Raw genomic sequence first — 57,671 nt, 5'->3', positions numbered from 1 at the left:
GATAGTGATGATTACTACGATCAAGTGCTTATTGCGCAATCAGCGGACACATTATTAACAATGACAGGAATTATTGCATCATTTGTTATTGCAAAACGTGGCGAGAATTTCATTGGAATTAGCGGCAGGTCTTTAGGTGAAGTGAACGTGCAGCTAATTATGGAAAATTTAGGCGGTGGTGGGCATTTAACGAATGCAGCCACACAAATGAAAAATGTTACAGTAGATGAAGCTGAGGAGAAGCTTCGATTTGTTATTGATGACTATTTACAGGGAGGCACACAATCATGAAAGTAATTTTTCTAAAAGACGTAAAAGGTAAAGGGAAAAAAGGAGAAATAAAAAACGTACCAGATGGCTATGCAAATAACTTCTTACTAAAACAAGGATTAGCTGCTGAAGCGACAAATAGTAGTATGAAAACTTTAGAAGCTCAAAAGCGAAAAGAAGAAAAAGATGCAGCAGCAGAGGTTGAAAATGCAAAAGAGTTGAAAGAAACGTTAGAGAAACTAACTGTAGAAGTAAAGGCGAAATCTGGAGAAGGTGGCCGTCTATTCGGTTCAATCACAAGTAAACAAATCGTAGATGCAATGCAAAAATCACATAAAATTAAACTTGATAAACGTAAATTTGAAATGGATGATGCAATTCGTGCATTAGGCTATACAAACGTTACTGTGAAGTTGCATCCGCAAGTAACAGCAACAGTAAAAGTTCATGTTAGTGAACAATAAAAATAAGTTAAGCAAGGAGGATTGCGTATGAGTGATGTAATGGCTGATCGTACCCCTCCGCATAATATAGAGGCTGAGCAGGCGGTTTTAGGGGCCATATTAATTGATCAAGATGCGTTAACGTCAGCATCGGAATTATTGGTACCTGACTCATTTTATCGAACGAAACATCAAAAGATTTTTGAAGTCATGCTTGGGTTATCTGATAAAGGAGAGCCGATTGACTTAGTAATAATGACGTCAGCAATGGCTGATCAAGGATTATTAGAAGAAGTTGGTGGGGTTTCTTACTTAGCAGAATTAGCAGAAGTTGTTCCAACCGCTGCTAACGTAGAATATTATGCACGAATCATCGCTGAAAAGGCGCTATTACGTCGTTTGATTCGAACAGCGACTCATATCGTGTCTGATGGGTATGAGAGAGAAGATGACGTGGATGGTCTTTTAAATGAGGCTGAGAAAAAAATATTAGAAGTATCTCACCAAACAAATGCAAAAGCATTCCAAAACATTAAAGATGTTCTTGTAGATGCTTACGATAAAATTGAACTTTTGCATAATCAAAAAGGTGAAGTTACTGGGATACCAACTGGATTTACAGAATTAGATAAGATGACCGCAGGTTTCCAGCGAAATGATTTAATCATCGTAGCGGCACGTCCATCAGTAGGGAAAACCGCATTTTCATTAAATATCGCACAAAACGTAGCGACGAAAACTGATGAAAATGTAGCGATTTTTAGTCTAGAGATGGGCTCTGATCAGCTTGTTATGCGTATGCTTTGTGCAGAAGGAAATATTGATGCGCAAAGACTGCGTACCGGTTCATTAACTTCTGATGATTGGGCAAAATTAACAATGGCGATGGGGAGCCTTTCTAATGCTGGTATCTATATTGATGATACACCGGGGATTAAAGTAAATGAGATTCGAGCGAAATGCCGTAGATTAAAGCAAGAACAAGGTCTAGGGATGGTTTTAATTGACTATTTACAGCTTATTCAAGGAAGCGGGAAATCAGGAGAAAACCGTCAGCAGGAAGTATCTGAGATTTCTCGTACATTAAAAGGGATTGCGCGTGAATTACAAGTGCCTGTTATTGCCTTGTCACAGTTATCTCGTGGTGTAGAATCTCGTCAAGATAAACGTCCGATGATGTCTGACATTCGTGAATCGGGAAGTATCGAGCAGGATGCTGATATTGTAGCCTTCTTATATCGTGAAGATTACTATGACCGAGAAACGGAAAATAAAAATACGATTGAAATTATTATTGCAAAGCAGCGTAACGGTCCCGTAGGCTCGGTAGAGCTCGCATTCGTTAAAGAGTTCAATAAGTTCGTTAACTTAGAACGTCGCTTCGAGGATGGACATGCGCCGCCTGCATAAAGATAGTATAAAAAAGAAATGCATTTCTTATAATAAGATGTGTTTCTTTTTTTTTATAGGAAAGATAAGGCTTTCATAGTGTGAAAATATAATTCTTACGAACGAAAATGTTTTTTAATAAAAAAATGTTCGCTTTTTGGTTGACTTCTTTTTCGGTTTTGGTACAATTATATTGTTTGAATAGATCGTTTGAAAATCGCGGAGGTGCTTTAATAATGTCTTCAGTAGTAGTTGTAGGAACACAATGGGGCGACGAAGGAAAAGGTAAAATCACTGATTTTCTTTCTGAGCATGCGGAAGTAGTTGCAAGATATCAAGGTGGAAATAACGCGGGACATACAATTGTTTTCGGCGGAGTTAAATATAAATTACACTTAATTCCATCTGGTATTTTCTATAAAGAGAAAATTTGTGTAATCGGAAATGGCTTAGTAGTAGATCCGAAAGCATTACTTGAAGAGTTAAAATACTTACACGATCGTGGTGTAAGTACTGACAATTTACGTGTAAGTAACCGTGCGCACGTTATTTTACCTTATCACTTAAAACAAGATGAATTAGAAGAAGCTAGTAAAGGTGATAACAAAATCGGTACAACGAAAAAAGGTATCGGTCCTGCATATATGGATAAAGCTGCTCGTATTGGTATTCGTATGGCTGATCTTTTAGACCGTGAAGCATTTAAAGAAAAGCTTGAGCGCAATTTAGTAGAAAAAAATCGTTTATTTGAAAAAATGTACGATACAGAAGGTTTCAGTGTAGAAGAAATCTTCGAAGAGTACTTCGAGTACGGACAACAAATCGCGCAATATGTATGTGATACGTCTGTTGTATTAAATGATGCACTAGATAACAATCACCGTGTATTATTTGAAGGTGCACAAGGTGTTATGCTTGATATCGACCACGGTACGTACCCGTTCGTTACATCTTCTAACCCGATTGCTGGTGGTGTAACAGTTGGAACTGGAGTTGGTCCTGCGAAAGTTACTCGCGTTGTAGGTGTGTGTAAAGCATATACAAGTCGCGTAGGTGATGGTCCTTTCCCTACTGAGCTTCATGATGAAATTGGTCATCAAATTCGTGAAGTTGGTCGTGAGTATGGAACGACAACTGGTCGTCCACGCCGCGTAGGTTGGTTCGATAGCGTTGTTGTAAGACATGCACGTCGTGTTAGTGGTTTAACAGATTTATCATTAAATTCTATCGACGTTCTAACAGGTATTCCGACTCTTAAAATTTGCGTTGCTTACAAATACAATGGCGAAGTGATCGATGAAGTTCCAGCAAACTTAAACATTTTAGCGAAATGTGAGCCTGTATACGAAGAGCTTCCAGGTTGGACAGAAGATATTACTGGTGTAAAATCATTAGACGAGCTTCCTGAAAATGCACGAAAATATGTAGAACGTGTTTCTGAGTTAACAGGAATTCAATTATCTATGTTCTCAGTTGGACCAGATCGTAACCAAACAAATATTGTTCGTAACGTATACGAAGCTTAATTGATATTTTTGAGAAAAAACTCATGTCCGCATGAGTTTTTTCTTATCTTTTATAAAAAAATAAAAAAAGGTATTGCAAAAAACAAAGAAAACATGTTATGATACATCTTGTCGTCACGAAAATATGACGTTGGTGAGTATGAGCCATTAGCTCAGTTGGTAGAGCATCTGACTTTTAATCAGAGGGTCGAAGGTTCGAATCCTTCATGGCTCACCATTTTATTTTTCGTGGCCCGTTGGTCAAGTGGTTAAGACACCGCCCTTTCACGGCGGTAACACGGGTTCGAATCCCGTACGGGTCATGTTTTTTTTCTGTTCATTTTTGGTCCCGTGGTGTAGTGGTTAACATGCCTGCCTGTCACGCAGGAGATCGCCGGTTCGACCCCGGTCGGGACCGCCACTTTTGTTTATACCACCATTAGTGGTTTTATATATAGTTTTGGCTCGGTAGCTCAGTCGGTAGAGCAGAGGACTGAAAATCCTCGTGTCGGCGGTTCGATTCCGTCCCGAGCCACTCTCAGGATATTAAGTGGGCCCACTTAATATCCTTTTTATTTTGTCCAGTTTTACAAATGTGGGTAGTTATTTTACAATAGAATGAGGAGCCTCTAGCAGTTGAAGCTAGAGGTTTTTCTATAGATCGTATAGGATTCTGTGTAAAAGTGGATCATACATGAGTCTGTGAGAATAGAGGAGAAAGTACTTAAGCAAAAGATGCGGTCATATAGGGACATACTATGTAGACATCAATGTGTTTAGGGATATTGACCATATTTTTACCCGCTATTTGCCGGGTAGGAAGACCGCACCCAAAAATTCAGCGAAGGTAAAGAAGTTAGGTGTGGGATCAACGGCCCGTAAATGCCCGATTGGTTCAACTAATAATCGGTGTGGGATGAAGAAAACCCCCACCGATTAAAGTTTCACTTTATAAGGAGGAAATAGACGATGATGGGAAAGAAAATTTTAGTAGTTGATGATGAAAAGCCGATTGCGGATATTTTGAAGTTCAACCTAGAAAAAGAAGGTTTTGAAATTGTAATGGCGCATGATGGTGATGAAGCGATTGAAAAAGCGAATGAAGAGCAGCCAGATATGGTTTTATTAGATATTATGCTACCAGGTAAGGATGGCTTAGAGGTTTGCCGTGAAATACGTAAAAGCTCAGAAATGCCGATTATTATGCTTACAGCAAAGGACTCTGAAATTGATAAAGTATTAGGGCTTGAGCTTGGAGCAGATGATTATGTAACGAAGCCATTTAGTACGAGGGAATTACTTGCTCGTGTGAAGGCGAATTTACGTCGCCATCAACAAGGTGGTGCTGCAGAAAAAGAAGAAAATACGGAAATGGTTATTGGACCAATCGTTATCAATTCAAATGCGTATAGTGTAACGAAACGTGAGGAAAATATTGAACTTACACATCGTGAATTTGAGCTACTACATTATTTAGCCAAACATTTAGGACAAGTTATGACTCGTGAACATTTATTGCAAACAGTTTGGGGTTATGACTATTTTGGAGATGTACGTACAGTGGATGTAACAGTGCGTCGTTTACGTGAAAAAATTGAAGATAATCCAAGTCATCCTACTTTAATTGTAACTAGACGTGGAGTAGGGTATTACTTGCGTGACCCAGAGCAGGAATAGTATATGAAGAAAGTTGGTTTTTTTCAATCTATTCATTTAAAATTTGTACTCATATATATGCTATTAATATTGATAGCTATGCAGGTTATTGGGGTATATTTTGTAAGAGAGTTAGAAAAGAGTCTTGTACAAGGCTTTAGAGATTCTTTAACGCAGCAAACGAACCTATTATCATATAACCTGAAACAAGAGTTTAAAAAAAGTTATACAAAAGCAGAAACAGAATCAACAGATGAAACGATTAAAACTTCAATTCGAAAATTTGCCTCTGATCGAAAGAAAGATATCCAAGAGGTAAGTGTATTTGATTCGCATAGAAAGTTACTCGCTATTTCAGATGAGTCAAAGCAAAACAAGGTAAATAGAACATCAACTGATATAGCTGTTCAGCGGGTATTGGTACAAAAAAAGCCAGAAGTGAAAATTGAGAAAGATGGTCGTACAGGCCATCGTGTACAAGTTATGCTTACTCCTATTCTAGATGATAACGGCAAGGATGCACTTGGTGTTATTTACATTGTTGCATCTATGGAAGATGTTTATAAACAGATGAAGGATATTAATCAAATTTTTGCGACTGGAACCGTTATTGCATTACTCGTAACAGCTGTACTTGGAATTTTGTTAGCTCAAACGATTACGAGACCAATCTCAGATATGCGAAGACAAGCGATTGAAATGGCAAAAGGAAACTATTCAAGAAAAGTAAAAGTGCATAGCCATGATGAAATTGGACAATTAGCATTATCTTTCAATAATTTATCAAAAAAATTACAACAAGCTCGTTCTTCAACGGAAAGTGAAAGACGTAAATTATCATCTGTTTTATCACATATGACAGATGGAGTAATTGCTACTGACCGAAAAGGGGACATTATTTTATTAAATGATCCTGCGGAAAAGATGCTAAATGTTTCGCGTGAAACGGCGCTCGATCAATCTGTTTTAGAAGTATTAGGGATACAAGAAGAATTTACGCTCGATCATTTATACGAAGAGCCTGATTCCGTTTTATTAGATTTTAGTACGAGAAATGAGCCATATATTTTACGTGCTAGTTTCTCTGTTATTCAAAAAGAGACAGGGAAAGCAAATGGTTTAATTGCTGTATTATATGATGTAACTGAGCAGGAGCGTATAGAAAGGGAACGCCGTGAGTTTGTGGCAAACGTTTCCCATGAATTAAGAACGCCATTAACAACGATGCGTAGTTACTTAGAGGCACTTACGGACGGCGCGTGGCAAGATCCGAATATTGCACCGCAATTTTTAACAGTTACACAAGAAGAAACAGAGAGAATGATTAGACTTGTAAATGCGTTATTGCAACTTTCTAAACTTGATAGTACAGAACATCGTTTAATGAAAGAATGGGTCGACTTTACTGACTTCTTTAATAACATTATTGATCGTTTTGAAATGTCTAAAGAGCAAAACGTAAGTTTCAAACGATCTTTCTCTAAGAAATCCCGATTTATTGATATGGATACGGATAAAATTACGCAAGTTTTGTATAACATTATTTCGAATGCATTAAAGTATTCACCAGAAGGTGGAACAGTAACATATCGCTTACGTGATCGAGGGGAATTATTAGAGATTAGTGTAAGTGACCAAGGAATGGGTATTCCAAAAGAAAACGTCGATAAAATCTTTGAACGTTTTTATCGCGTAGATAAAGCACGTTCAAGACAAATGGGTGGTACAGGACTTGGATTAGCAATTGCGAAAGAAATGATTGAGGCACATGGTGGCTCGATTTGGGCGAAGAGTGAGGAAGGAAAAGGGACAACTATTTACTTCACATTGCCAATGGCAGCGGATGAAGAGGACGATTGGGAATGAGTATGGAAAATGTTAAAACGATAGTTTTAATTAATTTAGTTGTAATTAGCCTATTTCTTACTTTTAACTTATGGACGTATGTGCCAGATTCCACGTCTATGCAAAACGCAAAATTTGTGCAGGGGAATGAAGGAATTACTCAAACTAAAATCGCTGATGTTGTCCGCCCTACTTCTATCATCGTGCATAAAGATAAAAATCATTACGGGAGCAAAAGAGAGGGCGATATAGAATCAATCTATAAACCTTTGGAAGCAGGGGAATTACATGATTTCAAAGAGATATCGATTGCTAAGGCTGATTTCCTTTCTTATGTGCATGGTGAAGGGAAAATGGAACTTGTTTTTCCTACCAACATCCCATTTGATGCAGTTAAATCTATGTTTAATATGAAAGAAAAAAGTATAGATAAGCCTAAACATTTTAATCGAATTATTCTTGACCCTTCTAGAAGTAGGGATCAAGAAATTAAAATTAATTTTGTTTCTGATGGCGATAACTCTAGAATATATGAAGCAAAATTAAGTGGTGTGTATTTAAAAGATATTGTAAATGCACAAAATCAATTTATAGTATCGGCAAAACCTTATTTTGACTATCAAATTAATGATATGAAAAAGCTATTTTTACCAGATGGAACGACAGAATTGAGTAATATAACATATATTTCATCTAATTTAGCGGTCGACACATTTAAGAATGCTCTTTTTAGTGACCCACGTTATTTAAGCCCTATTACCGAGAAATCGAAAGAAACATTTACAGATGGTATTAGGTCCATGGAGATTGAAAATGATCGTCATATGCTAAAGTATAAAAATTCTTCTGTTTCAAGTGAGAAAACGACAGATAATTTAATGCTTTTACAAAAAAGCTTTGATTTTGTAAATGGTCACAGTGGGAGTTTGGATTCATATCGTTTGGACTATATGAATAAAGGACAGACGGTATTCCGTTTACATGAAGATGGATATTCCGTATTTAATACAGATGGATTAGCTGAATTGAGACAAATATGGGGATCAGAAGAAGTAATGGAATATGAAAGACCGTTGTTGTCTTTAAATATGAAAGGTATAGAACAGAAGGTTACTCTTCCATCAGGTCACGTTGTAATAGCATCCTTAGAAAATAATGCCGCGGTAGATAAACGATTCATTAAAGACATTGGTATTGGATACAAATTATCACTAGATGGGCAAGTAGCTCGACTACAGCCAATTTGGTATGTAAAGTTTGTTGAAGATGAAGCGGGTAAACAAAAAATATATGAGTGGAGTGAGGGAGGACTAAATGGATTGGGATCGGATTAAAACCATATTTATTGTGACCTTTTTTGTTTTGGACCTCTTTCTCATTTTTCAATTCATTCAAAAGCAAGATAGTAATCAATTGGAGCTTATTGCAGAAACAAAGATAGATCAAGAATTAAAAGCAAACAAAATTACTATGGGTAATTTCCCTAAAGAACCGAAAAAAGAGTCATTTATTAGGGCGGAAACCAAGGCATTTAAAGAAGAAGATGTACAGTCTTTAAAGAGTCAAACGGCGCATATACAAAATATGTACAAAATAGAAAGTAAGCTAAAAGAGCCCTTTTTAAATACAAAATCATTATCCAAAGATAAGTATAGTGATTTTTTGAAGAACTATGTATTGGATGGACAAAAGTATGAGTTTGGGGCGATGAAAGACTCTAAAATTTACTTCTTCCAAAAATATAAAGATAAGCCTATTTTCTATAACGATCAGGCAATGATTGTTGTGGAATTAAATGAAAAAAATGAACTTGTGTCGTACACGCAGACGATGCTAACTGATTTAAAAGAAATGGGCGAAAGTGAAAAAACGAAACAGCAAGAAATTATTACTGCTCAAACAGCTTTAGAAAATCTGTATTTAAAAAATAAAGTTCATGGGAATACACATGTAAAAGAAGCACAAATTGGTTATGCCACCCTTACCGCATCTACTTCTAATAACCAAGTATTCGCTCCAACATGGAATTTAAAAACGGAGCAGAAGCAGGACTTCTTTGTAAATGCAATTGAAGGACAAGTTATGGAATTAGGGGAAAGGGAAAATCAAGTGGTTGATGAACATACTGGAGTGAGAAAGAATGGGGTTGCATTTTAGCGTACTTGCAAGTGGAAGTACAGGGAATATGCTATATGTAGGAACAGATGAAAAAAAATTACTCGTCGATGCAGGTTTAAGTGGTAAAGCAACAGAGGCTTTATTTAAACAGGCAGAACTAAATATAAATGATGTATCAGGTATTCTTGTAACACATGAACATAGTGACCATATTAAAGGGTTAGGTGTATTGGCACGTAAATATGATTTACCTGTTTATGCAAATGAGAAAACATGGAATGCAATGGAACATTTAATAGGAAATATCCCAACTGAGCAAAAGTTTATTTTCTCAGTTGGGGATGTGAAAACATTCGGTGATATTGAGGTCGAGTCATTTGGGGTTTCTCATGATGCGGCAGAGCCGATGTTCTATGCTTTTCATAACAATAATAGAAAGTTAGCCCTTATTACAGATACGGGATACGTGAGTGATCGTATGAAAGGTGTTATTAAGGGTGCTAATGCTTTCGTGTTTGAAAGTAATCATGACGTGGAAATGCTTCGTATGGGACGTTATCCATGGAGTATTAAGCGACGTATTTTAAGTGATGTGGGTCACGTTTGTAATGAGGACGCTGCATTAGCGATGGCGGATGTAATTACAGATGAGACAAAACATATTTATTTAGCCCATTTAAGTTTAGATAATAACATGAAAGAACTAGCACGTATGTCAGTATCACAAGTATTAGAGGAAAAAGGATTTGGAGTGGGAGAAGCCTTCGAAATTCATGATACAGATCCGAAAATGCCTACAAAAATTCAATACGTATAATTCTTCATTTTAGTAAACAATAAAGGTGAATATAGTTGTTTTCAGGAAGATGGGTGAACAAATATGTCCTTTATTGATGAAGAAAATTATCGTATGAAACGTGCAAGAAAAAAGAAGCATAAAGGTATTGTTATTTCTAGTATAGCAGGAACAATTGTAGGAGCTTCGTTATTTGCATTTGGAGCTCCTTTATTTGCGAATGATGCGGGGGCGCTTCCGCAAGCTGAAGCAAGTGGAAGTAATATGGCTGAAGCTCAAGGAATTAAACAGATTAGCTTCGTTGATGCTGTTGATCGTGCGTCTGAAGCTGTTGTTGGCGTTATTAATATTCAAAGAGATAATTTTTCAGAGGCAGATTCAGAAGCTGGTACAGGATCGGGTGTAATTTATAAAAAGACAGATGGCCAAGCTTATATTGTAACGAATAATCATGTTGTCGCTGGAGCAAATCGTATTGAAGTAAGTTTAAGTGATGGTAAGAAGGTTCCTGGGAAAGTATTAGGAACCGATGTAGTCACAGATTTAGCTGTACTAGAAATAGATGCAAAGCATGTGAAAAAAATAATTGAAATTGGCGATTCTAATACTGTTCGTAGAGGGGAACCGGTCATTGCGATTGGAAACCCACTGGGGCTACAATTTTCTGGAACTGTCACACAAGGCATTATTTCGGCTAATGAACGTATTGTCCCTGTAGATTTAGATCAAGATGGACATTATGATTGGCAAGTAGAAGTATTGCAAACAGACGCAGCAATTAACCCAGGTAATAGTGGTGGTGCGCTTGTAAACGCGGCAGGTCAATTAATAGGTATTAACTCAATGAAAATTGCAGCAAAAGAAGTAGAAGGAATTGGACTAGCTATTCCAGTTACTAGAGCTGTTCCAATTATGAATGAATTAGAGAAGTACGGAAAAGTAAGGAGACCGTATGTTGGAATTGAACTTAGATCGTTAAATGAGATTCCAAATTACCATTGGTCAAAAACATTGCATTTACCAGGCAATGTAACAGAGGGAGTTTGCATTTTAGATGTGAAGAGTCCTTCGCCAGGTGTAGATGCTGGTTTACGAGAACACGATGTGATTGTAGCAGTAGATGGAAAACCGGTTCGCGATATTATCGGATTCCGTACGGCCTTATATGATAAAAAAATTAATGATAAAATGACTCTTACGTTTTATCGTGGTACAAAACGAGCAACAACAACGGTTAAACTAGGCATTCAAAAGTATTAAAAACAGGAGGGCCTACCTCCTGTTTTCTATTGTAGAAAAGTGAGGTGAAGAATATGAATTTACCTTGTTGTTTAGAACATGTTGAATTAGCTTTAGACATTATTGTGGATGAGTGTGAAGTTGCACCAGTTATCAACAGTGTGGATAACTCGGAAAAAGAGAAAAAAACATGTGAATTTTGTCAAAACGAGGCGACATATGTTGTATCGAACACAGATTCTCACACAATATGTGGGTAACAATTGTGGATATGTGGATAAGTTATGTGGATAACATGTTTGTAAGGTGGGGAATGAGTGTGAATATCTCGATTATTTCAATTGGGAAATTAAAAGAAAAATATTTAAAACAAGGTATAGCAGAATACTTAAAACGATTATCTGCATACGCAAAAGTAGAAGTAATTGAATTGCCAGATGAAAAGGCGCCAGAAAATTTAAGTGAAGCAGAAATGTTAATTGTAAAAGAAAAAGAAGGTATACGTATACTGGATAAAATTTCTGACGATACGCATGTCATTGCGTTAGCGATAGAAGGAAAGCAAAAATCATCAGAAGAATTTGCAATAAGCTTAGATCGTCTTGCTACATATGGAAAGAGTAAAGTTGCATTTGTAATTGGTGGATCACTTGGACTAAGTTCAGAAGTAATGAAGCGTTCAAACGAATCTCTTTCTTTTTCAAAGATGACATTACCACACCAATTAATGCGATTAGTATTGCTTGAGCAAGTGTATAGAGCGTTTCGTATTAATCGTGGAGAACCGTATCATAAATAAAATTACTTTTTGTATATAAAAAGACCATTGGAAAAAACCACCGATGGTCTTTTAAATATTAATAGGTAGTACGAAGGTTTCCTAAAATAAGTATGTTTCTATTTATAAAAAAGTGTGTTGTAATATGAAGAGGAAAAAGTATAAGTAGTCATAGAAGTGAGGAATTAAAGGTGAAGAAGTTTAAAAAGTTTTACTTGGAGATTACGAGTGTATGTAATCTTGCGTGCAGCTTTTGTCCGCCGACGGAAAGGCAGAAGCAATTCATTTCTGTGGAGGATTTTGCTAAAAGATTAGACCAAATTAAACCTCACACAGACTACATTTATTTGCACGTGAAGGGTGAGCCATTGCTCCATCCAAAAATAGATCAACTGTTAGATTTGAGCCATGAAAAAGGGTTTAAAGTTAATATTACAACGAACGGAACGTTAATTAATAAGAGAAGGCATAGACTGTTAAATAAGCCTGCTTTAAGACAAATGAATTTTTCACTGCACAGTTTTGATGGGCATCCAGGTTCGCAAGATAAAGAAGGTTATGTAAGGAGTATACTTTCCTTCATTAGAGAGGCGACAAGTCAATCGGATTTAATTGTTTCACTACGGTTATGGAATTTAACTCAGGATAATAAAACAAATGCTGAAATCCAGAAAAATAGAGATTTATTATCTATCATTGAAAATGAGTTTGGCCTATCTTATCAAATCGAAGAGAAGCTTACACCAGGAAAAGGTATAAAAATTGCGGAACGTGTCTTTATTAATCAAGACTATGAATTTCAGTGGCCGGCATTACATGAAGAAGAGGATGACGGAAAAGGATTCTGTCATGGTCTTCGAAATCAAGCTGGTATTTTAGCGAACGGAACGGTTATTCCTTGTTGTTTAGATGGTGAAGGGATTATTAACCTTGGGAATATTAATAATGACTCATTTTCTAACATTATAGAAGGTGAAAGAGCAACAAACATTGTCGATGGATTTTCGAAAAGAGTTGCAGTCGAAGAGCTATGTAGGAAATGTGGATACCGTAAAAGATTTGGAAAATAAATATGAAACAAGCCCTCATAAAGCGAGGGCTTATTTTTTATTCTTGATAAGAGCGTTCTAATTCATCAATTAAGGAACCGACGTAAGAAACAGCCCTGCGGATTGCATCTGGTTTTGACATATCGACTCCGGCATGTTTCATTAATTCAAGTGGTTTCATCGTACCACCAGCGCGAAGTACATCTAACCAGCGATCAACGGCAGGTTGTCCTTCCTCTTTAATCATTTGAGCTACCGCAGTAGATGCAGTGAGGCCTGCGGAATAGGTATAAGAATATAAGCCCATATAATAATGAGGTTGGCGCATCCAAGTTAAGCCAGCACCTTCGTCAATTTCTACAGAATCTCCCCAGAATGTCGAAAGTACATTTGTTTTTATTTCAGTTAAAGTTGTAGCTGTAAGTGCTTCTCCTTCTTCTGCTAGGGTATATACTCTTCTTTGATATTCTCCCTCAAGTAAGTGAGTAACAAAGTTATGATAATATGTGCCGAGTAGTTGCAGAATCACCCATCTGCGCATTCTCTTGTCGTCAGTAGTCGCTAATAAATGCTGGGCTAATAGTAATTCATTCATTGTAGATGGTGCTTCAACAAAGTACATAGATGGACGTACATTCATAATACGCTGGTTTTTATTTGCTAAATAAAAATGACCAGCATGGCCAAATTCATGTGCTAATGTGAAGCATCCACGCATCGTATTTTGCCATGTAATTAAAATGTATGGATGAGAACCATATGGGCTTGAACAAAATGCTCCGGTGGATTTGCCTACGTTATCTGCAAGATCCACCCATCTTTCTTTGAAACCTTTTTGGATAATGGAACTATATTCATCGCCTAACACCTTTAAAGAATCTTGAATTAATTTACCAGCCTCCTTGTATGTGATGGTTGGATTAAATTCGGGATCTAAAGGTGCATGTAAGTCGCAGAACAGCATTTGATCGAGTCCTAATACTTTCTTTTTTAAATCTGCAAAACGGCGCATATGAGGCGCTAATTCTTTATAAATAATATTAAGTTGATTGTTATACATTTCAAGTGGAACTTTTTGAGGTTCTAAAAGCATATGAGTAACAGATTCAAATTTGCGTAAACGAGAGAGTGTTACTTGTTTTTTTACTTCAGTAGCATATGTTGTTGCCACTGTATTCTTATATCGTTTCAAGGTGGAAACAAATGATGAGTATGCTTTTCTACGTATGTCTGCGCTTGGAGAGAACTCATATTTGCTTTCAAATAATGCAAATGATACAGGGAGTTCGTTTCCTTGTTCGTCTTGTATGGAGGTAAAATCCATATCGGCTAATTTAGTCATACCGTAAATTTTGTATGGAGAATTATGTACTTCGCCAAGTGCAGCAAGAGCTTCTTCTGTTTCAGGAGAGAGCGTGTGCTGCCTTTTTTGTAGGATGTCTAGTAATGATTTACGGAAAGGTTCGAGTTTTGTTTCTTCGTGTAAATACTTTTCAATTGTTCCTTCATCGAATGAGAGAATTTCATTATGGATAAAGGATAGTGCAGTATGTACTTTCGTCCATAAAGCAGCAATTTTGGAAGAGTTCGCTTGAATAACTGGATTTGTACGATCAGTTGATTCTTTTAAATTTGCATAGGAGTATAGTTTTGTTAACTTCATTAAAAGCTCTTCTTCTAAAAGTAGGCAATGTAATAAGGTAGTGGGGCTAGTGTGTAATTGTCCTTTAAACGCATCAAGTTTTTTTATATCGTCTGTTAATACACGTAATGCAGTTTCCCAATCTTTATCAGATTCGAATAAATCGGAGAGGTCCCATGTTAGTTCAGTAGGGACTTCTGTGCGAATATGTCGTTTCTCAATTACATTTTTCATTTGTTATATCCCCCTTATTATAAGTATCTAAAAATATGATACTAGAAAATTCAGTAAAATGAAAATAATTTACATTTCTATGTATGAAAAAGAAGGACAAGCATAAAAATGCTTGTCCTTCGAGTTAAATTTAAAAATTAATATACTTTATCACCGTTGAAAATAGAGTTTTTCACGACTACATAATCTACAGTACGAATTGAGTCTAATTTTGTTCCACCAGCGTAAGAGATAGAAGATTGAAGATCTTGTTCCATTTCGATTAAAGTATCTTCTAAAGAACCTTTATGCTCAACGAACATTTTCTTACCTTCAACGTTTTTCTTCTCACCTTTTTGGAATTCAGAAGCTGAACCGAAGTACTCTTTATAAAGTTTGCCGTCTTTTTCGATTGTTTCCCCTGGAGACTCTTCATGACCAGCGAATAGAGAACCGATCATAACCATAGTCGCCCCAAATCGAATAGATTTAGCTACGTCGCCGTGTGTACGAATACCACCGTCAGCGATAATTGGCTTACTTGCAGCTTTTGCACACCAGCGAAGTGCAGCTAGTTGCCAACCGCCAGTTCCAAAACCTGTTTTAATTTTAGTAATACAAACTTTACCAGGTCCAATACCAACTTTTGTTGCGTCAGCACCAGCGTTTTCTAATTCTCTTACCGCTTCTGGAGTTCCAACGTTTCCAGCGATAACGAAGCTTTCTGGTAAATGCTTCTTAATATGTTGAATCATGTTGATTACAGCATTAGAATGTCCGTGTGCAATATCAATCGTGATGTATTCAGGTGTAAGTTGCTCAGCAGCTAATTGTTGTACGAATTCATATTCGTCCTCTTTTACACCAACGCTAATAGAAGCGATTAATCCACGTGATTGCATATCTCTAATAAATGAGATACGTTTCTCTGGCTGGAAACGATGCATGATATAGAAGTAATTGTTTTCAGCTAAATAAGTTGCAATTCTTTCATCAATAATCGTTTGCATATTTGCAGGTACGACAGGTAATTTAAATTTATGTTTACCTAAAGTGACAGTTGTATCACATTCAGATCGACTGTTTACAATGCATTTTGCAGGAATTAATTGAATATCTTCATAGTCAAATACGTTTTCCATCATTTACACCCCTAAAATACGAATATTTTATTTCTATTAATTAAAAATGTTCGTCCATAGGATAATTTACATCATTTTTATGAAGAAGTCAAAGTATTTCTTAACATTTTTTTGAAAAACAGAGTATATATATGATGGAATAGTGTTAAAAGCGAATTTAAAACATTTTTCTATCCTTATTGTTCGTTTATTAGAATCTAGATAGGAGTGTTGTCAGTGATAACAACTATTTTATTGAAGGCAAACATTAAAAAGAAAAGGCATTATCATTTAGTTGAACATTAGATGGAATGACGGAGGTTATTTTTATTCTGAAATAATATTTCTAAAATTTTTTTCGGAATAAAGAAACCTTCTGTTTATTCCTATATAAAAAGATGAATCTTGCACGATTTGCCTTTTTATGTGAGCTTTCAAGTATAATGAATAAGGTGATAGTACCTACATGATAATTCAGTGATAGGAAACGATAAAGAAAAAAATAATACAGAATAAAATGAGGTTAATATATGAATAAAAAAAGCTTTACCAATTATGCATTAAGTAAAGAAATTGTAAGAGCACTTACTGGTTTAGGCTACGAAAATCCAACAGAAGTGCAAGGAGAGGTTATTCCAGTTGCATTGAAAAAGAAGGATCTTGTTGTAAAATCGCAAACTGGAAGTGGGAAAACAGCTTCATTCGGTATTCCACTTTGTGAAATGGTGGAATGGGAAGAGAATAAGCCACAAGCATTAGTTTTGACGCCGACGAGAGAACTTGCTGTTCAAGTGAAAGAAGATATTACGAATATAGGCCGCTTCAAAAGAATTAAGGCTGCGGCCGTTTATGGTAAGTCTCCATTTGCACGTCAAAAATTAGAGTTAAAACAAAAGACACATATCGTAGTGGGGACTCCTGGGCGTGTGTTAGATCATATTGAAAAAGGTACCCTTTCTTTAGAATGTCTGAAGTATTTAGTCATTGATGAAGCAGATGAAATGCTAAATATGGGCTTTATTGATCAAGTAGAGGCAATTATTGATGAATTACCTACAAAGCGAATGACAATGCTATTTTCGGCAACACTTCCAGAAGATGTTGAAAAGTTATCCCGTACGTATATGGATTCGCCAACGCATATTGAAATTAAGGCTGCCGGGATTACCACAGACAAAATTGAACATACACTTTTTGAGACGAGAGAAGAGGAGAAGCTTTCACTTCTTAAAGATGTAACAACAATTGAGAATCCAGATAGTTGTATTATTTTTTGCCGTACACAAGAAAATGTAGATCACGTATTTAGACAGTTAAACCGTGTTAACTATCCTTGTGACAAAATACATGGTGGTATGGTGCAAGAAGATCGTTTTGAAGTTATGGACGATTTTAGAAAAGGAAAGTTCCGTTATTTAGTAGCGACAGACGTAGCTGCTAGAGGAATTGATATTGATAATATTACACATGTTATTAACTATGATATTCCGTTAGAAAAAGAAAGTTATGTACATCGTACGGGAAGAACGGGACGAGCTGGCAATAAAGGAAAAGCTATTACATTCATAACTCCGTATGAAAATAGATTTTTAGAAGAAATTGAGGCGTACATCGGCTTTGAAATTCCAAAGGCATATGCACCTTCAAAAGAAGAGGTTATGAAAGGGAAGGCAGTATTTGAGGAAAAAATACATGCTAAACCAATTATAAAGAAAGATAAAAGTGCAGACTTAAACAAAGGGATTATGAAGCTGTACTTTAATGGTGGGAAGAAAAAGAAAATTAGAGCGGTAGATTTTGTCGGCACAATTGCTAAAATTAAAGGTGTTACAGCAGAAGATATAGGAATTATTACGATACAGGACAATGTTTCTTACGTTGAAATATTAAATGGAAAAGGACCAATTGTTTTAAAGACCATGAAAACTACAACGATTAAAGGGAAACAATTAAAAGTCCATGAAGCAATTAAGTAAATAAAAAAACTATCCACTGTAACAGGTGGATAGTTTTTTATTTACGATTCTTTTAAATCGTCCACTAACTTCTCTGCCAATCGTCTGTACATATTACTCATCGACACAAATGATGTTAGTAATAAAAATTTCTCTAGATTCGGATCTTCTAAGGAAGAAATTTCACTTACTTCTGAAACACGGTTATTTACGTCTTGTGTAAAGCTTTCGACGTTGTTTTCGGTAAGAGAAAGATAATCTTTATATAGTGTATTTAATTCGAATGAATCATCGTTTAATAAGGATTCATTTATATTTTCTAAGGAGCTTTTTATGTCATTAATGGAAAGGGCTCCTTTTAATTGATAAATTAAGCTGATTAAAATCATATGCTCTTTTGAGTATTTTTTATTTTTGATTGGAATAAACAGTTTCCCTTTTGCGTAATTGTTAATCATTGTTTTTGTTAATACTTTTTCATTATCGGTTCTTGTTGTATCCGCATAAGTATTTTCAAATAATTGGACAACCTGGTCTACATACAAGTCGACATTTGGAATATCCTCAAGCGTAATATTTTTTTCTAAATGTAATGTTTCAAGCAGTTTATTTATATTTTCCACGTAGAACCCCTCACTTTTATAACTTAGTGGAGCATAATGTTTAGTTTATCTCTAAATATGGTATTACGAAACAAATGAATTGTAAATGTTGACCTCTAATAATAATGCGTATATAATTACATGTAGTTATTAAAACTACATGTAATTATATGAGGGGTGTATATATGAATGCTTATGTAAGAGAACCAGTTAATGCTTTTACCCATTTGGGAGGAGCTGTATTATCATTTATTGCATTATTAGCTATGCTTGTAAAAGTTTCTATTAAGATGCCATCTTTTGCGGCAATTACAGCTGTTATTTTGTTTGGTATCGGAATGATGGTTCTGTATACAGCATCAGCTGTATATCATAGTGTTGTAGCCAGTGAACGTGTTATTTATTTCTTTCGGAAGCTTGATCACTCTATGATTTTTATATTGATTGCAGGTACATATGCACCATTTTGTTTAATTACATTACATTCCGCAAACGGTTTATTATTATTTTGTTTAGTTTATGCAACTGCCATTTGTGGTATTGTTTTTAAAATGTTTTGGTTTAGTTGCCCGAGATGGTTATCAACAGCAATTTATATTACAATGGGCTGGTTAATTGTTCTGTTCTTTGCACCGTTAGCTGCTAACTTAAGTGCAGGGGGTATCGTACTTCTAGTGCTTGGAGGCATTCTGTATACAATCGGTGGATTTATTTATGGAACAAAGCCAAAATGGTTAGAGTTTAAACATATGGGGCATCATGAAATTTTTCACGTGTTCGTGTTATTGGGAAGCCTTGCCCACTTTTTAAGTGTATATTGCTACGTAATTTAACAAGCTGAAATTTCCGAGTAATTTTTATTTTTTCTTGATTAATAAATAAAGATATAGACACATATGTATGTTAAAGAGTTGCATAACGTAAAGGTTATGCGGCTCTTTTTTATATAAATAATAATTAAAAATAAATTTTTAAAATTATCAGTCTTTTTATGGTAGGATAGATGTGTATTGAGGTTATAAAATTTTATAATTAATAATAAGTGGGGGACTCTATATATGGCGATACTTATAACGGGTGGAGCAGGATATATTGGTAGTCATACGTGTATAGAATTATTAAATAATAATTATAAAATTATAGTCGTAGATAATCTTTCAAATAGTTCAATCGAGTCTTTAAACCGAGTAAAAGAGATAACAGGAAAACAATTTGAATTTTATAAAGAAAGTGTTTTAAATCGTGAAAAAATGAATGAGATTTTTTTGGAAAATAGCATTGAAGCGGTTATACATTTTGCTGGATTTAAAGCAGTGGGGGAATCGACTACAATTCCTCTAACATATTATTATAATAATATAATAAGTACGATCGTACTATGTGATGTGATGCAGAAACATCATGTTAAAAAGTTTATTTTTAGTTCATCTGCAACTGTATATGGAATTCCAAAAACGTCACCAATTACAGAAGAATTTCCACTAAGTGTGACAAATCCATATGGGCAAACAAAATTAATGATTGAGCAAATTATGCGTGATGTGGCAAAAGCTGATGATGAATGGAGTATTGCGTTACTTCGTTATTTCAATCCCTTCGGAGCACATAAAAGTGGCCGTATTGGAGAAGATCCAAATGGGATTCCGAATAATTTAATGCCATATGTAACGCAGGTGGCGGTAGGTAAATTAAAGGAACTAAATATATTCGGAAACGATTATCCAACAAAAGACGGGACAGGTGTCCGTGATTATATTCACGTTGTTGACCTTGCAAAAGGACATGTAAAGGCACTTGAGAAAGTACTTAAGACGAAAGGAATAGAGGCATATAATCTTGGCACAGGTAAAGGGTATAGTGTGTTAGAGATGATAAAGGCTTTTGAGGAGGTTTCAGGTAAAAAAATACCTTATAAAGTGATAGGGCGTCGTCCTGGTGATGTAGCAGTATGTTTTGCTGATGTATCTAAAGCGAAACGAGAATTAGGATGGGAAGCAGAATATGGGTTAGAAGAGATGTGTGTAGATTCTTGGAGATGGCAGGTAAATAATAAAAATGGCTATCAAATGATTTAAGGTAGTTAGTAAAGCATTCTCTTATTAATTTGTAGGATATTTTATGTATATAATAAATTGTATTCTTTATTATGCTGCTTGGGGTCAGTAATATGTTCAATTTAGGAAAGAGAATGTAATAAAATATTACTGACCATAGCATTTGAATAGCAACCGGTTCTATTGAAAAGTATTCCAATACTTGTATCATTGTTAAAGTGCGTTTATAATCAAATAATCTTATTAGCTTTTTGCTTGAATTACGTATTATTGAAAGCGTTTTTATTGCGTGATATATTTTGATTGACATCATTACTGTATGAAATGTATAAAAAGGGTTTTTCTATTGTTTTTTAAGGTAGGAAGTCTGACTTATTTTCGAAAAAACTTCGTATGTAGTTGTAAGTAAGAAGGAGAATAAGGAATAATATAATTTTTACAAGACGGGGAGGGTACAGTGTGAAAATGTAAGGTTTTCACATGAGGATATATGGGGTACGTAGGATTATTACTTTCGGGTGCAGCTTTATTTTTAAATAGTCTTGTTATATTAGGGAAAGCAGAGATGAAAAGTGCGGGTGTTTTTAATTTATTTGTGGGTGCACTACAAATTATTATTCCGTTCTATTTGATCATGACTTCTGACCAAAGCAATTGGACAGTGTATTCATATGCAGCTACTTTCTTATTTGGATTAACCTATTTATATGTAGGTGTTACTTTTATAAAAGGAATGGATAGTAGCGGTTTAGGTTGGTTTTGTATGTGGGTAGCAATTATTGCTTTATTCTATATGGTTGTTTCATTTGTTCAATTTCACGATGTTGTTAATGCATTAACGTGGTTTATGTGGGCATTACTTTGGTATTTATTCTTTGTATTAAATACACAAAAGAAGAATATCAATCAATATCTTGGAAGAATTGCCTTCGTACAATCATGGGTAACATTGACGTTGCCTTCACTCTTTTATTTTATGGGAGTATGGGGAGAGGGATTCGTATATGAACTATGGGTTTATGTATCCGTAATTTCTATTTTATACTTCTGTTATTGTATTTATAAATATCGAGTACGTTAATATATTTTCTGTAGAAAAGCATGGAATCGTTAAACGAATTCCATGCTTTTTATATATGAGCAGTTATAATAGAGAGGTATTATTTTACATTTTATCAAAATGAGGATGATGAAGTTGAAAAAAGTATTGGTGCTAGGGGGAACAAGATTTTTTGGTAAACATTTAGTAGAAGCACTTTTGCAAGATGGACACGATGTAACGATTGCGACGAGAGGGATTACAGAAGATTCTTTTGGAAGTGCAGTAAAAAGGCTGATTGTAGATAGAGAAGATGAAAAACAACTAGCAGAGCGTTTAGAAGATAAAAGTTATGATATCGTATACGATAATTTATGCTATAGCTCGAATGCAGCAAAGATAGTATGTGAAGTGTTACGAGGAAAAACGAAGAAATACGTTATGACATCTTCAATGGCTGTTTACGAGCCAGCACTAGGCTTATTAGAAGAGAACTTTAATCCGTACGAGTATGCCATTACGTATGGTGGTAGGAAGGATTTTACTTATGGTGAAGGCAAGCGATTAGCCGAAGCGGTTTCATTTCAACAAGCGACATTCCCAGTTGTTGCAGTGCGTTTTCCAGTTGTTATTGGAGAAAACGATTATACGAAAAGGTTACAATTTTACGTTGAATATATTGTGAAGCAAGAGCCTGTTGCCGTGAATCATTTAGATGGAGAGTTGTCATTTATACATGAAAAAGAAGCAGGAGAATTTTTAGCTTGGTGCGGGATGAAGGACATAGAAGGGCCAATTAATGCTTGTAGCAACGGGGTAGTTTCTACTGGCGAAGTTATTCATTTTATAGAAGAAAGTACGGGAATAAAAGCGCTCGTTCAAGAAGTAGGAGATAATGTAGCGCCTTATAATGAAGTGATTAATTGCACATTACATAATGGAAAAGCTAGTGAATTAGGATTCCCGTTCCGAGAGGTGAAAATAGACATAGAGCAAGTATTACGTTATTACATACATGCAATGGAATAATCATAAATCCCCCGGTGGCAATCCGGGGGATTCTGGAGGATTTCGACAATACTAATTTTACATTACCAAACTTACCTTATACGCACGACTAATGTTTTTGTGATTGAATTGCTTGTAAATACTTTTCATTTACTTGGTCCCAGTTCACTGTATGCCACCAATTGGTAACAAATTCTGGACGCCGATTTTGATACTTTAAATAATAGGCGTGTTCCCATACATCGATGACGAGTAATGGAATTTTACCTTCTTGCAAAGGTGTATCTTGATTGGGTGTACTCATAACGGAAAGTTCTCTACCATCAAGGACAAGCCACCCATAGCCACTTCCAAAACGGCTAATTGCTGCTTTGGATAGTTGATCTTTTAAGTTGTCAAAGGTATTGAAATAATAATCAATTACTTTTGCAACGTCTCCATTAGGCTCACCGCCACCTCGCGGGCTCATTACTTCCCAAAAAAGGCTATGACAATAGTGACCACCACCGTTATTTCTTACAGCTGTAACAATTTCCTTTGGTAAAACGTCTAAATTACATAGTAACTCTTCTAAAGACTTATTATGTAATTCCGTATAGTTTTCTAAAGCGGTATTCAAGTTATTTACGTATGTCGCATGGTGCTTTCCATGATGAATGGAAAGCGTGTTGCTATCGATATATGGCTCTAGTTCATCATAGTCATATGAAAGCTTTGGCAATTGAAATGAAGACATGATATTCCCTCCTTTCTCTTTAAAAGTTGGTCAAGGTAAAAATAATTTACCTGAGTCAAAAATACACCTATTTTTTATACAAGTCAATAGTAATGTCTTTAATTTTCTGAAAAATATTACAATAAAAGTAACACTTCGACTTTCATTTGTGACTCTTATTCTTTTTGCTTATACTGTAAAGTAGAACGTTTTGTTGAAATAGAAGGAGATCGTTTATGAGTAAAACGAAACAATTAATAGAGGAAGCGAGTCAGTTTATTACGATTTGCTATAAAGAGCTTAATAAAGAGCAATTCATAGAAGAGCGTGTGAAAGAAATTCAAGTTGAGATAGAGAAGACGGGGACGTATGAGCATACATTTGAAGAACTTGTTCATGGATCGCGAATGGCATGGCGCAATAGTAATCGATGTATCGGAAGACTATTTTGGAGTAAGATGCACATATTAGATGCACGTGAAGTAAATGATGAGGAAGGTGTATATAATGCATTAATTCATCATATTAAATATGCAACGAACGATGGGAAAGTTAAACCGACAATTACAATTTTTAAGCAATATCAAGGTGAAGAAAATAATATACGAATTTATAATCACCAATTGATTCGGTATGCAGGATATAAAACAGAAATGGGAGTGATTGGTGACTCTCATTCCACTGCGTTTACGGATTTTTGTCAGGAACTTGGCTGGCAAGGAGAAGGTACGAATTTCGATGTATTGCCACTTGTGTTTTCTGTCGATGGAAAAGAACCCGTATATAAAGAAATTCCTAAAAAAGAAGTGAAAGAGGTACCGATTGAACATCCAGAGTACCCAATCTCATCTTTAGGAGCAAAATGGTATGGGGTTCCAATGATTTCAGATATGCGCTTAGAAATTGGCGGTATTTCCTATACAGCCGCTCCGTTCAATGGATGGTATATGGGGACGGAGATTGGGGCTCGTAACTTAGCGGATTATGATCGCTATAATTTACTTCCGGCTGTTGCGGAGATGATGAATCTAAATACATCGAGGAACGGTACGCTATGGAAAGACAAGGCGCTAATTGAATTAAACGTGGCTGTTTTACATTCTTTTAAAAAACAAGGGGTTAGTATTGTGGATCACCATACAGCTGCACAACAATTTCAACAATTTGAGAAGCAAGAAGCAGCGTGTGGGCGGGTTGTAACAGGCAATTGGGTGTGGCTCATTCCACCGTTATCTCCAGCTACTACTCATATTTATCATAAACCGTATCCGAATGAAGTTTTGAAGCCAAATTTCTTTCATAAATAATATTTAGTATAGTTTTTTTGTGCAAATTATAATTTTTTTTAATTACTGTTACGTAGCAAATGGAAGCCTTTACTCTCGGTTATTTTTGGAAGGAGCTTTTTGAACCAAGGAGTTCCTTATGTTATAATCAAATTTCTGTTTCGAAGACCTTATAGAAATATAAGGTCTTTTGTTTTGCTTTTTTATGTAATAGGAATAGAAAATTTCTTTTAAATAAGGGATTTAGCATATTTTTAGGGACAACATAAGTGTGTAGAAAATCGATGAATTATTATGCTTATATAATCATTATGTTTTGGGTGTAAACAATAAAACATAATAAAGTTGTTTTTTTAGATTGCTGAGGAAGGAGGAAGTGTAAATGAGGATGAAGAGTCGAAAAACGGATTGGCCTGTATTTCTTATTAGTGGTGGCTCACTTTTATTATTTGTAATTGCAGTTATTTTAAATAAAAGTTACGTAGAGGGAGCCATTAATAGCAGTTTTGCAGTTTCAATTAAATATTTTGGTGCCTTTTGGCAGGTTTTATTAATTGGTACATTTGTTGTTGCCATGTGTATGGCGTTTTCAAAATATGGGAGAGTTAAACTTGGGGGGCTAGAAAAACCTGAGATTAGTACGACGAAATGGCTCGCTATTATTATGTCTACATTACTTGCCGGAGGTGGCGTTTTTTGGGCAGCTGCAGAGCCGATGTACCATTTGATGACGGTGCCACCAATACATGAGGGTATAACTGCTGGAACGAAAGAAGCAGTAATGCCTGCTTTAGCACAAAGTTATATGCATTGGGGTTTCCTCGCTTGGACGATTTTAGGAACAATTAGTGCGGTAGTTATGATGTACGGACATTATCATAAAGGTATGCCGTTAAAACCTCGAACGCTTTTATATCCTATTTTTGGAGAGAAATTGCGAAAGAGTTGGCTTGGAACAACGATCGATGTGTTTGCAATTATTGCAGTAGCAGCAGGGACAATTGGTCCAATTGGATTTTTAGGACTACAAGCAAGTTATGGATTACAAGCATTGTTTGACATTCCTGATGTGTTTACTACTCAATTAGCCATTATTGTTTGTGTAGTAGCTGTTTCTACTATATCTGCGGTAACAGGAATTGATAAAGGGATTCAAATTATAAGTGATTTAAATGTTAGGTTAGCAGTTTTATTAATGGTATTCGTATTACTGTTTGGACCAGGTGGATTTATTATCGATTCATTTGTTTCTTCGTTTGGATTTTATATAAATGAATTTATTCCAATGAGCACATATCGTGGGGATTCAGGTTGGTTAGGATCATGGACAATCTTTTTCTGGGGATGGTTTATTGGATATGGACCGATGATGGCAATTTTAGTGAGCCGTATTTCAAGAGGAAGAACAATCCGAGAAATCATCGTTGCAATTGGAATTATTGCACCTATTATTACAACGTTTTGGTTTACTATACTAGGGGGATCAGGTGTGTTTTATGAGTTAATGAGTCCTGGTTCTATCTCGACCGCATTAAGTGAATCTGGTATGCCGGCGGCTATGATTGCAATTACAGAGCAACTGCCACTATCTAATATTATTGGACCTGCATTTCTTTTATTAACAATTTTATTTGTAGTGACAACAGGAGATTCTATGGCGTATTCGATTTCAATGGCAGTGACTGGAGATGGAGATCCTAGAATTAGTTTGCGAGTGTTTTGGTCGCTTATTATGGGCGCAGTTGCAGCGATTCTTTTATACATGGGTGAGGGAAGTATTAACGCCTTACAATCATTCATCGTAGTAACTGCTGTCCCAGTATCTATTCTGTTATTCCCAATGCTATGGCTAGCGCCTAAAGTTGCAGGGGAATTAGCGTTAAAACAAGGTATTGTAAAAGAAGAAGAGAAAACTTCCTTCTTGTTCCAAAAAGCTAGTAAATCAAAATAAAGAATTGTATTTATATAAAAAGAGGAAGCATTTCATTTGAGATGCTTCCTCTTTACTATTTATTTAACTACTTTTCTCGAAGGGGATAGTACTCTGTACAATTTCAATCTATTCTAATACTTTATCTTTCGTCTCTGGGACACATAATAGCATTGTAACTAAACCGATTGGGTAGATAATGAAGATGAGAGATAGTGCTCCCATTAAGTTACCACCTGTAGCGAGTAATCCGATAATAACAGGTCCAAATCCAGCTAACCCACGTCCTGTACCGAAAATAAAGTTCTCTGCTGTCGATCGAGCTTCAGCAGGATAGTTTTCAGCTAAAACTGCTCCGAATCCTCCCATCATGCCATTTGCAAAGAATCCCAGCAATGCACTTCCCCATAACAATAATGTTGAGTCTGTGAATAAGAAGAAGTAAATGAGACAGTATATAGTACCACCGACATAATAGATTGTAAAAGTTTTACGGCGGCCAATTTTATCGGCTAGAATACCAAACGTTGCAATTCCAATTAGCATGCCGATCGTAGAGATGAACATCCAACCGCTCGCTTTTGCTAATGTGTAGTTATATTTATTCGCTAAAATAGTTGGCATCCATGTAAAAATTCCATAATATCCAAAGTTCTGGATAAATGACATAATAATAAGACCAATGGTTGTTATCGTTACTTTTTTATTGGCAAATAACTTTCGAAGTGGGAACTTTTTTATTTGCTTTAGTTGTTCTGCCTCAGTAGTTGTTAAATTACCTTCAGCTTCTTGTTGTAACAACTCTTTTTTGTATCGTTGTTTTTGTTCCCATATTTTCGGTTCACTTAAACTTTTGCGTACATAGACAGCTAGTAGAGCGGGAATGAGCCCAAATAAGAAAACAGCTCTCCATCCGAAATGCGGGACGATAAATGCTGGAAGGAGTGAAGCGACTAGTACGCCAAATTGCCATCCCAGTGCAACAACGGATGTCGCCTTAGCGCGCATTTCTTTAGACCATGTTTCAGTTACGATGGCCATCCCAATCCCGAATTCACCACCAACTCCCATTCCAACTAAAAAGCGAAGAATTAATAATTGCCAATAATCTGTTGCGAAATAAATAAGTGCTGTTGCTAGTGAGAATAGTAAGATTGTGAAGGCCATCGTACGGATACGCCCAAATAAATCAGCAATAAATCCAAATAAATAAGACCCAATTAGCATTCCTATTGTGGTAGCTAATGTTAAGTTTCCACCTTCAACAGGGCTTAAATGAAATTCTTTTAAAATGTAGACGAGTACGAAAGATAAGAGCAACATATCTAAACCTTCTGCTGCATATCCTAGCGCAGAACCAAACAATGTTTTATATCTTTTCTCCTTCGTTTCCTCTGTTGTTGATTGTACATCAGTAGTGACGTTCATCATTACTCCTCCTTATTTTTTCTACAGTCGCTATGGAAGAATAACAAAAGGCCTTCTCACCTGATATGATGAGAAGGCCAAAAAAGCATACGTATCCCTAAAAAAGACCATACGTATAGTATATTCCGACTTCCTTCTCAACCTCACGGGGTTGGGTTAAAGGACTGTATTATATTACTTTATTTTTAGCACTCTTCTATTAGATTGTCAAATAAAGAGGGGATAGTTATGTGTAAAATATTTCAAAAGATATTGCATTCTCCTTGACGCCCACTTCATTATTTTCCCATAATAAAACTAACTCATATAAAAAGGAATGAATCACAGATGCTAAATTTAGTACTTATGATGATTGAACGTGTTGGACTTATTGTTATTTTAGGATTTTTACTTTCTCATATTAAAACGTTCAGGCGCCTTCTTCATAGACAAGATGGATATGTAGATAAGCTTAAGCTTATTTGTATTTTTTCAGTGTTTACAATTGTAAGCAATTACACAGGAATTGAAATTGCCGGGAATACAATTATGAAAGAAAATTGGCTACAAGGTGTTTCGTCATCTAGTACAATTGCGAATACACGTATTATGGGTGTTGGAATTAGTGGACTGCTTGGTGGTCCTATCGTCGGAATTGGAGTGGGATCGATTGCTGGTATTCACCGTTATATGCTTGGCGGGACGACAGCGCTAAGTTGTGCAATTTCATCAATTTTAGCAGGTGTTATAACGGGGTATATTGGATACATTTTTAAAAAATATAATCGTGCAATTACGCCTAAATTTTCAGCGATTTTAAGTGTGTTTATCGTTTCTTTAGAGATGATTATGATCTTATTAATCGTAGAGGATGGGATTAGTATCGTGAAAACAATTGCGATACCAATGATACTTGTAAATAGTTTCGGGAGTTTTATTTTACTTTCTATGATACAAGCTATTTTGCGCCAGGAAGAAAATGCGAAAGCTTTACAAACGCATAAAGTATTACGAATTGCTGACAAAACATTACCATATTTTCGCCGCGGATTAACAGAGGATTCTTGTAAACATGTGGCACAAATTATTCACCGCTTTACGGGAACAGATGCGGTATCCTTAACAGATACAGAGAAAATATTAGCTCACGTTGGATTAGCATCAGATCACCATATTCCTTCACATAGTTTAATAACTGGTTTATCGAAAGAAGTGTTGAACACAGGAAAAATAATGAAAGCGAAATCGCGTGAGGTTATTAATTGTCAACATGAAGGCTGCCCTTTGCAGGCGGCAATCGTTATTCCACTAACTTCACATGGAAATACAATTGGGACATTAAAATTATATTTTAAAAATTCTAGCCAGTTAAGTCGTGTGGAAGAGGAATTAGCAGAAGGGTTAGCAAAAATATTCTCTACACAACTTGAGTTAGGTGAAGCAGAGTTACAAAGTAAGTTATTGCAAGATGCTGAAATAAAAGCGTTACAAGCACAAATCAATCCGCATTTTTTATTTAATGCAATTAATACTGTATCGGCTTTATGCCGAACAGATGTAGAAAAAGCGAGAAAATTATTATTGCAGCTTAGCGTGTATTTTCGTTGTAATTTGCAAGGGGCACGCCAATTGCTTATTCCATTAGAACAAGAGTTAAATCATGTACATGCATATTTATCGTTAGAACAAGCGCGGTTTCCGAATAAGTATGAAGTGAAGATGTACATTGAGGAAGAGTTAAAGACGACCTTAGTTCCACCATTTGTACTGCAGCTATTAGTTGAAAATGCATTGCGCCATGCTTTTCCGAAAAAGCAGCCGGTGTGCGAAGTTGAAGTACATGTGTTTGAAAAAGAGGGGATGGTGCATTTTGAAGTCCAAGATAATGGACAAGGAATTGAGAGTGAACGTCTAGGACAATTAGGAAAAATGGTAGTTCCATCAAAGAAAGGGACTGGAACAGCTTTATATAATATTAATGAACGACTTATCGGGTTATTTGGGAAAGAGACAATGCTTCAAATTGAAAGTGAATTAGAGCAAGGGACAAAGTTCCTCTTTGTAATTCCGAAAAAAGTAGGGGAGGAAAAACGGAGTGTTAAAAGTATTAGTAGTTGATGATGAAATGTTAGCGCGTGATGAATTGAAATATTTATTAGAGCAAACGAAAGAAGTAGAGATAATTGGTGAGGCGGATTGTGTAGAGGATGCATTAGAGGAATTAATGAAAAACAAACCAGATATTGTTTTCCTAGACATTCAGCTATCTGATGATAACGGATTTGAAATTGCAAATATATTAAAGAAGATGAAAAATCCCCCTGCAATTGTGTTTGCTACTGCCTATGATCAATATGCATTGCAAGCATTTGAAGTAGATGCGTTAGACTACATTTTAAAGCCATTTGATGAAGAACGTATCGTACAGACATTAAAGAAATATAAAAAGCAAAAACAAATAAAATTAGAAACAAAACAAGAAGTAAAGAGTGTAGACGTAACGACCGAGATGCATAAATTAGCATTACCAATTGAAGAATCGATTGTACTCGTGAATATTGAAGATATTATATATGTAGGACTTGTGGACGGAAAAGTGACAGTAAAAACAATGAGAGAAACGTATGTAACACATGATACGCTTGTAATTTTGGAAAAGAAGTTGCCACAAGCAAGTTTTATGCGTGTCCATCGTAGTTTTATTGCAAATATTAATCATATTACAGAAATACAACCATGGTTCAATTCTACATATAATTTAATTATGAAAGAAGGATCAAAAGTACCTGTTAGCCGTACATATGCAAAAGAACTCAAAAAGCTACTTCGTATTTAAGAAGTAGCTTTTTGTATTTCGTCTGCCTATTTTTGTAACTAATTTTGTATATTTGACGTCCCACTATGTAAACGCTTACAGTTTTGTTTTTATCTTATACAATAAAGGTACCAAATCGAAAGAGGTGGCCAAAATGAGTACGAAAAAAGTATATAGTTTCTTATCACAAGCATTCATATTTTCAGCTATTATGTTAGTTTCTAATATTATTGCAACGCATTTACCAATTCCGATGCCTTCATCGGTGATCGGATTAGTTATTTTATTTAGCCTATTATGTTTAAAAGTTATTAAATTGGAACAAGTTGAATCACTCGGAACGGCTTTAACAGGTATTATCGGATTCCTTTTCGTTCCATCAGGTATTTCGGTTATTAATTCTCTCGGTGTAATGGGACAATATTTTGTACAAATTTTAACTGTAATTGTTGTCGCAACAATTATTTTACTCGCTGTAACAGGATTATTTGCACAATTTATTTTAGGAAAAGACGATAAAGAAATAGAAGATACGAAAGAATTGAAAGTAGTAAATAAAGGACGCAAGCACGGAAAAGTTGCGTAACCAATTTAGTATATATTGTTAGGAGGGAATGAACATGGCAAGCACAATGACTCCATATTTCGGAATCGTCGTTTCATTAATCGCATACGGAATCGGAACATTATTATTTAAGCATTCAAAAGGATTCTTCTTATTCACACCATTATTCGTAGCGATGGTATTAGGGATTGTCTTTCTAAAAGTAGGTAACTTTACTTTTGAAGAATATAATACTGGCGGAAAAATGATTAGCTTCTTCTTAGAACCAGCAACAATCGCGTTTGCAATTCCATTATATAAACAAGTGGATAAGTTGAAAAAATATTGGTGGCAAATTTTATCGGCTATCGTGGTTGGATCTATTTGCTCAGTAATTGTCGTGTTCATTGTTGCAAAAGCAATTGGTCTAGATACAGCAGTAATGAATTCAATGTTACCACAAGCAGCAACAACAGCAATTGCATTACCGATCTCTGAAAGTATTGGTGGTATACCAGCAATTACATCGTTTGCAGTTATTTTTAACGCGGTTATTGTATACGCATTAGGAGCATTATTCTTAAAAACATTTAGAGTAAAACATCCAATTGCAAAAGGTTTAGCACTTGGAACAGCAGGTCACGCATTAGGAGTGGCAGTAGGAATTGAAATGGGTGAAGTAGAGGCAGCTATGGCAAGTATTGCTGTAACAGTAGTAGGGGTTGTAACTGTAGTTGTCATACCGATGTTTATGCCATTCATTGGCTAATAAAACTTACTTAAAAAAATGAGAAAAGCAAGCTATTTGTAGGACAGATTTCTACTGATAGCTTGCTTTTTATGTTACAGTAGTGGTAAGACCTATTTTAAAAAAATGTAAGTTTCCTTAAATCTTCATTAATACTGTGTAGAATACATTTTGAATTAGGTCATTGTATTGTAAAATAAGAAGTAAGCTACTATAGGATCTGCTAAGAGAGATCTATAATAAGTTTATAAAAATCTTTATATGAATAAATAATTAAAGGTAGAGAAGAGAGAAAAAATCTACTTATTAACGTTTTACTTTATAGGACAGGAGAGAGTACTCGTCGATTATGCAAATAAAAAACCTGTTTCAAAGCAAAGGATTTCAGAGGTTTCTCGTATTAGTAATACTTGCTCTCGTGTTATACGGGCTGCAAAGTATGTTGAATTTAATTTTAATTACGTTTATTCTCACGTATTTAATGGATCGATTCCAAAAGTTTATTTCCCGCAAATTAGATCACTTCATGCCCATTAATCGAAAGCTCATTATAGCATTTCTATATGTAATGTTAATCGGTGGAATTGTTATTACATTATTCAAATATTTACCAGTATTAACGATACAAATTTCACAATTGATTTATCAATTTAACGTGTTTTTAAGAAACCCACCAGATAGTGAATTAATTAAGTATGCAGTTAACGCTGTCAATCATATGGAACTTTCGAAATATGTAGGACAAGGCGTTGACATTTTATATAAATCGATTACGAATGTTGGGAAATTTGGCCTTCAAGTATTACTTTCTTTAATTTTAAGTTTATTTTTCTTATTGGAGAAAGCTCGTATCGTTGCTTTTACTGCAAAATTTAAAGAAAGCCGACTTGCAATTTTCTATACTGAAATTGAGTACTTCGGTAAGAAATTTGCACGTTCATTCGGAAAAGTAATTGAAGCACAATTTTTAATTGCAGTTGTTAACTGTGTTTTATCCGTTATTGCACTATGGATATTAGGATTCCCGCAATTATTAGGTTTAGCGTTAATGATCTTCTTACTTGGTTTAATTCCAGTAGCTGGGGTTATCATTTCGTTATTCCCGCTTTGTATGATTGCTTACAATATTGGCGGTATTATGTACGTTGTTTATATTTTAATTATCGTAACAGTAATTCATGCACTTGAAAGTTACGTGTTAAATCCGAAGTTCATGTCGCAAAAAACAAACTTACCGATTTTCTATACATTTATGGTATTAATCTTCTCAGAACACTTCTTAGGTGTATGGGGATTAATTATCGGTATTCCAATCTTCATTTTCTTATTAGATGTCTTAGATGTGACAAGTGATGAAATGGAGAATGAAGCCAGAAAAAATAAGGTGAAGTAAAGAAAAAGCATCGATGTTCGATGCTTTTTCTTTTATAACATGATGTTTTTTATGCCATACTGTAAGCAGAAGATAGAATAGGGGTGAAATAATGGCTGTAAATGAAAAGGTAGAGTTAGCTACATTTGCTGGAGGGTGTTTCTGGTGTATGGTTTCGCCATTTGAAGAGATGGAAGGAATTATAAAGGTTGTTTCTGGTTATACAGGTGGTCATAAAGAGAGTCCAACATATAAAGAAGTATGTTCAGAAACGACTGGACATTATGAGGCAGTACAAATTACATTTGATGCAAATAAAATGCCGTATGAGGAGTTATTAAATATATATTGGAGACAAATTGATCCGACTGATATAGGTGGGCAATTCCACGACCGCGGACAGTCTTACGAAACAGTGATTTTTTATCATAATGAAGAACAACATAAAAAAGCAAATGCTTCAAAAGAAGAGCTTGCAAAGAGTGGACGCTTTTCAAAACCAATTGCGACAAAAGTATTACCAGCAGCTACGTTTTATCCAGCTGAAGACTATCACCAAGGATATCATAAGAAAAATACATTCCGCTATGAGTTATACCGTAAAGGGTCAGGGCGGGATGCGTTTATTAAACAACATTGGCAAAAAGATAATGCTCATTTAAAAGAAAAACTAAATGAGATGCAATTTTATGTAACACAGGAAAATGGAACTGAGCCACCCTTTCAAAATGAATATTGGAATCATAAAGAAGAAGGACTTTATGTAGATATCGTCTCAGGTGAACCGTTATTTACTTCTTTAGATAAATTTGATAGCGGGTGTGGATGGCCTAGCTTTACGAAGCCAGTTATGTCAGCAAGTGTGAAAGAAAAAATGGATGTCAGTCATAATATGACGCGTACGGAAGTGAGAAGCAAAGAGGGAGATTCACATCTAGGTCATGTATTCCCGGATGGCCCAGGACCAAATGGTCTTCGTTACTGTATTAATTCCGCAGCCCTTCGATTTATCCGAAAAGAGGAATTAGAGAAAGAAGGATATGGTGATTTTCTAGTCGTATTTGGGAATAAAAAATAACCTCGCAATTAGCGAGGTTATTTTTTTATTTTGCTTTTTTCTTTTTGAACTTGCTTAATACTTCATAAACGATTGGGACAATAAGAAGTGTTAATAACGTTGAACTTGTTAATCCACCAATTACTGTTACACCAAGTCCTTTAGAAATTAAGCCGCTACCTTCAAATCCTAATGCAAGCGGGATAAGAGCCCCAATTGTTGCAATTGCAGTCATTAAAATTGGACGAAGGCGTGTTGCACCAGCTTCTAATAAAGCTTCACGTGTTGATAGACCTTCATTTTCTTTATGAATAACGCGGTCGATAAGCACGATTGCGTTTGTTACAACGATACCGATTAACATAAGCGCACCGATCATTGCAGAGACACTTAACGTTTCACCAGAGATTAATAAGGCAACAAGAGCTCCGATAATTGTAAATGGTAGCGAGAATAAAATTGCGAATGGTGCAAGAGCACCACCAAATGTAACGACAAGAACGAAGTATACAATCGCAATCGCAGCTAACATCGCTAAGCCAAGTTGCTTGAATGATTCTTCAATATCTTTTGTAACGCCGCCCATAGAAACATCTACGCCGGAAGGAAGATCCATTTTATCTACTTCTTTTTGAACCGCGGCAGATGCTTTTGAAACGTCATCAGATGTTAGTTTTGCACTTACTTCTGCATAAACACGGCCATCACGGTGTTTCACTGTATTCGAAGTTTCCCCTTCTTTTACAGTCATAACATCTTTCACAGCCACTTCATTACCAAGTGGCGTTGTAATTTTACGATTTGTTAAGTCATCGATTGTTTCATAATTTTGCTTTTCAGCTTCTACATATACATTGACATCTTTACCGTCTTTTTTAATTGTTGTCACAACAGGGCGATCATGTTGATTAGAAAGTCCCATTCCGATTTGTGCAGCCGTTAGACCCATTTTGCTTAGTTTTTCCTGATCTGCGACTAAAGTGTATTCTGCATACGTTTTTGCAATACTAGAGTCTACATCTTTTAAGTCTTTATTTTTCTTCATGATATTTTGAATATCTTTTACGACAGGCTTAATTTCTTCAGAGCTATCTCCGTAAACGTATAGTTTAATTTCATTACTACCGCCACTCGCTCCGAAATCTTGGTTTTTCCATTCACCTTTTCCAGACATCTTCTGTAAATCTTTAACGACTTGTTCTTTTTCTTTTTCAAAGTTTTTCGTGTCGTTATCATATTGTACGAAGAACATTGCTTGATTTGATTGACCAGGGCTCATTGGGTTTTCTCCACCTAATGAGAATTGAATTGTTTTGACGTCTTTATTATCTTGGAAGTGCTTCTCAGCTTTCGTTGCAATTTTTTCAACGTCTTCTAACGTTTGCCCTGGTTCAGGATTGTACGTTGTAATGATCATTTTTTCTTCTTCAGCTGGTAAGAAACTTACACCGATAATTGGCACTAGTGCAAGACTACCAACTAATAGAAGGACAGCGATACTTGATGTAACAATTTTGTGATTTAAAGCCCATGCAAGTATGCGTTTATACCCATTTGCTAATTTACTTGGTTTTTCTTCATGATGTACTTCTTTTTCCCTCATGCTCTCTTTTTTAAATAAAGAGTGAGCTAACATCGGCACGATTGTAACTGCTACTAGTAACGATGCTAATAAAGCGAAGACGATAGTTAAGGCAAATGGTAAGAACATTTCACCAATCATACCTTTTACTAGTCCAAGCGGTAAGAATACAGCAATTGTTACAATGGTAGAAGACATAATTGGGATGAACATTTCCTTCGTAGCTTCACGAATTAAATCTTTTCCGCGCAGTTTCTCTTCTGATAACGACATTCGTCGGTAAATATTTTCAATAACAACAATAGAGTCATCAACAACGCGTCCAATAGCGACTGTCATTGCTCCAAGTGTCATAATGTTAAGCGTAATATCCATTTGTTTTATGACTAATACAGCAATTAATAAAGAAAGTGGTATGGAAACGACAGAGATTAATGTTGTTCGGATATTTCGTAGGAACAGCATAATAATAACAATCGCAAAGATAGCACCAAAAATGGCTTTGCTCAGCATTGTTTCTACTGATTTCTCAATCGGTGCACCTTGGTCGAATGTTGAAATAATCTCTAAGTCTTTATATTTTTTCTCAAGGTCTTTTACTTTATCTTTCACTGCATTTACAACATCAACAGTATTCGCGTCAGCAGCTTTCACAATTTGAATTCCAATTGCTTCTTTTCCATTTGTTCGAGAAATAGATTCTGCTTTTCCGACTTCTTTAATGTCAGCAATTTCGTCTAATGTAACTGTCGGAATCCCGTTCATAGCCGCTGGATTCATTTGCGGTGTTTGTGTACCAGCTCCAGCGTTTTGACTACCTTGACCGCTAGGTGATGAAGGTATAGCCGGGATCTTTAATTCTTTTAATGCTTTGATTGTCGTAATATTCCCATCTACAACAACCGATTTTTCTGTATCTTTAAATGTATATAAGCCAAGTGGTAAAGATACGTCCGATCCTTTAATTACATTTTTTACAGTATCTTCACTTAAACCTAATTCTTTCATCTTATCTTTCTTGAAGACAAGTTGTACTTCATCTACTTGTTGACCTGAAATTTGAACAGATGCAACACCATCAAGTCCTTTTAATCCTGGCACAACATTCTTCTCTACATTTTCAGTTAAGGTAGCTAAAGATTCATTTTTACTTGCTACGCTTAACGAAATAACTGGAAAGGCATTAAAGTTTACACGTGAAACTTTCGGGTCTTTTACACCTTCTGGAAATTTCACATTTGCGAGAGCTTCTTTAATTTCTGTTTCAGCCTTTTCCATATTTTTATCAAAATCATATTCTATCTGAATAGAAGATGCGTTTTGAAAAGATGATGAACTAACAACGTTTACACCACTTAAATTTTGCAGTTGCTCTTCCATCGGTTTTGAAACTTTGTCAGCTACTTCTTCTGGTGTAGCACCAGGATAAACCGTGGTTACTGTTACAACCGGTGTTGTAATATCAGGAATTGTTTCCAGCTTCATGTTCAGCCCAGAATAAATACCTGCAATGGTAACAATAATGGTTAGTAGCCAAACTGCGAACTTATTTTTTAACGAGAAATTAATGAATTTGTTCATGTTTGCGCTCCCTTTTGTATTGTATTGACCAACTGGTCAGTCTAATACATAATATAACTGACTGATTGGTCAGCCGTCAATGAAAAGGGGTGGTATAATAAATTCATAATAAGATGCGAGATTAAATTTAGGAGAGACATGATATGAAAGAAAAAGAGCGTTTAATTATAGAGATGGCTATGAAGTTATTTGCGACTAAGGGTGTAAATGCGACATCAGTACAGGAAATTGTGACCGCTTGTGGCATATCTAAGGGAGCTTTCTATTTATACTTTAAATCGAAAGAGGAACTTTTATTAGCAACACTTCGATATTACTATGACAAGATTCAAAATAAAATGATGGATATTGAAAAAGAATCGTTATTGCCGCGTGAAAAATTTGCAAAACAATTGCATTGCCAGTTTAATGATATACAAAAGCATAAAGAATTTATTATTATGCATGCGAGGGAAAATGCTATACCTTTTAATAAAGAAGTAGAAGAGTTTATGATGCGAATGAAATTGGAATCTCATGCATTTTATCGAAATAGTTTGTTGTCTATTTATGGTGACAAGGTTATGCCGTATTTATTAGATTTAGTAATTATGGTAGAAGGGATCTGCCGTGGATATTTAGAACTAATTATTTTACAAGCGCCAGAAATTGATTTGTCCTATGTATCGGCTTTTATTTTAAAAAGGGTGGATCATTTAGTAGATGGACTTATAGAATCTTCGGAAGAACCTGTTTTACATGAAGAAAGACTTGGAGAGTTTCTTTGTAAATCAGAGTTTATTAAAGAACAAGTTAAGGAGCATTTTTTAAAAGAAATCATTGTTTTTAAGCGTACATTAGCTGATCAATTAGAAGATGATGAATTACTTATTACGCTAGATGTTTTAGAGGCAGAAATGAGATTACCAAATCCAAGGATTCCAGTTATTCAAGGGATGCTGTCTAATTTAGAGGCATATCCAAATTTAAAGGAATTTCGTTTGCGACTTATGGGGTATTACAATATAAAAAGGTAACAATGATGGCTTTCATTGTTACCTTTTTTATTAATGAACGAATACTGCTTCCTTATATTGTTGTAAATCATGTAAGGGTGTTATTACGTGAATATTTCAAAGAGTTGATATGGCATTGTGCATGTTTGGTGTACCTTTATATTAGTCGATAAGATAATCTGTATTGTGTATACAAAATTCAATAATCTTTTTATTTTAAATCTTGTATTGAGTTTCTTTTTGTTATTAGGATATGACATATATACACTCCATAGCTTTGAATAATCGTAAAGCTAGGAATGATGAAATAACGATATCTTGTTTGATATTCGATTAAGAAATGAATAGCTACATAACCAATTATTAGTAGTAAAAATAATGTATAAGGAGTTTCATTTTGTTTAGTTATTATAAGATAAAGAAGTGACAATATACCAAATAGCAAGGTGGTAACATAAATATATCTTTCGTATTTTATAAGGTTGTCTTTTAATGTGATTATATCATTGTCTTTATGTTCTAATCCAAATAAACTCCACATCGGAGCTGAGTCGTAATCGGCCCACATAAGTATGAACTTGTCTTTAAATAAAGATAAAACTTTTTTCGGGTCAGCTATGCGTTCTTGAATAAGTTTTTTTTCAGCGACTGTCCGTTCCTCACCAATTTCAATGGATGTAATATATTCTGCATCTTCCTCAGAATAACCGCCTTTTGTGTCATGATTAAATCCTACTGTGAATTTCCATAGCGGATCACGATTAGAGAGCGGATATTGTGTAACACCGGTGGATATAAGTATGTAGCTAATAATATAATGTACAAGGTAAAAAATGATGAAAATACCAACAAGTTTTTTTATAGAATGGAAAACACTCTGTTTTGATTTTCCTAATATTACTTGTAAAAAAGTATAAATAGTTACGGCAATCAAAATTAAGGCACCAAGTGGACGGATGATATCTCCTAGAGATAGGAAGATTCCTATAAAAATCCACATATATTTATGGCTTAATCCCTTTGTAATTAATATATAAAAACCAAGGTAAAAGAAGAAGGTAGCAAGGTGTTGATTTGTTAATACAGAGCTCATTATAATGCTTGGGATATATAGCGAGTATATTATCCCTGCAATACGCCCAGACCATTCATTAAATACCTTCGAAGTAATCTTATAAATCAGTAATGTTGTTCCTGTGCAATATGCAACATTTAAAATCTTCAGCAGTGTAGGAGATTCTCCGAATAATTTTATAATAAAAGCTTGATACATTGTAAAACCAAGTTGATACACCCATGAAGTATAGTATGTATTTTGAGCAAAACTAAAGTCGCCTTTAGCGGCTTGGACTGCGCTATAGTACATCACTGCAAAGTCAGATTCGATGGGGGTTGGAATATTGAGAATCCAGATCAATCGAATCGAAAAAGTTAAAGTAATAAGTGAAATAGTAAATACTATTTTTGACATATATTTATTCGCAATGTAACCAATAAGTAAAAGGAGTAGACCTATAATAATGGGTGGGACTATAACAAGGAAACGAGAATCGGAAGTACTTCCAATTATGGATATGGAATACCATGTTATGGCTGCATAAATAAATAGGCATAGTAGTAATAAACACTTTACAAAAAATGCATTGGCTTTTAGAGAAAATATATTTTGCATTATATGTCTAAACTCCTTAATGAATTTTATAAGTTATTTCAATGAAAATGGCCCTATGCAAACTTAACTTAGTCTGCATAGGGCTTGTTTTAAGAAATTAAGAGTTTTGTTGAGACCATTCTTCTACGTCCCAAACCTTTGTTATCCAATCTTCATAAAAGTCTGGTTCGTGACATACAAGTAGAATCGTTCCTTTATATGCTTTCATAGCTTTTTTAAGCTCTTCTTTTGCTGTAACATCAAGGTGGTTTGTTGGCTCATCAAATAATAGCCAGTTACTTTCTTCTCCCATTAGTTTACATAAACGAACTTTTGCCTGTTCACCACCACTTAATTGACTTAAAGGGCGAGAGATATGTTCATTTTTTAAACCACATTTTGCTAACATTGCACGGATTTGATGTTGGTCCATGCTAGGAAATGTATTCCACACATCATCAATCGGTGTTATATTATCAGCTTTTACTTCTTGTTCGAAGTATGATGGCGTTAGGAAATCACCAAGGCTTGTTTTACCGCTTAATGGTTTAATCTTGCCTAAAATCGTTTTTAGTAATGTTGATTTACCAACACCATTGCATCCAACAATTGCAATTTTTTCACCGCGTTCAATTGTCATCGTTAATTTTGGTAATAATGGATGTGTATATCCGATTTCTACATCTTCACCTTCAAAGACGAAACGACTACTTGCACGACACTCTTTGAAAGAGAATTCTGGCTTAATTGCCGTTTCAGGACGATCAATACGCTCCATGCGATCAAGTTGTTTTTGACGACTCTTTGCACGACCCGTCGTTGAATAACGAGCTTTGTTCTTCGCAATAAAGTCTTCTTGCTTTTTAATAAATTCGCGTTGTTTTTCATAAGCATTTATATGCTGATTTTTATTGATTTCCGCTAGCTCTAGGAATTTTTCATATGTCGCTGTATAACGCGTCATTTTTGTGAATTCTAGATGGAAAATAATATCGACACATTTATTCATAAATTCCGTATCATGGGAAATTAATAGGAAGGCATGAGGATATTCTTTTAAATAATTTGTTAACCAATGAATATGTTCAACGTCTAGATAGTTGGTAGGTTCGTCTAATAGTAATACTTCTGGTTGTTCAAGTAGTAACTTTGCAAGTAATACTTTTGTACGTTGTCCACCACTTAATGCAGCAACATCACGATCTAAACCGATTGCATCAATTCCAAGACCACGAGCTGCTTCCTCGATTTTAATATCTAATAAATAGAAGCCACCTGCTTCAAGAGCATCTTGAATTTCTGCCATTTGCTCAAGAAGTTCCTCTAATTCTTCCGGTGTAGCAGTTCCCATTTTTTCTGTAACTTCATTTAAAGCTTTTTCCTTTTCAAATAAAGGTAAAAATGCATCTGCTAATACATCACGGATCGTGCGACCGGGTGTTAAAATTGTATGTTGGTCTAAGTAACCGTAATTTGTACCAGGTGTCCATTCTACACGACCTTCATCATGGATAAGCTGACCAGTAATTATATTCATAAATGTTGATTTACCAACACCGTTTGCTCCAACTAATCCAACATGCTCTCCTGCGAGTAAGCGCATGGATACATCTTTAAATAATGTACGATCACCAAATGTATGTCCTAGTTTTTCGACTGTTAATAAGCTCATAATATCCTCCGTCCAACTTGAAATAGTACCTTGAATCATGATACTAAATTCTTTCGTATAATGCTATCATTTCAAAATGTATATTTTTTCAAGAATTATGTTTCATTATTTTGAAAAAAATATATATAATGGTGATAAGTATGAGAGATTTATTGGAGAAGTACCGAAAACGTCGTAGCGTGAAGGGTTAGAAAAGACTATTTTGTGTATAATAGAAAGATAGATAAATAGAAGGTGCAATCAGTTTATTAAAAATGATTGCACCTTTTTTAGGGGAAATAAAAATTATTTAAAGTATCCACGGATAATGCCTCTTACTCGATTTGCATGGAATTTACGTTTATCGTTAAATATATTTTGCATCATGCGGAATATAGCGGCAACGACTGCACGTACAAGGTAAGGAAATCCATAATGTAAACAGATAACTTTACCAAAACCACCAGCGTAAGAAATAGCTCTGTTTAATGATTGTTCATCTATAGTATCCTCTTTTACAGGATGGTACACGAAAAGATTTTTTCTAAATAAACCTATATAATTTTTTTTCATACCTCGTAGTACGAAATCAGTCTCTTCACCGGCACCATAAATTGTTCCAGATCCAACACCTAAATCTTCATTAAATGTGCCAACGTTTTGTACAAATTGTTTTGTAAAAAACAGAGCGAAAGAGGGGCCCATGAATCCATACTTATTATTTAGAATGATGTCTTTATCAGGCGCATGTATTAAAGATCCTGTTTTTTCAATGTTTGTAGTGTTTGTCGATATAAATTGAATATGTGCATTTGAGTTAAACGTTGCTACTATGCTCTCTAAGACATTCGTTTCGTAAATACAATCATCATCTGGAAAAGCAATAATATCGCCATTAGCAACTTGTAAGCCGATATTTCTTGCACGAGATAGGCCTTTAATAGGTGTATAAATATAGTTAATAGAAAAATTATTGGTATATTCCTCAAAGAGCTCAGAGATTGGAATGTCATTTTGATCTACTACAATAAGTTCGAAGTTTTTATAAGTTTGTTGTTTAAGTGACTTTAGTAGATCTAGAATATCATCACGTCTACCACAAGTGGCCATAATCAAAGAAAATTTCAATTTTAACAGCTCCTTTAAGAGGTTGCGTTTACACCTTTTTGAATCGTGCTTGTAGCTTTCCTAGTAGAGCTAATAGAATCTCATCTTTTGTTACAAATAAGATAAGAATGTATGTTAATCCGCATATTAATATTACTAGGGCGAATTGTATGATTTGTCCAGAGACTAATTTTTTTATAATAAACGCTATTGGTAAAAATGTTAGAGAATAAAATAGGTATTTAAGTTTTTGAATATCAAACAATGTATAATTCACTTTTAATTTCTTTTTTATATATATATATTCGAGAGTAATTAATCCAATGTTTGCAATGGTTGTTGTGAAAATTGCTGTTGTGGGAGTGAGTATATCGAAAAATATTAATGCGATATTGGATACTAAGTTGACGAATCCACAAATAAATAAAAAGCGCACCAAAATATTTTCTTTCTTTTTCACATAAATAATTTGATTCGATAAAATAGACTCAATACCTACTGTGATCATATAAAAAGCAAAAATAATTAAAGTATTACCAGCGGGAGCGAATTCCTTTCCACCATAAATAATGACGGCCGTATGGGCAATGAGCATTAGACCGATTGCCGCAGGAAATAAGGTAATGAAATATACTTTTGAAATTCTATTTAATAAAGATTCATATTCATTTTCAGCTGCATTTCCAGATAAATACGAAAGTCTTGGAATCGTGACTTGTACAACACTTAACATAAGTGTATTGATGATAGTCATAATTTGGAAAGCCATAACATAGAAAGCGACTTCTATTTTTCCTGCGTATGCGCCTAAGACAAGTCGATCTAATTGTGTGTACAAAATACTGGCATTTGAAAAAATAACGACTAATACTAAGGGTTTTAAATGTGGAATAATCGTTAAATTAGAAAAATCAAATTTGACTTGGCGTTTCACATATATAAAACTAATAAAATGATTTAAGAATGTTGAGAGCACTAATAAGCAGGCAAATGTTTTATAATCATTCACTCCATGAACTAGAGAGAAAAGAAGTCCAACATAGATAAGTCGAACAACAATTGTTTTTTTAGTAATGAAATCATAATTTTCATATGCTTCATTGTACCACTCCACATAAAATATATTTGAAATGAAATTGAAGCCGAAAATTAGAAGGACAGGGAATAAGTTTTCGTTACCGTATCCAATGTAACTAAAGAGTAAAAAGGATAGTAAAGCCAAAATACTAGTCGTAAAGTTAATTACATAAAGACTTGTAAATAACTTAGAAACTTTACTTTTATCATTTTTTATTAAACTAATTTCACGTAGTCCGTATTGATATACACCAAATACTGCGAATATGAAAAAATAATTAAAAATAGTTTCGGCGTAGTTAACAGTTCCTATTGACTTGGCTCCTAGCATTCGATACGCGTAAGGACCAACTAAGATTGGGAGTATAATATTAAATGTATTGAGCAGCATTTTATAAAAGATATTAGAAATAATTGATTTTTGCATGATTTCACCTTTTCATTAAAGTAATACGATTTAATCAAAATATCATTTGTATCGTATTAAGAACCCTTATTAGAGCTAATTATTTGACTCCATATAAAAATATATTTGAAGTGTGAATAATTTTAGTATAATGAAATACATTTTATATACAGTTTTGAAGGTATAGTTTTTTTATATGTGCAATAAATCATCACCTTCATTTGTTAATTACGAGTATAAGTGTACCTTACATAAACTTTGTAAATCAACTATTGCTTGTATAGAAATATATATAAAATAAGTTGTATAAAAAAGAAAATAAGAATGGATATGCGTAGTTAAGATAGATATATAGGTTAAGGGGTGACTATAAAAATCGTAGTGGATGTTTGAATTGTTTACAAAGCAATGAGCGAATATATATACTACATATTCGCTCAGAAGGAAATTGCTTTTTATACGCTCCAAGGTTTATTTAAAGTTAGTACTTCAGCCATTTCTTTACTTTTTAGACGTCCTTTTTTTCGATCTTCTGCACGTTCTAGACCAGTTTTGTGCAACCAATGTTCTTCTTCAGTTTCTGGCAGTACTTGCGGAACGGAAGAAGGTTTCCCATCTTTTAGAGCTACGAATGTAATAAAGCAAGTAGCAGCGATGCGACGTTCTCCTAATAATAAGCTTTCTGCGATAACCTTCACAAATACTTCCATAGATGATTTACCAGTATAACAAACAAACGCTTCGTAACAAACAGAATCAGCTTGTTGAATTGGTGTTAAAAAATTAACAGAATCAATAGATGCTGTAACGCAATGTTTTCGGCTATGTCTGGCAGCTGCAATAGAAGCAATACTATCAATTTCCGCTAATAATTTTCCACCGAATAAAGTTTGATGATTGTTCAAATCGTTTGGGAAAACACGTGTTGTTTTAATTGCTTTTGATTCTCTCATAAATTTCTTTTCCATATAATCAGCCCCTAGGTTACGTTTTCAATCAGAGTGACATGTTCTTTATGACATAAAAGGAGTGTTAGTTCCTATTGGATTTTACCAGATATTCAAATGAGTAAAAGTTATGGATAGAGAGGAAAGAATACTTCTGCAAGTATATTCATGCAACTGAAAGAAAATTTATTTTGTCTAAAGTGTAGTGTAAAAGAGGATTCGCTTACATTGCAAGTGAAAAGTGAAGAATACATATTTGTCATATAAATTCCCTATCAGCTGTGTGCCTATTCATGATAGAATCGTTGTGTTATGAATGGAAATAGAGGTGCAATGGACATATGAATCATATAAAAACAAATTTTTCATTTTTCTTCAGTAAAATAATGATCGGTGCGATGCTCGCATTTTTTGTTTATAGTTGTTGGTCAGCGTTTGAAGCAAGCAAGCAACTTTTGGGAGGAAGTAATACAAGTGTGACAATTGTATTGGCAATTTTCATTATCCTCATCTTGTTAGCGGCATCAATTTTACAATATCGTTTTACAGATAAACAATTTCTTATTTTTCTTATAAGTATATCTACAATTGTGAGACTTAGTGTGGTTCTATTTGTAGACGTTCCAGTAATCGGTGATATGAAAGCTATGTATGAGGCTGCAAAGCAGATTGCAATTGGTAATAATATAGAGAATGTAATGCAGTTACCTTTTATTATTTATGAATCGATTGTTATTCGTATATTTGGTGATACGGTATTTGTTTTACAGTTATTTAATGTTCTGTTCTGTACAGGAACCGCATTTTTCATTTATCGTATTGCAGCGATGATTTTTGGGAAAGAATGTGGTCGAATTGCGTCTGTGTTCTACGCTTTATATATTCCAAATATATTTATGAGTTCTTTATTAACGCAGGAATCACTCGCAATATTCCTATTTTATTTTGCTTGTTACATACTTCTACATAAAGGCTTAGAGCATCCTTATATGTGGGTGTTTTCGGCAATTTTATTTGCATTTAGCAATATGATTTTCCCAATGGGGTTATTCCTCCCTATTTTTATCGCTGTGTATGTGCTATTAATTGAATTCTTTCAATCAGCAACGAAAAAAAGAGTATTTTTAAAGATGATAGGGATACTTATTTTATTTTATAGTACTCATTTTGGTGTGAATTACGGAATTAAGACAATGGGAATGTCACAATATACGATTTCGAATGAGACGTATGTTCAATCGGTTTTAATCGGTAAAAATCAAAAAGAGGAAAAAATACCGGAAAATCAAACTGTAATAGAACATATTGATCAAAAGTTAAAAGAGATTGAGAGTGAAAGATTTAAACTGCTAAAACCAGTAATGAATCAGTTTTCAGATGAGGGGATAAATTCTATTCTATTTAAATATGAAAAACTTATATATGTAGTGGTAACGTTATTTATGACTGTAGCTTTATTATATTTTCTTATTAAGACACAACAAAACGAAGGATATGTGTTGTTCTTACTGTTAATTAGTGGATATGTGTTGTTAAGACTTTTCCAAGTACATATGGCATATTACAATATGATTGTACCGGCATTGTTTATTTTACACAGCTTTGGTGTCTATATGAGTTATGTATATTGTCAAAAAATATTTTTCAGAAAATAAAAAGAATCCATTTTGGATTCTTTTTTTGTAGATGGATGATTAGAGTTCATACAAAGGAGAGATGAAGAATCTCCACCCTTATATTTGTTTGCTTTATCGGTTTAGTTCTAGCTGCAAACTATCCGCTGTTAAGGCCATTTTTGAGGAGTCGTCTTGAATACTCTTCATTACCTGTGAAATAACTTCTAATTCATTTTCAATTTTTTTATTCTGGTCTTTAGAGTTAGACATATCTTTTACGATTTCTTGGAAATATTGATCTGTCGCATGCATACTATCTGTCCCTTCAGATACGAGAGAGCTAATTTGTTCTACGGAGGAAGAGACGTGGATAATTTGTTTATTAGTTTTTTCAACGAGCTTTGTAACGTTGTAGATAGATTCTTTCGTTTGCTCTGATAACTTTCGAATTTCTCCCGCTACGACTGAAAAACCTTTACCGAATTCACCAGCACGTGCAGATTCAATAGCAGCATTTAATGCTAGTAAATTTGTTTGCTCAGCGATTGATTTTACGATATCAATGATTTCGTTAATTTTATTAGAAATATCGAGAAGTTCACGAGTATCAGTAATGATAGTTTCCATATTTGTTTGAATGCTTTCCATACGTTTGTTTTGCAGATTTAATTGTTCCTTTCCTTTATTAGCCTTTTCTTCTGATGTTGTGGCTAATGATGTACCTGTTTTTGCAATTCCTACAATATTTTCTGATTTAGATGTTAACTGTTGAATAGAAGAACTTGTTTTTTCAGATACTGCTGCTAGTTCTGTTGCAATATGTGTAATCGTCATAGCTGTCAGTTCTTTTTCTTTTTCATGTTCTTTTTGAATTCTTTCATATTCGGATTCATAAGCCGCAATAACAAGTTCTTGTTCTAATGTAAATAATTTGTTTATTACATTTATAGAATAAGAAAAATCCTCTATTGTTGAAATTTTAGTTTGCAAAATCTTCATGACGGAACGGAATAATTCTTGATAGGCTGCAGTATACCATTTTCTATGTAAACCAATTTGTACATGTCTTCTTGCAATTTTAGCACGTTGTTCAATAAAATCTTCATACATATTACCGCTAAACAATTCTTTAATATGTGTTTTTAACGTTTGTTTTAATTTGGGAATAGAGCTGTAGCGTTCAATAACGGCAATTAAATTAGGTTGTTTTGTGATGTTGGTGTAGAATTTTTCAGTGATCCAATCTATTTCCTCATAAATAAACGGCTGTAATACTTTTACAATTTGTAAATCTTCCTTCGAAATATGTAGCATATCCATTTGAGTTTTTAGTTCAGAATTAGCAGGCACATTAAATATTATTTGTTGGCCTTTACTTAACTCAATTATACTGGTGTTTGTTTTAATTTTTTTAAAAACCCCAAGCATCATTCTTCCCCCTGTTTGTAAAGCGTTTTCAATTTTGTATTCTAATGTAATTATATATTGTTATATAAAATTACTCTACAGTATATGGAATTGTATATAAATTAAGAGAATTCTATGTAGAATTCTCTTAATGACCTTTATTAATTTTAGCATGTGTTTTAAAGAAAACAGGGAAATGTACATTATATATTACAGTGACGACACGAATAATGAATGTTACTAATAAACAAACATAGAAAGCTAATACGTGCGCGCCCATTGCATGTGTGATTAGGAAGCTAATTGCTCCTAAGATAGAAGCGATTGCGTAAATTTCTTTTCGGAATACGTAAGGGATATCTTGAGCGCAAATGTCACGCAAAATACCGCCTCCAATACCTGTAATGACTCCCATTGAAACTACTAAAAATGAGGCGTCAACGTGATGTGACATTGCTGCATTTGCACCAATAGCTGTAAAAACACCTAAGCCAACAGCATCAGAAAGCATAATAACGACTTGAAGTTTATTGATGCGTTCAAAAAACATACAAGTAAATAATGCTGATAATACGCTTACGAAAAAGTAAATGGGTTTTACAAATGCGACAGGAGGCAGGTTACCAATCATAATATCACGAATAATACCGCCGCCGAGCGCAGTAGCTACAGCTAAACAAAGGACACCGAATAAATCTAAATCTTTTTTTAAACCAACTAATGTACCAGAAATGGCAGCGGCGATAATGCCAAGAAACGTAAATATATCGATTAATAACATGGCTCTAATTCCTTCCTTATAAAGATGTTCCAGAGAAAAAATATACACTAAAGTTTTGGAAATAACAATGTATTTTCTTTACGTGTAAAAAAAAAGAATAAATTAGGAAAGAAAGCGTTTGAAAATACAAATTTATTACCTTTTCTATTATAAAAATTGGTATATAAATCGGATAGTTTAACAATAAGGTTATGCTATAATAAACATTTGAGATGGATAAAAAATGTTTATTTTATAGGTTGAAATTATGTAATAGTTATGGAGGCTTTAAATGTTAAAGGAAAACAGTATAAGTAGTAAATTTGAAAATTTCTTACTGATTTTTATAATGTTACAGCCAATTCTAGATTTACTCACGGCATTTTGTATAATGGTTTTAAAAATTGATACAACCATTGGAATTCTTACGCGTCTATTTGTCATGGGCCTAGGAGGAATATACATTGTATTCCAAGCTAGGAAAAGAGGGAATCTTAAGTACTTGCTGTATATAATTGGAATGGGTGCTTTTTTCACTATAGGACTAATTAATAATAAATTGGTTAAGGATCCTATCGTATTAGGGGAAGAGATTAAGTTTATAGCGAAATCTTTATATCCGTTTATCATGTTTACTTGCTATATTTTGGTCTTTAAATCACTTAAAGAAAATAGGCATTTTAAAATGCGAAACAATATTGCCTATGCAGCATTAATTATAAATATAGTAATGGTAGTTTCAGTTGTAACAGGAACAGATTATAACAGTTATGATTGGTTAAAGGTTGGTTCACGTGGATGGTTTTATGCAGGGAATGAATTAGGTTCAATTCTGGCGATTATTTGTCCAATAGTTGTTTTATATTCTATTGAAAAAACAACTAGTATGTCTAAAATATATTGCTGGATTCCTTCTATTTTGATTATTTTTTCATTGTTTGCTGTTGGTACAAAGGTTGGATTTGGAGCGATTTTTGCTACAATGATTATTGCGTTCATCATGTGTTTTATTCAGGCATTTATGCAACGTAAAGATACAAAGAAAAATGCATATGTATTAAATGGTATGATTGCAATGACTGTTTTTCTAGGGGTAATGGCATACACTCCTTTCTCACCATTTATGAAAAATATGGGGCTACATTTTCAAGTAATTGAGAAGCAACAAAATGAGAAGAAGGAAGAAAATGCGAAACAAGTAGAAGAATTGAAAGAACATAAACCTCACGTTATTGAGACGGAAAAAGAGAAAGAAATTGAAATTGAAAAAGAACAGAAAGAGGAAACACAGGCTATTATCTTTAGTGGCAGGGAATTATTTGAACAGCAGTATAAAGAGTACTATGAAAAAGCTCCTCTTTCTCAAAAAATATTAGGTATGGGTTATTCAGGTAATTATAAAGGTGAGCCCAAATTAATTGAACGAGATTTCCATGATTGGTTCTATTCATTTGGAATTGGTGGACTTGGGTTACTTTTACTACCTTTTGTATACTTTGGACTTAAAATTATTAGACTTGTATTGACTAAATTTAAACAATTATTCACTGTGAAATATGTATTAGTAATGACCGGAATAGGTTTAGCCCTAGGTATTTCATTTATAGCTGGTCATGTTTTAATGGCACCGGGTGTAAGTTTTTATTTAGCCCTTATTAGCGCATACCTACTTGTTGATTTGGAAATTGAATGATTAAAAAATAAAAGCTAGCACATGTTAGCTTTTATTTTTGTTATAGTAAGTAAAAATAAAAAAGTGTGGAGGAAATAGGGAATGAAAGTGTTACATATAAATGCTGGTGCAGAAGAGGGCGGAGGAAAAACACATATTATTTCACTTTTATCTCAGTTTCCGAAGAGAGAAGTGGAATTAATGGTATTTGAAGAAGGTGCGATTGCTAGAGAAGCGAGAGACCTTGGTATTCAAGTGCATGTTTTTACTCAATCATCTCGGTACGACCTATCCATTCTTTCAAGAATAAAATCATTTATTAATGAAAATCAATTTGACATTGTGCATACACATGGCGCACGAGCAAATTTCTATCTCTCCCTCTTGAAAAAAGGTATAAAAGCGAAATGGATAATGACTGTCCACAGTGATCCAACTTTGGATTTTATGAAGAGGGGATTAAAAGGATGGGTATTTACGAAGTTAAATTTACGTTCTTTCAGGAAGGTAGATTTGTTCTTTGCAATTACGGAGAACTTTAAGAGAAACATAATAAAACTAGGTGTACCAGAAGAGAAAATCTGTACGGTTTATAATGGAATTGAGTATGATAATACTCCGGCAAAACCGTATGATAAGAGTGAATTTGGCATCGATGAAGGAGTATTTACAGCCATTCAAGTAGCGCGTCTTCATCCTGTTAAAGGTCATGATATTTTATTTGAAGCGTTACAAAAAATTAAAATTCCAAATATAAAGGTGCTCTTGCTTGGTGATGGGCCCATAGAAGCAGAATTAAAAGAGATGGTAAAACAAAAGGGCTTAGAGGATAAGGTGATGTTTCTAGGTTTTCGTACAGATTCCAAAGAATTATATGCATCTGCACACATTAATTTGTTAACCTCTTATAGCGAAAGTTTCCCTCTCGTTTTATTAGAAGCGGCAAATCAACGCTTAACCTCTATTGCAACAAATGTAGGTGATATGAAAAAGTTAATAGTTGATGATACGTATGGCTGGATTGTACCAATTGGTGATGTAGACTCGTTAGCAAGCGCATTAGAAAATTCTTACGAAAAATGGTTGAATGGTGAATTAGAAGCGATGGGAAATCGTTTATATAATCATGCATCTACTCAGTTCTCCCTAAAAAATTTGTATGAAGATACTTATAATGCATATAAAAAACTTTTACTGAAATAGAGAGGATAGTTAATCATGGAAGTAAAAACGGTTGATATTCTAGGTGTTCCTTTTTCTACAATGACAATGGATGAAACGGTCCAATATTTGAAGGGGCAACTAGAATTGGAGCGAACGCATACTTTTCAGGTAGTAACAGCGAATCCTGAAATTGTTATGTGTGCAAAAAAGGATGAAAATTTCCATAAAACATTATTAAATACAGATTTAATTACACCTGATGGTATTGGAGTTGTAAAAGCAAGTGGTATGCTTGGTACACCTGTAAAAGAGCGTGTAGCAGGTTTTGATTTAATGTGTAATTTATTTGCGAAGCTATCACAAGAGAATAAACCGGTATCTGTTTTCTTACTTGGTGCAAAACCACATGTTGTACAAGCTGCAGCAGATCATTTAACGAAGACGTATTCAGCGGTATCTATTGTGGGTATACAAGATGGGTATTTTAAACAAGAGGACGAAGAAAATATCATTTCTCGTATTCAAGAAGCAAAACCAGATCTATTACTTGTTGCACTTGGTTTCCCAAGACAAGAGAACTTTATCCAAAACAATAAGCATCGTTTAGAAACGAAAATGGCTGTTGGAGTAGGTGGAAGTTTAGACGTATGGGCGGGAGAGGTAAAACGCGCACCAAAGTGGATTCAAGCGATTCATTTAGAGTGGTTTTACAGGTTATGTAGTAATCCAACACGCTGGCGTCGTCAGTTAGTATTAGCGGAATTTTTAAAAGAAGTAATGCGTTCAAAAAAGTAGCGAAATCTCGCTACTTTTTTATTTGGCCATTTTTAATAAAATGCAACTTTAATCAGTGAGGTTTTGTTCATCTCCTACTGATTGTTAGTCTTAACCAATCGGACATTTACTGGCAGTTGATCTTCAATCTAACTCTTTCGCTCCAGCTGAATTTTGAGGCGGGATAAGTATTTTATTTTTTGGGAATGATGAAGGAGAATTTTTTACACAAAAGTATTTTACTTATGCAATTCACACATGTAAAATGATGTGTAAAGACAGCTGTGTAAGGAGGACTTCTTGTGGGCAAGGTGAAGGAAATTTCGAAGAGAAAGCTACTTGGTATAGCAGGGCTTGGATGGCTATTTGATGCAATGGATGTTGGTATGCTTTCATTTGTAATGGTAGCACTGCAAAAAGATTGGGGATTAAGTACGCAAGAAATGGGCTGGATAGGCAGCATTAATTCGATTGGTATGGCAGTCGGAGCACTCGTTTTTGGAATACTATCAGATAAAATAGGGCGGAAATCAGTCTTTATTATTACATTATTACTATTTTCTATCGGTAGTGGTTTAACTGCTTTAACGACGACACTTGCGATGTTCCTTGTTTTACGATTTTTAATTGGTATGGGGCTTGGCGGAGAGCTTCCAGTTGCGTCTACATTAGTATCAGAGAGCGTTGAAGCGCATGAACGTGGCAAAATAGTTGTGCTATTAGAAAGCTTTTGGGCAGGTGGATGGCTAATTGCAGCCCTTATCTCGTATTTTGTTATTCCGAAATATGGTTGGGAAGTTGCAATGGTATTGAGCGCGGTTCCGGCATTATATGCTTTATATTTAAGATGGAATTTACCGGATTCTCCGAGATTTCAAAAGGCTGAAAAAAGACCATCTGTTATCGAAAATGTAAAGTCAGTTTGGTCTGGGGAATATCGTAAGGCAACAATTATGTTATGGATTCTATGGTTTTCTGTTGTCTTTTCGTACTATGGGATGTTCCTTTGGTTACCTAGTGTGATGGTATTAAAAGGATTTAGTTTAATAAAAAGTTTCCAGTACGTACTTATTATGACGTTAGCTCAATTGCCAGGATATTTCACGGCCGCTTGGTTTATTGAACGACTTGGTCGTAAGTTCGTTTTAGTTACGTATTTAATCGGTACAGCATGTAGTGCTTATTTGTTTGGAGTGGCGGAGTCATTAACGGTATTAATCGTAGCAGGCATGTTACTATCCTTCTTTAATTTAGGTGCTTGGGGTGCATTATACGCTTATACACCGGAACAGTATCCAACGGTTATTCGTGGTACAGGTGCAGGGATGGCGGCAGCATTCGGTCGTATTGGTGGTATTCTTGGGCCGCTATTAGTAGGATATTTAGTTGCTTCACAGGCTTCACTATCACTAATATTTACGATTTTCTGTGGATCAATTTTAATTGGCGTAGTTGCTGTAATTGTACTTGGGCAAGAAACGAAGCAACGAGAATTAGTATAAGGTGAAAGTTTAATCGGTGAGGGATTTATCCCTCGCTGATTATTAGCCAGCACCAATTGTGTCTTTGGGGAAGTAACACTCATTTCTTCGCATTCAGTGAGTGTTACTTCCTACAAATAATGGAATAAAAGGGCAGGGGAACCGTCGTGGTTTCCTTTTTTCTGTTTTTTTAGATAAATAATGGTATAGTAAGAAAAAGGGAATGTTTCTTATAAAAGCGAATGTATACAACAAGACGTATGGACAAAAGAATTAGGTGGTTGAAGAAATGAAAATTTTACTGATCATGGAAGAAGCAGAAGAGCGAAGAAGTTTAGCTGAAAAATTTACTGAAAATATAAGGAATGTAGAATGTTTTGAAGCGAATACGGGAGCAGAATCATTATTTATCATGAAAAAGCATACACCAGATTTTGTTTTCTTGAATTCAAAATTACTAGATGGAACTGGTTTTGAATATGCGAGTTTATTACGGGAAGTAAATTGTTATACGAAATTGATTTTTATGGGTGAAGATATAGAAGAGTCGATTACGGCATTTCGTTTTCAAGCATTTTATTATTTACTACGCCCATTTCGTGAGGAAGATTTGCAATTCCTTTTATATAGAATGTGTAAAGAGCAAGGCGAGAAAGCAAAGAGTTATTTGCGAAAACTACCGATAGAAGGTCAAGAGGGAATTCGGTATATTTTCCCTGAAGATATTGTATATGTAAGCAAAAATAAGGAAAACAAAACGGTTTCAATTTATACAACGAATAATCAGTATATTTCAACATATACACTTCAGGAGCTGGAAAATAAGCTAAATGTATATGATTTTTTACGTGTGCATAAAAGTTATTTAATTAATATGTCATATGTACAAGAACTAAAACCTTATTATAATGGCACATATAATCTGTATTTAGATAAATATGATGAGCAACCGATTCCAGTTAGTCGTAATTATGTGAAACGACTTCGAAATAAGATTGAATTATAGTAGGTAATGCGAATTTTTTAACATGATAAACTAAAAATCCTTCATGATAAGGAGGATTCAAATTAAGTATTCAGAAAATTTAGTACAATCCCACTAAGCGATAGTATTGGGGGGATTGTATGTGAAAACATTGAAGTCGATTTTACTATGGGGAGTTATTGCAGCAGTAGGCGCAGGTGCTTTTGGTGTAATAGCCTTATCACAAGGTGAAACTATTAATGCCGTGTGGCTCTTAGTAGCTGCGGTATGTGTGTATGCAGTTGCTTACCGCTTTTATAGTAGATTTATAGCGAGAAAGGTATTTGGTTTAGATAATAATAGGCAAACGCCAGCCCATACATTAAACGATGGAAAAGATTATGTTCCGACAAATAAGTGGGTATTATTTGGGCACCATTTTGCAGCAATTGCTGGGGCAGGCCCTTTAGTAGGACCGATTTTGGCAGCGCAAATGGGATATTTACCAGGGACAATATGGATTATTGTTGGGGTAGTTGTCGCTGGAGCTGTACAAGATTTTGTAATTTTATTTGCTTCGATGAGACGGAATGGTAAATCTTTAGGAGAAATGATTAAAGATGAGATCGGTCCTGTTACAGGGCTTATTGCAATGATAGGCATTTTAGGCATTATGATTATTTTATTAGCGGTATTAGCATTAGTGGTAGTAAAGGCGCTTGTCGGAAGTCCTTGGGGAATGTTTACGATAGCAGCAACGATTCCTATTGCTATTTTAATGGGAGTGTACATGCGCTACATTAGGCCTGGCCGTGTTGGAGAAGGGTCAGTAATCGGAATTATTCTACTTATACTGTCTCTTATTGGAGGACAGTATGTAGCAGAGCATCCAACGCTTGCAAGCATGTTCACGTTTAGCGGTGAAACGATTGCTATTATGCTTATTGTATATGGATTTATCGCATCGGCCTTACCAGTTTGGATGCTTTTAGCACCACGTGATTATTTAAGCACATTTTTAAAAGTCGGAACAATTGTTGGATTAGCAATTGGTATTTTAATTGTAGCACCAGATTTACAAATGCCAGCAGTTTCGAAATTTATCGATGGAACAGGTCCTGTTTTCTCTGGAAACTTATTCCCATTCTTATTTATTACAATTGCTTGTGGTGCGGTGTCTGGATTCCATGCTCTCGTTTCATCAGGTACGACACCAAAGATGATTGAACAAGAAGGACACGCACAGCCAATCGGTTATGGGGCAATGTTAATGGAATCATTTGTAGCCGCGATGGCGATGATTGCAGCTTGTGTATTAACACCAGGAACTTATTTTGCGATTAATAGTCCCGCAGCACTTATCGGTACGGATGTCTCGCAGGCAGCTCAAGTTATTTCCTCATGGGGATTTGCTATTACACCAAATGAACTAAAAGATCTCGCTGTAAACGTTGGAGAGCAAACGATTTTATCACGCACAGGTGGTGCACCAACGTTAGCGATAGGTATGGCGTATATTTTCTCACAAGTAATAGGTGGAACAGCCATGATGGCCTTTTGGTATCATTTTGCAATCCTTTTTGAAGCTCTATTCATTTTAACGACAATTGATGCTGGAACGCGTGTAGGCCGATTTATGATTCAAGATATTTTAGGACATGTATATAAGCCATTTGGGAAAACGGATTCTACATTAGCGAATGTGATAGCTACAACGTTATGCGTATTAGGATGGGGTTATTTCTTATACCAAGGGGTAGTTGATCCGCTTGGTGGAATTAATACATTATGGCCACTTTTCGGTATTGCAAATCAAATGTTAGCAGGTATTGCATTATTACTTGGAACGACAATTTTGTTCAAAATGGGGAAAAAGGCATATGTTTGGGTGACACTTATTCCAACTGTCGGATTGCTTATTGTAACGATGACGGCGGGTTATCAAAAGCTATTTCATGAAAACCCTAAAATAGGATTTCTATCTCATGCAAAGGTGTTTCAGGGAGCATTAGATGAGGGAAAAGTGTTAGCACCAGCTAAAAATGTCGCTCAAATGAAACAAATTATTTTCAATGATTATATTGATGCAGCGCTTTGTGGGATTTTTATGATAGTTGTAATCGCTGTATTAATTTCTGCAATTCGAATTTGGATTCAAGTATTAAGAAATAAGCCGATGCCGTTAAAAGAGGCGCCATATATTTCTAGAGATGAAAGTGAGTCGAGGAACTATGCTTAAA

The 57,671-nt window shown here is 34.8% G+C and carries 48 protein-coding genes, 4 tRNA genes and 1 pseudogene (2 of these 53 cut by a window edge); 39 read left to right on the top strand and 14 right to left on the bottom strand.

Going from position 1 to position 57,671, the window contains the following annotated elements:
- The 17 genes from DN392_RS27425 to DN392_RS27345 all read left to right on the top strand — a co-directional run.
- Positions 1-291: the 3' portion of a DHH family phosphoesterase gene (locus DN392_RS27425; protein ID WP_001113891.1), read on the top strand. 1,683 nt of this gene lie to the left of the window's left edge; the window shows 291 of its 1,974 coding nt (coding positions 1,684-1,974); its start codon lies beyond the left edge, outside the window; it ends in the stop codon at positions 289-291.
- Entirely contained in the window at positions 288-734 is a 447-nt protein-coding gene (rplI, locus tag DN392_RS27420; RefSeq protein WP_000864225.1) for a 50S ribosomal protein L9, read from the top strand. The genes DN392_RS27425 and rplI overlap by 4 nt, the downstream gene beginning before the upstream one ends.
- Positions 735-761: 27 nt before the next feature.
- Positions 762-2,123 (top strand): replicative DNA helicase, encoded by a 1,362-nt coding sequence (gene dnaB / locus DN392_RS27415; protein ID WP_001286242.1) that lies wholly within the window; start codon positions 762-764, stop codon positions 2,121-2,123.
- A gap of 215 nt (positions 2,124-2,338) precedes the next feature.
- Positions 2,339-3,628, top strand: a complete 1,290-nt coding sequence (locus tag DN392_RS27410) for an adenylosuccinate synthase (RefSeq protein ID WP_000100228.1) — start codon at positions 2,339-2,341, stop codon at positions 3,626-3,628.
- 141 nt (positions 3,629-3,769) lie between these two features.
- Positions 3,770-3,845, top strand: a tRNA-Lys gene (locus DN392_RS27405).
- A gap of 13 nt (positions 3,846-3,858) precedes the next feature.
- Positions 3,859-3,930: transfer RNA gene (locus DN392_RS27400), tRNA-Glu, on the top strand.
- Positions 3,931-3,952: 22 nt separating this feature from the next.
- Positions 3,953-4,028: transfer RNA gene (locus tag DN392_RS27395), tRNA-Asp, on the top strand.
- Between the two features lie 41 nt (positions 4,029-4,069).
- Positions 4,070-4,142, top strand: a tRNA-Phe gene (locus DN392_RS27390).
- A gap of 434 nt (positions 4,143-4,576) precedes the next feature.
- On the top strand, positions 4,577-5,284 hold the full coding sequence (gene walR, locus DN392_RS27385; protein WP_000971866.1) for a cell wall metabolism DNA-binding response regulator WalR: 708 nt from the start codon (positions 4,577-4,579) through the stop codon (positions 5,282-5,284).
- A gap of 3 nt (positions 5,285-5,287) precedes the next feature.
- Positions 5,288-7,129, top strand: coding sequence for a cell wall metabolism sensor histidine kinase WalK (gene walK, locus DN392_RS27380; RefSeq protein WP_000755378.1), 1,842 nt, complete (start codon positions 5,288-5,290; stop codon positions 7,127-7,129).
- Positions 7,126-8,442: a YycH family regulatory protein gene (locus DN392_RS27375; protein ID WP_088321556.1), complete on the top strand. Its 1,317-nt coding sequence runs from the start codon at positions 7,126-7,128 to the stop codon at positions 8,440-8,442. Before walK ends, DN392_RS27375 begins: the two co-directional genes overlap by 4 nt.
- Positions 8,423-9,265 (top strand): two-component system regulatory protein YycI, encoded by an 843-nt coding sequence (locus DN392_RS27370; RefSeq protein WP_088321555.1) that lies wholly within the window; start codon positions 8,423-8,425, stop codon positions 9,263-9,265. The genes DN392_RS27375 and DN392_RS27370 overlap by 20 nt, the downstream gene beginning before the upstream one ends.
- Positions 9,249-10,043 carry an MBL fold metallo-hydrolase gene (locus DN392_RS27365; RefSeq protein ID WP_000522836.1) on the top strand — a complete coding sequence of 265 codons (795 nt, stop codon included), beginning with the start codon at positions 9,249-9,251 and terminating at the stop codon, positions 10,041-10,043. The genes DN392_RS27370 and DN392_RS27365 overlap by 17 nt, the downstream gene beginning before the upstream one ends.
- 63 nt (positions 10,044-10,106) lie before the next feature.
- On the top strand, positions 10,107-11,282 hold the full coding sequence (locus DN392_RS27360; RefSeq protein WP_000008036.1) for a S1C family serine protease: 1,176 nt from the start codon (positions 10,107-10,109) through the stop codon (positions 11,280-11,282).
- Between the two features lie 53 nt (positions 11,283-11,335).
- The gene (locus DN392_RS27355) at positions 11,336-11,521 is read left to right on the top strand and encodes a CxxH/CxxC protein (RefSeq protein WP_001052833.1); all 186 of its coding nucleotides are present in this window, start codon (positions 11,336-11,338) and stop codon (positions 11,519-11,521) included.
- Positions 11,522-11,580: 59 nt separating this feature from the next.
- Positions 11,581-12,060: a 23S rRNA (pseudouridine(1915)-N(3))-methyltransferase RlmH gene (gene rlmH / locus DN392_RS27350; RefSeq protein WP_001027000.1), complete on the top strand. Its 480-nt coding sequence runs from the start codon at positions 11,581-11,583 to the stop codon at positions 12,058-12,060.
- A 170-nt stretch (positions 12,061-12,230) separates the two neighbouring features.
- Positions 12,231-13,109, top strand: a complete 879-nt coding sequence (locus tag DN392_RS27345; RefSeq protein WP_000713629.1) for a radical SAM/SPASM domain-containing protein — start codon at positions 12,231-12,233, stop codon at positions 13,107-13,109.
- A 37-nt stretch (positions 13,110-13,146) separates the two neighbouring features.
- Here DN392_RS27345 and pepF read toward each other — a convergent pair whose 3' ends face one another.
- Positions 13,147-14,964: an oligoendopeptidase F gene (gene pepF, locus DN392_RS27340; RefSeq protein ID WP_000799996.1), complete on the bottom strand. Its 1,818-nt coding sequence runs from the start codon at positions 14,962-14,964 to the stop codon at positions 13,147-13,149.
- Positions 14,965-15,101: 137 nt separating this feature from the next.
- Positions 15,102-16,085: a GMP reductase gene (guaC, locus tag DN392_RS27335; protein ID WP_000432444.1), complete on the bottom strand. Its 984-nt coding sequence runs from the start codon at positions 16,083-16,085 to the stop codon at positions 15,102-15,104.
- 509 nt (positions 16,086-16,594) lie between these two features.
- Here guaC and DN392_RS27330 point away from each other — a divergent pair.
- Positions 16,595-18,040 (top strand): DEAD/DEAH box helicase, encoded by a 1,446-nt coding sequence (locus tag DN392_RS27330; RefSeq protein ID WP_001036321.1) that lies wholly within the window; start codon positions 16,595-16,597, stop codon positions 18,038-18,040.
- Positions 18,041-18,081: 41 nt separating this feature from the next.
- Here the strand turns inward: DN392_RS27330 and DN392_RS27325 are convergent, their stop codons facing one another.
- Entirely contained in the window at positions 18,082-18,642 is a 561-nt protein-coding gene (locus tag DN392_RS27325) for a DUF1836 domain-containing protein (RefSeq protein WP_064449081.1), read from the bottom strand.
- A 164-nt stretch (positions 18,643-18,806) separates the two neighbouring features.
- On the opposite strand from DN392_RS27325, the gene trhA reads away from it, so the two are divergent.
- The 4 genes from trhA (at position 18,807) to DN392_RS27305 (ending at position 22,743) form a co-directional block, all read left to right on the top strand.
- Positions 18,807-19,454 carry a PAQR family membrane homeostasis protein TrhA gene (trhA, locus tag DN392_RS27320; RefSeq protein ID WP_000995376.1) on the top strand — a complete coding sequence of 216 codons (648 nt, stop codon included), beginning with the start codon at positions 18,807-18,809 and terminating at the stop codon, positions 19,452-19,454.
- Positions 19,455-19,679: 225 nt separating this feature from the next.
- On the top strand, positions 19,680-20,696 hold the full coding sequence (galE, locus tag DN392_RS27315; RefSeq protein ID WP_000996151.1) for a UDP-glucose 4-epimerase GalE: 1,017 nt from the start codon (positions 19,680-19,682) through the stop codon (positions 20,694-20,696).
- Positions 20,697-21,165: 469 nt separating this feature from the next.
- On the top strand, positions 21,166-21,756 hold the full coding sequence (locus tag DN392_RS27310; RefSeq protein ID WP_000542577.1) for an AmiS/UreI family transporter: 591 nt from the start codon (positions 21,166-21,168) through the stop codon (positions 21,754-21,756).
- 99 nt (positions 21,757-21,855) lie between these two features.
- Complete coding sequence (locus DN392_RS27305; protein ID WP_048566745.1) at positions 21,856-22,743, top strand: NAD-dependent epimerase/dehydratase family protein; 888 nt, start codon at positions 21,856-21,858, stop codon at positions 22,741-22,743.
- A gap of 88 nt (positions 22,744-22,831) precedes the next feature.
- Here the strand turns inward: DN392_RS27305 and sodA are convergent, their stop codons facing one another.
- Entirely contained in the window at positions 22,832-23,458 is a 627-nt protein-coding gene (gene sodA, locus DN392_RS27300; protein WP_000094064.1) for a superoxide dismutase [Mn], read from the bottom strand.
- A gap of 215 nt (positions 23,459-23,673) precedes the next feature.
- Here sodA and DN392_RS27290 point away from each other — a divergent pair, with 215 nt between their 5' ends.
- On the top strand, positions 23,674-24,744 hold the full coding sequence (locus tag DN392_RS27290; RefSeq protein ID WP_064449082.1) for a nitric oxide synthase oxygenase: 1,071 nt from the start codon (positions 23,674-23,676) through the stop codon (positions 24,742-24,744).
- Positions 24,745-25,105: 361 nt separating this feature from the next.
- On the top strand, positions 25,106-26,674 hold the full coding sequence (locus DN392_RS27285) for a BCCT family transporter (protein WP_064449083.1): 1,569 nt from the start codon (positions 25,106-25,108) through the stop codon (positions 26,672-26,674).
- A 108-nt stretch (positions 26,675-26,782) separates the two neighbouring features.
- Here DN392_RS27285 and DN392_RS27280 read toward each other — a convergent pair whose 3' ends face one another.
- A complete protein-coding gene (locus DN392_RS27280; RefSeq protein WP_088321554.1) occupies positions 26,783-28,081 on the bottom strand; it encodes an MFS transporter in 1,299 nt (432 codons plus the stop codon).
- 327 nt (positions 28,082-28,408) lie between these two features.
- On the opposite strand from DN392_RS27280, the gene lytS reads away from it, so the two are divergent.
- The 6 genes from lytS to msrB all read left to right on the top strand — a co-directional run bounded on the left by lytS (position 28,409) and on the right by msrB (position 34,617).
- Positions 28,409-30,178, top strand: a complete 1,770-nt coding sequence (lytS, locus tag DN392_RS27275; protein ID WP_000933595.1) for a two-component system sensor histidine kinase LytS — start codon at positions 28,409-28,411, stop codon at positions 30,176-30,178.
- Positions 30,156-30,896 (top strand): LytR/AlgR family response regulator transcription factor, encoded by a 741-nt coding sequence (locus DN392_RS27270; RefSeq protein ID WP_000921823.1) that lies wholly within the window; start codon positions 30,156-30,158, stop codon positions 30,894-30,896. Before lytS ends, DN392_RS27270 begins: the two co-directional genes overlap by 23 nt.
- A 133-nt stretch (positions 30,897-31,029) precedes the next feature.
- Positions 31,030-31,461, top strand: a complete 432-nt coding sequence (gene lrgA / locus DN392_RS27265) for an antiholin-like murein hydrolase modulator LrgA (RefSeq protein ID WP_000104908.1) — start codon at positions 31,030-31,032, stop codon at positions 31,459-31,461.
- Positions 31,462-31,495: 34 nt separating this feature from the next.
- A complete protein-coding gene (lrgB, locus tag DN392_RS27260) occupies positions 31,496-32,188 on the top strand; it encodes an antiholin-like protein LrgB (protein WP_000168869.1) in 693 nt (230 codons plus the stop codon).
- Positions 32,189-32,516: 328 nt separating this feature from the next.
- Positions 32,517-33,560, top strand: coding sequence for an AI-2E family transporter (locus DN392_RS27255; protein WP_001165999.1), 1,044 nt, complete (start codon positions 32,517-32,519; stop codon positions 33,558-33,560).
- Positions 33,561-33,651: 91 nt separating this feature from the next.
- The gene (gene msrB / locus DN392_RS27250; protein ID WP_000290170.1) at positions 33,652-34,617 is read left to right on the top strand and encodes a peptide-methionine (R)-S-oxide reductase MsrB; all 966 of its coding nucleotides are present in this window, start codon (positions 33,652-33,654) and stop codon (positions 34,615-34,617) included.
- A gap of 25 nt (positions 34,618-34,642) precedes the next feature.
- Here msrB and DN392_RS27245 read toward each other — a convergent pair whose 3' ends face one another.
- Positions 34,643-37,759 carry an efflux RND transporter permease subunit gene (locus DN392_RS27245; RefSeq protein WP_001031851.1) on the bottom strand — a complete coding sequence of 1,039 codons (3,117 nt, stop codon included), beginning with the start codon at positions 37,757-37,759 and terminating at the stop codon, positions 34,643-34,645.
- Between the two features lie 143 nt (positions 37,760-37,902).
- Here DN392_RS27245 and DN392_RS27240 point away from each other — a divergent pair, with 143 nt between their 5' ends.
- Positions 37,903-38,775, top strand: a complete 873-nt coding sequence (locus DN392_RS27240; RefSeq protein ID WP_000659617.1) for a TetR/AcrR family transcriptional regulator — start codon at positions 37,903-37,905, stop codon at positions 38,773-38,775.
- A 190-nt stretch (positions 38,776-38,965) separates the two neighbouring features.
- On the opposite strand, the gene DN392_RS27235 is transcribed toward DN392_RS27240, so the two are convergent.
- From DN392_RS27235 to DN392_RS27215, 5 genes are all read right to left on the bottom strand, one after another.
- Positions 38,966-40,426, bottom strand: a complete 1,461-nt coding sequence (locus DN392_RS27235; protein ID WP_064449084.1) for an ArnT family glycosyltransferase — start codon at positions 40,424-40,426, stop codon at positions 38,966-38,968.
- 97 nt (positions 40,427-40,523) lie between these two features.
- Entirely contained in the window at positions 40,524-42,116 is a 1,593-nt protein-coding gene (locus DN392_RS27230; RefSeq protein ID WP_074651465.1) for an ABC-F family ATP-binding cassette domain-containing protein, read from the bottom strand.
- Between the two features lie 246 nt (positions 42,117-42,362).
- Positions 42,363-43,184 carry a glycosyltransferase family 2 protein gene (locus DN392_RS27225; protein WP_000672699.1) on the bottom strand — a complete coding sequence of 274 codons (822 nt, stop codon included), beginning with the start codon at positions 43,182-43,184 and terminating at the stop codon, positions 42,363-42,365.
- A 28-nt stretch (positions 43,185-43,212) separates the two neighbouring features.
- Positions 43,213-44,667, bottom strand: a complete 1,455-nt coding sequence (locus DN392_RS27220; protein ID WP_048566741.1) for an oligosaccharide flippase family protein — start codon at positions 44,665-44,667, stop codon at positions 43,213-43,215.
- Positions 44,668-45,101: 434 nt separating this feature from the next.
- Positions 45,102-45,614: an acyl-CoA thioesterase gene (locus tag DN392_RS27215; protein ID WP_000412137.1), complete on the bottom strand. Its 513-nt coding sequence runs from the start codon at positions 45,612-45,614 to the stop codon at positions 45,102-45,104.
- Between the two features lie 320 nt (positions 45,615-45,934).
- Between DN392_RS27215 and DN392_RS27210 the strand changes: the two genes are divergently transcribed.
- The gene (locus DN392_RS27210) at positions 45,935-47,248 is read left to right on the top strand and encodes an ArnT family glycosyltransferase (protein ID WP_048566740.1); all 1,314 of its coding nucleotides are present in this window, start codon (positions 45,935-45,937) and stop codon (positions 47,246-47,248) included.
- Between the two features lie 93 nt (positions 47,249-47,341).
- Here the strand turns inward: DN392_RS27210 and DN392_RS31325 are convergent, their stop codons facing one another.
- The 3 genes and pseudogenes from DN392_RS31325 to DN392_RS27200 form a co-directional block, all read right to left on the bottom strand.
- The gene (locus DN392_RS31325) at positions 47,342-48,148 is read right to left on the bottom strand and encodes a methyl-accepting chemotaxis protein (protein WP_370512820.1); all 807 of its coding nucleotides are present in this window, start codon (positions 48,146-48,148) and stop codon (positions 47,342-47,344) included.
- A pseudogene (locus DN392_RS31320) lies at positions 48,146-48,523 on the bottom strand (protoglobin family protein); the annotation flags it as partial. The gene DN392_RS31325 and the pseudogene DN392_RS31320, both read right to left, overlap by 3 nt.
- Positions 48,524-48,764: 241 nt before the next feature.
- A complete protein-coding gene (locus tag DN392_RS27200) occupies positions 48,765-49,397 on the bottom strand; it encodes a trimeric intracellular cation channel family protein (RefSeq protein WP_000924369.1) in 633 nt (210 codons plus the stop codon).
- Positions 49,398-49,668: 271 nt separating this feature from the next.
- Here DN392_RS27200 and DN392_RS27195 point away from each other — a divergent pair, with 271 nt between their 5' ends.
- The 7 genes from DN392_RS27195 to DN392_RS27160 form a co-directional block, all read left to right on the top strand.
- Positions 49,669-51,069 (top strand): O-antigen ligase family protein, encoded by a 1,401-nt coding sequence (locus tag DN392_RS27195; protein WP_000910731.1) that lies wholly within the window; start codon positions 49,669-49,671, stop codon positions 51,067-51,069.
- A gap of 81 nt (positions 51,070-51,150) precedes the next feature.
- On the top strand, positions 51,151-52,251 hold the full coding sequence (locus tag DN392_RS27190) for a glycosyltransferase family 4 protein (protein WP_088321552.1): 1,101 nt from the start codon (positions 51,151-51,153) through the stop codon (positions 52,249-52,251).
- 15 nt (positions 52,252-52,266) lie between these two features.
- Positions 52,267-53,007 carry a WecB/TagA/CpsF family glycosyltransferase gene (locus DN392_RS27185; RefSeq protein WP_088091870.1) on the top strand — a complete coding sequence of 247 codons (741 nt, stop codon included), beginning with the start codon at positions 52,267-52,269 and terminating at the stop codon, positions 53,005-53,007.
- 281 nt (positions 53,008-53,288) lie between these two features.
- Positions 53,289-54,488, top strand: a complete 1,200-nt coding sequence (locus DN392_RS27175) for an MFS transporter (RefSeq protein WP_000521099.1) — start codon at positions 53,289-53,291, stop codon at positions 54,486-54,488.
- Between the two features lie 268 nt (positions 54,489-54,756).
- Positions 54,757-55,473, top strand: coding sequence for a LytR/AlgR family response regulator transcription factor (locus tag DN392_RS27170; protein WP_000698269.1), 717 nt, complete (start codon positions 54,757-54,759; stop codon positions 55,471-55,473).
- Positions 55,474-55,594: 121 nt separating this feature from the next.
- Positions 55,595-57,670 (top strand): carbon starvation protein CstA, encoded by a 2,076-nt coding sequence (gene cstA, locus DN392_RS27165; RefSeq protein WP_046958589.1) that lies wholly within the window; start codon positions 55,595-55,597, stop codon positions 57,668-57,670.
- A protein-coding gene (locus tag DN392_RS27160; RefSeq protein WP_000919820.1) for a YbdD/YjiX family protein crosses the window boundary here: on the top strand, positions 57,663-57,671 show its start. Its footprint extends 195 nt past the window's final position; 9 of the gene's 204 nt are visible here — the first part of the coding sequence; it begins with the start codon at positions 57,663-57,665; its stop codon lies off the right edge, out of view. The genes cstA and DN392_RS27160 overlap by 8 nt, the downstream gene beginning before the upstream one ends.

The sequence above is a fragment of the Bacillus sp. BB51/4 genome (assembly GCF_008368845.1).
In the GTDB taxonomy this organism is placed as follows: domain Bacteria; phylum Bacillota; class Bacilli; order Bacillales; family Bacillaceae_G; genus Bacillus_A; species Bacillus_A wiedmannii.
This window is presented reverse-complemented; position numbering and strand designations above follow the sequence as displayed.

Coding starts and splice junctions, on each gene's coding strand:
- rplI (WP_000864225.1), top strand. CDS start 288: ATGAAAGTAATTTTTCTAAAAGACGTAAAAGGTAAAGGGAAAAAAGGA.
- dnaB (WP_001286242.1), top strand. CDS start 762: ATGAGTGATGTAATGGCTGATCGTACCCCTCCGCATAATATAGAGGCT.
- DN392_RS27410 (WP_000100228.1), top strand. CDS start 2,339: ATGTCTTCAGTAGTAGTTGTAGGAACACAATGGGGCGACGAAGGAAAA.
- walR (WP_000971866.1), top strand. CDS start 4,577: ATGATGGGAAAGAAAATTTTAGTAGTTGATGATGAAAAGCCGATTGCG.
- walK (WP_000755378.1), top strand. CDS start 5,288: ATGAAGAAAGTTGGTTTTTTTCAATCTATTCATTTAAAATTTGTACTC.
- DN392_RS27375 (WP_088321556.1), top strand. CDS start 7,126: ATGAGTATGGAAAATGTTAAAACGATAGTTTTAATTAATTTAGTTGTA.
- DN392_RS27370 (WP_088321555.1), top strand. CDS start 8,423: ATGGATTGGGATCGGATTAAAACCATATTTATTGTGACCTTTTTTGTT.
- DN392_RS27365 (WP_000522836.1), top strand. CDS start 9,249: ATGGGGTTGCATTTTAGCGTACTTGCAAGTGGAAGTACAGGGAATATG.
- DN392_RS27360 (WP_000008036.1), top strand. CDS start 10,107: ATGTCCTTTATTGATGAAGAAAATTATCGTATGAAACGTGCAAGAAAA.
- DN392_RS27355 (WP_001052833.1), top strand. CDS start 11,336: ATGAATTTACCTTGTTGTTTAGAACATGTTGAATTAGCTTTAGACATT.
- pepF (WP_000799996.1), bottom strand. CDS start 14,964: ATGAAAAATGTAATTGAGAAACGACATATTCGCACAGAAGTCCCTACT.
- guaC (WP_000432444.1), bottom strand. CDS start 16,085: ATGGAAAACGTATTTGACTATGAAGATATTCAATTAATTCCTGCAAAA.
- DN392_RS27330 (WP_001036321.1), top strand. CDS start 16,595: ATGAATAAAAAAAGCTTTACCAATTATGCATTAAGTAAAGAAATTGTA.
- trhA (WP_000995376.1), top strand. CDS start 18,807: ATGAATGCTTATGTAAGAGAACCAGTTAATGCTTTTACCCATTTGGGA.
- galE (WP_000996151.1), top strand. CDS start 19,680: ATGGCGATACTTATAACGGGTGGAGCAGGATATATTGGTAGTCATACG.
- DN392_RS27310 (WP_000542577.1), top strand. CDS start 21,166: ATGGGGTACGTAGGATTATTACTTTCGGGTGCAGCTTTATTTTTAAAT.
- DN392_RS27305 (WP_048566745.1), top strand. CDS start 21,856: ATGAGGATGATGAAGTTGAAAAAAGTATTGGTGCTAGGGGGAACAAGA.
- sodA (WP_000094064.1), bottom strand. CDS start 23,458: ATGTCTTCATTTCAATTGCCAAAGCTTTCATATGACTATGATGAACTA.
- DN392_RS27290 (WP_064449082.1), top strand. CDS start 23,674: ATGAGTAAAACGAAACAATTAATAGAGGAAGCGAGTCAGTTTATTACG.
- DN392_RS27285 (WP_064449083.1), top strand. CDS start 25,106: ATGAGGATGAAGAGTCGAAAAACGGATTGGCCTGTATTTCTTATTAGT.
- DN392_RS27280 (WP_088321554.1), bottom strand. CDS start 28,081: ATGAACGTCACTACTGATGTACAATCAACAACAGAGGAAACGAAGGAG.
- lytS (WP_000933595.1), top strand. CDS start 28,409: ATGCTAAATTTAGTACTTATGATGATTGAACGTGTTGGACTTATTGTT.
- lrgA (WP_000104908.1), top strand. CDS start 31,030: ATGAGTACGAAAAAAGTATATAGTTTCTTATCACAAGCATTCATATTT.
- lrgB (WP_000168869.1), top strand. CDS start 31,496: ATGGCAAGCACAATGACTCCATATTTCGGAATCGTCGTTTCATTAATC.
- DN392_RS27255 (WP_001165999.1), top strand. CDS start 32,517: ATGCAAATAAAAAACCTGTTTCAAAGCAAAGGATTTCAGAGGTTTCTC.
- msrB (WP_000290170.1), top strand. CDS start 33,652: ATGGCTGTAAATGAAAAGGTAGAGTTAGCTACATTTGCTGGAGGGTGT.
- DN392_RS27245 (WP_001031851.1), bottom strand. CDS start 37,759: ATGAACAAATTCATTAATTTCTCGTTAAAAAATAAGTTCGCAGTTTGG.
- DN392_RS27240 (WP_000659617.1), top strand. CDS start 37,903: ATGAAAGAAAAAGAGCGTTTAATTATAGAGATGGCTATGAAGTTATTT.
- DN392_RS27235 (WP_064449084.1), bottom strand. CDS start 40,426: ATGCAAAATATATTTTCTCTAAAAGCCAATGCATTTTTTGTAAAGTGT.
- DN392_RS27230 (WP_074651465.1), bottom strand. CDS start 42,116: ATGATTCAAGGTACTATTTCAAGTTGGACGGAGGATATTATGAGCTTA.
- DN392_RS27220 (WP_048566741.1), bottom strand. CDS start 44,667: ATGCAAAAATCAATTATTTCTAATATCTTTTATAAAATGCTGCTCAAT.
- DN392_RS27215 (WP_000412137.1), bottom strand. CDS start 45,614: ATGGAAAAGAAATTTATGAGAGAATCAAAAGCAATTAAAACAACACGT.
- DN392_RS27210 (WP_048566740.1), top strand. CDS start 45,935: ATGAATCATATAAAAACAAATTTTTCATTTTTCTTCAGTAAAATAATG.
- DN392_RS27200 (WP_000924369.1), bottom strand. CDS start 49,397: ATGTTATTAATCGATATATTTACGTTTCTTGGCATTATCGCCGCTGCC.
- DN392_RS27195 (WP_000910731.1), top strand. CDS start 49,669: ATGTTAAAGGAAAACAGTATAAGTAGTAAATTTGAAAATTTCTTACTG.
- DN392_RS27190 (WP_088321552.1), top strand. CDS start 51,151: ATGAAAGTGTTACATATAAATGCTGGTGCAGAAGAGGGCGGAGGAAAA.
- DN392_RS27185 (WP_088091870.1), top strand. CDS start 52,267: ATGGAAGTAAAAACGGTTGATATTCTAGGTGTTCCTTTTTCTACAATG.
- DN392_RS27170 (WP_000698269.1), top strand. CDS start 54,757: ATGAAAATTTTACTGATCATGGAAGAAGCAGAAGAGCGAAGAAGTTTA.